The following is a 49,793-nucleotide window of genomic DNA, read 5'->3' on the forward strand; positions in this document are numbered from 1 at the left end:
GGGAGTTCTGCTGGATGAGCAGGGTGATCCGCAGGGGGCGCAGGAGGCCTACCAACTGGCCATCAACTCCGATCACCCCGACCATGCACCGACGGCAGCGATCAATCTGGGAGTTCTGCTGGATGAGCAGGGTGATCCGCAGGGGGCGCAGGAGGCCTACCAACTGGCCATCAACTCCGATCACCCCGACCATGCACCGACGGCGGCATTCAATCTGGGAGTCTTGCTCAAGCAGCAGGGTGACCCGCAGGGGGCGCAGGAGGCCTACCAAGTGGCCATCAACTCCGACCACCCCGACCAGGCACCGAAGGCGGCATTCAACCTGGGATTCCTGCTGGATGAGCAGGATGACCTGCAAGGGGCGCAGGAGGCCTACCAACTGGCCATCAACTCCGGCCACGATCTCGCAGCACCCTACGCACAACGCGCTCTTGACGGCCTCTCCTCCCAGACAAGAACGCCGCCCGACTCGTAATCTATTAATCTCTCACCTTTGCTCTACCATCGCCGTAGCCACTACAGCCCTACGATCGCCAGACTGTGGTCAGTCGCCATAAGTGGTTAGGGGCGATCGAAGGTCCAGGACTTCGTCCCTCAGCCCTGGCCCAGCGGGCATCAGGGTTGCACTTCGGGTTGCAATACAGGGTCGTTTCAGAACCGTTCAAGACGGACCGCACACGTCCGCTGACCTGCATTGAACTGTCTGGAACAGTGCGAAGCCGATCTCTTAATCCGCAAGTTTTGGATTCCGTCTAAGAAATTGAGCCCTGGTCGCTGGCTGTAAAATCATCCCTACTCATTGCCATTCCAGGCCGACCGGCTAAACTTGTTGCTCCAGGTTGAACCGATCGAACAAGCAAGATCTCGGCTGCCAGTGCGGCCTAGGACCGCTCTCTTGTGCCGTCTTCGGGAGGCGGAGTACTAACCGTCGCTCAAGCGAACCCGTTCCATCACATCGATCACATAGTGAATGAGCTCATCGTATTGAGGCGTGTAACCGAAGATCATTGGGTCGACGCCTAGTCGCGGATCAAAATGATCAGCATGAACGAGGACGGGAAGATTAATTCCCTGTTCTCTGAAATTGTGAAGCATCTTTATGCCGGCTTGCCCGTCTTTACCCCGATGAATATCGCTGATCACTAGGTCGTAGGACGATCGATTCAGCAGGTTTAGAGCTTCGCTCGTGGAGGTTGCTTGATCGACCTTCATATCAAGCTCTCGAAACATTTCAGTGAGGTATTGATTGTTGCTAGGGATGTCGTCTACCCATAGAATCCGGCCACCTTTCAGATAGTTAGCAGCATGCTCCAGCCTGTGCAATACCGCCCTCCTGTTCGCCCTGGTTGTTGCCGAATTTGATTCTTTTTCCCCACTTGCGTTCTCGGCCACCTTATTTAGCAAGCGCTCGACTTCCGTAAGTGTGACCTCCACCCCTAGAGCTCCTATGCTTGTAATACGGGGCACAATCGTTTCCAAAAAAGGCCGCCGTAAAGAGAAGAAGACAACCAGCGCGAAGAGGATCCAGAGCAGAGACGGAACTATGTCGATGAGCTTTCCCCATAATACTTCCGACATCAGATAGCCCTTCGCCACGAGTGGATCATGTAGCGGCAAGCTTAGGCATTGGACGCTCTCGATGGGATGAAACTTCCCGTGACGTTAGGAGAATGTGCTTTGGCGAATACTCCCATTTTAGGATGATTAGCTACTTGTGTCCCGTTGCTACCTAGAGCGCCATATCCTTGAAATCTGATCGTGGGGCGCGTCGCCTTGGGGGTCGCCTGATAGCGGTCGACCTCCCCTCGGGAGTAGCAAAGATGATCATTACGCGATCATGGGGTCGTATTCGGCTAAGGCATGCGCGTTGTGCGGCCAAACTCTGCACGGGTTGCAGTTTGGGTTGCAGTTCACCGCCGTACAACGCCGTTCAGGGTGGACCGTCCATGCCCGTTGGTCCAGGTTGAACCGATCGGGACGGCCGAGATCCAAGCTGCTAATGCGGTTTGGGTTTACCGCCCATCCGGGGTTCAAATCCCCGAGCCTCCGCAGATCAGAGGCCCTCTCCCGAGTCTTGGGAGAGGGCCTTTTTGATCTCTCGGGGTGTCACGGTTGCAGTTCGAGTTGCATTAGGGCGCCGACCCATGATGCGGCGACGCAGAAGACCAAGATCGACTATGCTGCCGCATCCGCTTGCCGGGCCTCGCCGGACAGCAACGCCCTCCACATATCGCCCGCCTGCCGAATCGGCCATCGATGGGTCTCGTGAACTTCCGGACTGCCGACCAGTTGGAGCGTGCGCCGGATGAAGCCCTGCCCTCCGGCCTGGCACAACTCGTACAAGGTGGCCCAGCGCCGGCAGGTCCAGCTGACCGCCCAAAGTCGATCTTGTGCGGTCTTCAGGTTCCTGTGCTTGCAATGCCACGTCAATGACGCGCGACATGAGAGGGCTGACGACGACTGTGACGGCATTCGATGAGAGTGAGCGTCTGATCTGGGCCGGTCAGGCCGGAGCGTATGCCGGTTCTTTCGCCAGGCTCTGCGCTTTTCCCATCGGGTGGCTGCTCGACGCCGCCGAAGTCCGGTCGGGGACGCATGTGCTCGATGTTGGCACCGGTACGGGAGCTGCTGCGGCGGCTGCTTGCGGCCGGGGCGCCAAGGTGACTGCAGTGGACGCCGAACCCAGCATGGTCGAGATGGCGGCGCTGAATATTCCGACGGCTGATGTGCAGGTGGCCGCTCTACCCAGTCTTCCCTTCAGGGATGACGAGTTCGACGCCGTGGTGGCGAACTTCGTCCTCAATCATGTTGGCCAGCCGCTACTGGCGTTGGCCGAGCTGCGTCGCGTGACCCGTCCAGGCGGACGGATCGCTTTGACGATCTGGTCGGTCCCAGCCGGAGCAGGTCAGGCTCTCCTCGGGCGAGCGATCCAGGCAGCCGGTGTGACCCGGCCCGCTCACCTCCCGCCGCTCTCTCTTGAAAACGACTTCCCGCGCACAAAGCAAGGCCTCGCTTCTCTGCTCGATAAAGCCGGGTTCGCCGAGGTCTCCTGCCAGATCCTCAACTGGGATCACCGCACGACGCCCGCGGAGTGGTGGAGCGGTGCGGTTGCCGGAGTCGGATTCACCGGGCACGTCGTGGCCAGTCAGCCTCCTGAGCTCATTGCGGAGATCAAACGGCATTTCGACCTGCTCAGCACCGAGTTCGCCGGTCCAGACGGATCATTGTGGCTTCCCCACGCGGCCCTCCTGGCGTTCGGGAAAGCCTGAAGCAGAGATCGGTTCACCGTCGGCACTGCGGTCTTGGGAGCCGGCGGACCACCGAGCTGTACTGGTACGGACAGGTGGCTTGTGTGTGACCTGCAGGGTGAACGCGTCTGAACGTCCTCGGAGGTCGTTTGGGGACCTACGGATTATTGGGGACCTACGAATTAGAAGGCGAGGCCGCGTACCGCTCGACCCAGGAGCGCAGCTGCTGGAGGATCTCGCGCAGGCGGACGTCATCGGCGAGACCGGGAGGCGCCCATGCTTCCGTCCTGAGCTCGCTCTCGGCGTCGAGTTCGACCCAGAGTTCCTCGAACGAGTCCCTGATGCTCAATTCGCGAGGATCTGCGACCTCTAACAGGCCGCGGAGGTCTTCGGCCAGCTTGGACAGGGGGATCTCGCCCGAGTCGTAGAGATCGAGGCGCACCGCCATTTGGCCGATGAAAGCGCGTTGGTGGTTTTCCATGGCATCATCTTTCCGATCTACCACTGCAGCTCTGGCTCAGATGGACTTCACCCAGGCGCGAGCTTTGCCGACAGGCATCGCAAGTTCGTTTTGGACAAGCTGTACGGCCTCCTCTTCATTACCTCGAACCTTTAGCTGTCGCACGCGCCCGGTTATTTCCATGTCTCTTAACGGGTCTGTGTACTTGAGCACGCGACGTTGCCGAAGGATCTTGACCAGCGTAAATATCCAAAAAATGATGAAGGTGACGAAAAACAAACCAAAGACGAGAGGGATAACTGAATAATCCATTTGGTGATTATAGCGTTTGATCGATCGCGCTCCAGAGTCCCATTGCGGTTCGAGGCCGTTCCGGACGGTTCAGGATGGACCATGCACCTGCCCTGATCTGCATTGAACTGCCCGGAACAGTCCAAGATTGATCTTTTGTCGGTAGGGCCGCGATTCGAGATGCGTGAAGCTCGAGGGGTCGTCTACTGCGACGAGTGTCGCGACAGCCCACGATCACACCCGTCCAGCACCGTCCGAAGGTAGGTCGGGGGCCTCTGATCATGGCTGGGACGGTCTTGATAAGGAAGAGGTTCGTCAAGGAGAGCGTGCTCGTCGCGTGCTCGATGGGACGGGAAACGAGGGGGAACAGCGGGGAATCACGGGGAATGCGATCAGGGTGCTGAGCTGTGTCTTCGCAGATCGAGCAAGATCGATATCCGTCTTTGCAGGCAGGGTGTCAGAAGCCCGAAATGCTCAACGTCGTTGCTGCCACCACGGCCGTTCAGGCGAGGCGTGCGGGTCTGGCGACGTTCGAGCGATGAAGCGTCTGTCGACGGGGAGAACCAAGGCGTACAAGTAGGGCCTGGCCCAGCGCGGCAAGGTGACGAGTGCATGTTCAAGTCGCCGGCGTGGCTCGTCTCCGCAGCACTCGGGACACATACAGGTGGGTGCGATCCGGTCGGCGGTACCGGGGACGACTGCCTGTGTCCAGGCCAGCAGGGCCTCGGCCACCTCACCCGGCCGCATGCGGGTGTGTTCCAGTGTGATCACCGCGGCCATGACACGACGTCCGAGGCCGGGGACACGATGGATCGAGGCTCTGTGGGTTTCGCACACCGATCCTTGTGCGCGGACCGCGGAAGGGCGCCTACGCGGCATGGCCCTTTCTGATCGACGTCATGGCATTCATGATCGCACGCTGAGAAGCCGACTCCTGGATCTGATCAGTGGATCACCGCTCTCACGATCGCATGGTGGCTCCTGGTCTCCGTGCAGTGCCGGCAGACGTATATGCGTCCGCGCGAGGCGTGCCCAGCCGCAGGGACGGCGCGCATCATTGAGGCCACACCACCCATGACGATGAGTTCCTGGTTGCAGTTCTCAGCCGTCGCCCCAGAGAGCGGCCCCCATGCGTGTGCTCGCGTCCTGCGTGAGAGCGTCGGCCACATGGGTGTAGCGCTCGGTCGTGGTCGGAGGAACTTCTCCCACCGGCCCGCATCGCCGGACGACGGCGATCGCTGCGGGCCGATAAGGGATGGAGACCGTCACCCGGCGGACGCCTCCGGTCTACTCGATCGTGGACAGGTCCAGGACGTACATCTTGTCCCCGACCGAATAGGTCATCAGCGCATCGAGCTGGCTTTGGGGAATGGACATGAACCCTTTCGCATCCGTTCCTAGGCCGAGGTCGGCCATACTGCCGGTCTCCACGGCCACGGCCACGAGCAAGGCCGCGGACCGTGCCCGCCGCCGGTGATGACGTGCCTGAACGCCGGCGACACCTCACGCCGGGTGACGTGATCACCGTGCACGGGATGCGGCCATCCGCCAGCACCGCGCATCCACACGGCAAGATCCACGAGGGGTTGCCGGAGCAATCGGCTTGACTCTCTAGCGGCTGGAGGGTTGATGCTGCTGTGGTGAACGACCGCGACGACCTGCTCACCATCGGACAGCTCGCTGACCGCACGGGCCTGCCGGTGCGTACGATCCGCTTCTGGTCTGACATCGGTGTCATCCCGCCGACGTGCCGGTCGGTCGGCGGCTACCGGCTGTACGACGCGGAGGCCGCCGTCCGGCTCGACCTGGTGCGGACGCTACGCGAACTGGGACTGGACCTCGACACCGTCCAGAAGATCCTGACGAGGCAGTGCACGGTGGCCGAGGTCGCGCGGGCCCATGTAGGGGCGCTGGACACCCAGATCCGCTCTCTCCAGCTGCGCCGGGCGGTGCTGCGGTCGATCACCCATCAGGAAAGCACGACCGAGGAGATGATGCTCATGCACAAGTTGGCCCGCCTGTCCGCTCAGGAACGGCAGCGAATGATCGACGACTTCGTCGACCGTATGGTCGACGGTCTGGACCCGCAGGCACCGGGAGCGCACATCGCGACCCGAATGCGCCAACTCCCGGCAGAGCTGCCGGACGACCCCACCTCGGAACAGGCGGAAGCTTGGCTGGAGCTCGCCGAACTCGTGAGTGACACCGGCTTCCAGGAACGCGTACGTCAGATGGCGGTGGCCGGCGCCGCGCCCGGGAACGAATCCGGGCCACCGCCCTACGACTCCAACCTGGTCCTTGAGCACGCAGGAAGAGCCGTTGCCGCCGGCATCGACCCCGAGTCGGCCGAGGGCAGGGCGATCCTGGACCAGATCGTGGATCCGGCACTGCCTGCCGAAGACCGTGGCCGGGTGGCCGACGAGGTGGAGACGTTCACCGATCGCCGGGTGGAGCGGTACTGGCAGCTCATGGGCGTGCTCAACGGCCATGCGCCGTTCCCGCCCGCTGCCCCGGCCTTCGAATGGTTCATCGCCGCGCTGCGCGCATCTCTGAGCTGACCCCGGCGTCACCCCGCTCCCGGGGTCCGACAGAGGACGAGCCCGGCCGAGCGTGATGGCTCGGCCGGGCTCGTCGGGTGGAACGGACGGATCAGGCGAGGTCGAACCGGTCGAGTTCCATGACCTTGGTCCAGGCCGCGACGAAGTCGGCCACGAACCTGTCGGAGGCGTCCTGGCTGGCGTAGACCTCCGCGAGGGCTCGCAGCTGGGAGTTGGAGCCGAAGACGAGGTCGACCGCGGTGGCGGTCCACTTCACCTCATCGGTGTTCACGTCGCGGATCTCGTACACGTGCTCCTCGGACTCCGACGCCTTCCACCGGGTGCCCGGGGAGAGCAGGTTGGCGAAGAAGTCGTTGGTGAGCACGCCGGGCCGGTCGGTGAGGACGCCGTGCCGGGTACCGCCGAAGTTGGCTCCGAGAGAGCGCAGGCCGCCGACGAGGACGGTCATCTGGGGCGGGGTCAGGTTGAGCATGTAGGCACGGTCGACGAGCAGCACCTCCGGCGGGGTCTTCACCCCGGAGGACAGGTAGTTGCGGAACCCGTCGGCGCGGGGCTCGAGGACCTGGAAGGACTCGACGTCGGTCTGCTCCTGCGTGGCGTCGGTGCGGCCCGGGCGGAACGGCACCGTCACCGTCACACCGGCCTCACTCGCGGCCTTCTCGACGGCGGCCGAGCCGGCCAGCACGATCAGGTCGGCGAGCGAGATCTTCGCGCCGCCGGCCTCGTTGAACTCACGCCGGATGCCCTCGAGGGTGTCCAGGACCGTCGCGAGCTGCTCGGGCTGGTTGACCTCCCAGCTCCGCTGCGGCTCCAGGCGGATCCTGGCGCCGTTGGCGCCGCCGCGCTTGTCGGTGGACCGGAAACTCGCGGCGGAGGCCCAGGCGGTGGAGACCAGCTGGGCGGTCGTGAGGCCGGACTCCAGGACCTTGGCCTTCAGGGAGGCGATGTCGGCCTCACCCACCAGCTCGTGCTCGACGGCCGGTACCGGGTCCTGCCACAGCTGGGGTTCGGCGACCCACGGTCCGAGGAAGCGGCTGACCGGACCCATGTCGCGGTGCAGCAGCTTGTACCAGGCCTTGGCGAAGGCCAGCGCGAACTCTTCGGGGTGTTCCAGGAAGCGGCGGGAGATCTTCTCGTACGCCGGGTCGACGCGCAGCGACAGGTCGGTCGTGAGCATCGTCGGCTTGTGCTTCTTCGACGGGTCGTGGGCGTCGGGGATGATCGCCTCGGCGTCCTTCGCGACCCACTGCTTCGCGCCGCCGGGGCTCGTGGTGAGCTCCCACTCGTAGCCGAAGAGGATCTCGAAGAAACGGTTGCTCCACTGGGTCGGCACGTCGGTCCACGTCACCTCGAGACCGCTGGTGATCGCGTCCTTGCCCTTGCCGCTGCCGTAGGTGCTCAGCCAGCCCAGCCCCTGCGACTCCAGCGGCGCGCCCTCGGGCTCCGGTCCCACGTGGTCGTCCGCGATCCCGGCGCCGTGGGTCTTGCCGAACGTGTGGCCGCCGGCGATGAGGGCGACGGTCTCCTCGTCGTTCATCGCCATCCGCCCGAAGGTCTCGCGGATGAAGTACGCCGCCGCGGCCGGGTCCGCGTTGCCGCGGGGACCCTCCGGGTTGACGTAGATGAGACCCATCTCGGTCGCGCCGACGTCCGGCGACATCTCGTTCTCGCTGACGTAGCGCTCGTCGCCGAGCCAGGCGTCCTCCGGGCCCCAGAAGATCTCCTCCGGCTCCCAGATGTCCTCGCGGCCGAAACCGAAGCCGAAGGTCTTGAACCCCATGGACTCCAGGGCGACGTTGCCGGCGAGCACGAGCAGGTCGGCCCACGAGATCTTCTGGCCGTACTTCTGCTTGACCGGCCACAGCAGCCGGCGGGCCTTGTCGAGGTTGGCGTTGTCGGGCCAGCTGTTGAGCGGGGCGAAACGCTGGGAGCCGTCGCCGGCCCCGCCGCGGCCGTCGTGAATGCGGTAGGTGCCCGCGGCGTGCCAGCTCATCCGGATCATCAGGCCGCCGTAGTGGCCGAAGTCGGCCGGCCACCAGTCCTGCGAGGTGGTGAGCACCTCGATGATGTCCTGCTTGAGAGCCTCGACGTCGAGCTTCTCGAGCTCCTTGGCGTAGCTGAAGTCCTCTGCCAGCGGGTTGCTCTTGGAGGAGTGCGCGCGCAGTACCGAGAGGTCGAGCTGGTTGGGCCACCAGTCCCGGTTCGTGTGCGGGCGACCGCCGGTCTTCGGAGTCGGCGAGTCGATGGCCGGGTTCTCGCTCTCGCTACCGTGCGCGGTCACGGAGTCGTGCGCGATCGGACAGCCGCCTGCCTCACCCCCGCTCTTCGTGTCGGTGACGATCGCGTCGTGGTTCTCGGTCATGGAAATCCTTCCGGATCAGCTGGCGGTGGAACAGTTGAGGCACACGCCCCAGTAAATGATCTCGGCCTCGTCGATCGCGAAGCCGTGATCGTTGGACGCGGTCAGGCAGGGCGCCTCACCGATCGCACAGTCGACGTCGGCGACGACACCGCACGATCGGCACACGATGTGGTGGTGATTGTCGCCGACCCGCCCCTCGAACAGGGCGGGACTGCCCGGCGGTTCTATACGGCGGACGAGCCCCGCGGTGGTGAGCGCGTGGAGGCCTTCGTACACGGCTTGCAGGGAGACCTGGCCGATACGGTCACGCACTCCCGAGGTGAGTGCCTCGACACCGAGATGGTCACCGTTTCGGACGGTTTCGAGCAGCGCGACACGGGCCGCCGTCACCCGTAGGCCGGCACCTCGCAGCTCCTCGGCGGTGGTCGGGGGCTGGGATGCGGTCATGGCTCCAATATATCCCCACAAACATGAGCAATTTAAGATATTTACTGATTCAACTCTTGGCGGTTCCCCCTCGCTGTTCAGGAGCACATGCGAGTACGCGTTCATGATCAGATCGATCCGGCGGTGACCCGGCGTCGTCACGGCCCGAGGAGGGGCACCGGAGGCGAGGAGGGAGGCCGGGCACCGGAGGCGAGGAGGAACGAGGCACAGGCATGGCGCGGGTCGTGAGGCCTCGGGCCGGTCGAGCCCAGCTCCGTTCCGGGGGGCACCGGTTCCGGGTGATCGGCCGGGTGACAGTGACCTTGGACGGGGATGGGGATGGGGACGGGATGATTCAGCGAATCGCAACGGCCGGAATCTGCCAGTAGGGTCCGCGTGAGGGGTGGCACGGCCGGTGAAGGAGGCGTGTGGACGAGAGCGCGTCGTTGGCCCAGCTCGCCCATCGGCTGGAAGAGGTGGTCGGCGAGCTACGCGGCATCCCCGTCGACGTCGAGCGGCTGGAGGACAGCGAGCTCGTCCGGCACCAGATCGCGCAGGCCACCCGCTCGGCGGGCGAGCTGCGCGCCATGCATCCGGTGGGCTCGCCGGAGAAGGGCCGCCAGGAGCAGAAGAGCAGGCGCAGTGTGCTCGACGCCCTGCGGCGCGGCATGACGATGCGCACGATCGTTCACGCGAGCGTGTTGGACGATCCCCGTAAGGCGGCCCGGGTCAGGGAACTGCATGCCGTCGGCAACTTACACCGGGTCGTCGACGAGCCGATCCAGCAGGTGCTCGTCTTCGATCGCACGGTGGCGTTCGTCCGGATCACCCCCGTGGCTTATTCGCCGGGCGCCCTGGTGATCAGGCAGCAGAGTCTGATCACCACCCTCATCGACCTGTTCGAACAGACCTGGGCCAGGGCCAGGGAGGCCACCGAGCCGATGCACCGGCTGACCCCGCGCGAGCGCGAGGTGCTCGCCCTGCTCGCCGAAGGGCGCTCCAACAGCGCTGTCGCCCGCGCGTTGTCGATCACGGAGGCGGCCGTCGGCAAGCACGTGGCCAGCGTGTTCGTCAAGCTCGAGCTACCCGTGACCCAGGACGACAACCGGCGGGTGCTGGCGGTGCTCGCATATCTGCGCGGAGCGGCACGGTAGTGCCAGGCGGACTTCGTCCTCGCCCTAGCCCCCGTGTGGACGGAATCCGGCACGCATTTCAATGAGGTCATGCAACGAATGACTGGATTACTGGTCGGCGCGGTCTTCGGCACGGTCTTCGTCGTCGTCAACGCGCAAAGCCCGCTGAACACCGTGACCGTGAACCTCCTGCGGGTGGCCGCCTGTCTGGGGGCCGTGAGTGTCATCGCCATGTGGTTCGCCACAGCCCGGAAGGAACGGCCTGCCGCAGGCCCGCAACGGAACATGTTCGGCCGTGGCTACCTGATCGTCGTCGTCGCCGAGGCGATCCTGCTCTTCGGCGGACTCCGGATGTTCGCCGCCTGGGGACGTCCGGAGCAGATCAACGTGGCCTGGGTGGCGTTCGTGGTCGGTGTGCACTTCATCGCGCTGGCGCCTGTCTGGAAGGACCGGGGCATCGCCGTACCCGGTGTGGTTCTCGCCCTGCTCGGCGCCGCCGGTCTTGTCATGGCGTCGACGGCCGCCGTCGCCTGGGTACCGTTCGTCAGCGGTGTGCTGTCCGGGATAGTGCTGCTGACCGGCACCGCCGCCTTCGGCTGGCGCGCCATGACAGCTCGGACGGCCTGACCGGGCCACTGCCGTGGCCAACGCGCTGGAGACCGGATCCCCGCCGAGGAGTCCCGGCGGCGTGGCACCCGTCGCACGCTCTTTCCCGAGGATGGGTTCCACCGGTCGAAACACCTTTCCACCGATCCAGGTCGGTCATCGGCACATGCTGCCCCAAGATCGCTAAGGTGTGCCCAGTCTGCGAAAGGACCACCTTGTCGAACTCCCCCCGGCTGTCGGGACCGGCCTTGCCGGCCTGGATGGTGGCCGCGGCCGTCGCCGCCTTCCCGACCTGGGAGGAGTGGCACTTTCGGCTTCACTCCGGTCCGGCCGAGACGTACTCCTGCATGAGCTTTGGGGTGTGGGAGACATCGCCCCTGGACCCCCTGCGAGGCGATCTCGACGGGATCATGCAGAACGTGGAGGCGTGGGCCGTCCCCGCGCTGCTGGTTCTGGGCGGATTTCTCGCCTGCCTGGGCCGCGGGAATCCCCGGAGCGTGGGCCGGCGAACGGCGGGCGTTCTCGTTCTGATCGCGGTCATCGAACCGGCCACCCCCCTCTACGCCTCGGCGGAGGCGTGCGGCGGCCCGATCCCCATCCTCGGTGCCGAATGGTTCGCCACGGTGATGAGCGGCTGGGGAAGCACCCAGCTCTGCCTCCTGGGCGCCGCCGCGCTCGTCCTGCTCGTCACCCGGATGATGAGCGGTGCCACCTCGGAACAGCCGGAGGCCACCTCGCCGGCCGACGTGACCTGGCGCCGGCCGGTGGCGCTGCTGGTCGATTACGCGATCGTCATCGTGGTCCTCACCTTCGTCGTCCAACCCGTCCTGGTGCTGACCGGCATCGACGAGTTCCTCCCCTCCATCCACCTGGGCTACGGGCTCTTGAACGAGGCGGGGCTCTCGCTGGACGACGCAGATCCCGAACCGTTGTTCGTCCTGTTCATTGTGTTTCTGTACTTCTGGGCGCAACACAGCCTGTGGGGGCAGACACCAGGCAAGCGCCTGCTGCGCATCCGCCTCGTCACCACGCGGACGACAGTACGGCCGGCGCCGGGAAGGACGGCTCTTCGCACGCTGATCTTCCCGCTTCTGGTCTTCGTGCCGTTCGCCGGGCCCGTCTTTCTCATCGTGGACGGGGTGTGGGCGCTTCTGGACCCCGAAGGCCGGGCGCTTCACGACCGATGGACGAACACCGACGTCATGCGGACGGTTTCGAAGGTCCAAGCCCAGACGTAGCGGAACCGGCAGCCGGCCTCCAGCAGGGCGCTTCACCTTGGCCCCGGGCCCACCCCGCTCACCTTGACCCCGGGCCCACCCCGCTTCCCCGCGGGCAGGGCGACGGCAGACTGAATGGCGGGCAGGGCGACGGCAGACTGAATGAGCGGTCGTTGCGGGCCGCAAGGATTGGCGATCACCTCCGTACCCGGCGACAGGGAGATCTTCAGCGAGATCCGGAGACTCCGCACGAGCGGCGGATCCGTCGAGCAGCGGAACTCAAGATCGTGATCACCGTGCCACCGGTCTCGGCGGCAGAGACGTGCCCCTGGTCTCGGCGGCAGAGAATTCGCCGTGATTACTCGTGATCGGCCCGGAGCCAGGTTCGGTGTCCCCCCACGAGCCAGACGGTTGAAGCCTCGGGGTGGGGGCGAAGTTCGGGTTGTGGCACCGCCTTCCCGTTGGAGTGTGCGCCGGATGGAGCCTTGCCCTTCGGCCTTGCCCTTCGGCCTTGCCCTTCGGCCTTGCCCTTCGGCCTTGCCCTTCGGCCTGGCACAGAGGGCTCTGCGGAGACTCCGGCCTTCCCCACCTTGTCGGGCCGGCCGCTCTTCATCGTTTCAGCGCCCTCGGCTTCGACGGTCATGCTTGAGAGCCAGCCTGACGGCTCCGTAGATGATGAAGAACAGAATCAGGCCGACGATCAGCCAGAAGACCGCCAGCGCGAGCCAGCCCGTCATCCCCATGTACATTCGCCGCCCTCTTTTCAATTGATTTGCACGCCTTCGCAGGCTATGCCATGAGATCGGTCTCATGATCGCCTGAGGGCGGCTGATTTCCGTACGGGGTCGGAAGCGGTCGACGGTCCGGTGCCTCGTTGCCCGGCATCGGCCCACCGAAGATCGGGATACCGCAGGTGACACTGGTCGACCGAGGGGTTCGTGCCTGCGTCCCTACGTGACGGTGGGGCCGGAATCCGTCTGCTCGGCCGTGCCGTGCGAGAAGTGCGCCGGGACACCGAACCAGGTGGCCCGGGCGGCGGCGAGGGTGCCGGCGGGTTGCGGGTCGGTGGTGGTGGAGATCCAGGCGGTGTGTCCGTCGGGGCGGAGCAGCAGCTCTTCGAGCTCGGGGTGCTCGGGGCAGCGGACGTGATAGCTGTCCACCGCGCCGTTCGCGCCGTCCGCGCCGGTCGGCAGGACGCGATCGCCGAATCGGAGAAACACCGGACGTGCGGGCCGGAGCAGTTCGGCGACGCTGGTGCGCCTTTCGCCCATGGCCAGCTTCAGGTTCGGCGCGAGCCTGCCCAGCCACGGGTGCTCGCCGGGGATCTTGGGGTCGTACCGGGTGCTCACCCCGGTGGCCAGTTCGGCGAGGTAGGTGCCGACCTGCGGCAGGCCGGCGAGTTCGCCGAACAGCTCCCGGACCGGATCGAGTTCCGGGAGGCGTCGCCCCAGGATCGCCTGCGCGCGGGTGGTCCGCAGCACGCGCGCCCCGACCTCGTGCCGCTCCCGGTGGTAGCTGTCCAGCAGGCTGTCCGGCGCGTGGCCGAGCACGGTGGCGGCGAGTTTCCAGCCGAGGTTGACGGCGTCCGCCAACGCCACGTTCACCCCCACCGCCCCCGCCGGCGGGTGGATGTGCGCGGCGTCCCCGGCCAGCACGACCCGTCCCGCGACATAGCGGTCCGCCTGCCTGGCCGAGTCGGAGAACCTGGTGAGCCAGCGCGGGTCGCGAAGCTCCACCGTGCGGCCGAGCACCTCGTTCAGCACCTGCTGGAAGTAGGCCGGCCGCACCGGCTCGTCGCGATCGGCGGGCGGGGCCGGCTCGTCGAGCACGATTCGCACGTAGCCGGGCCTCGGGATGACGAACACCGTGCCGTGCTCGCCGTCGGTCATCCCGAAGGGCAGGTCGGTAGGGTCGACCGGCTCCACGTCGGCGAGCAGGCCGAACGTGGTGGCCGCGGTGCCGGGGAAGCCGATTCCGGCGAGCTTGCGCACGACGCTGCGGCTGCCGTCGCAGCCGGCGAGGTAGCCGACCCGCTGCCGATGGTGCCGGCCACCGGCCCGGACGGTCACCTCGACCCCGTCCCCGTCCTGAGCGAGATCGGTCACCTCGTGCCCCCAGGACACCGTCACCCCCACCTCGGCCAGCCACTGCTCCAGGAGTTCCTCGACCCGGGTCTGCGCGATGCCGAGCGTGTACGGGTGATCGGTGTCCATGGCGGTCAGGTCCAGCGGACGGCTCGGATCGGCGAACATGCCGTAGGGCACGACCGGGCCCTCCGCCAGGAAGCGGCCGGCGATGCCGCGCCGGTCCAGCAGCTCCAGGCTGCGGGCGTTGAGAGTGAAGCCGCGGCAGAACGGCGATCGTCGCGGCAGCCGGTCCACCACCGTCACCTCGACCCCGGCCAGTGCGAGCTCCGCCGCCAGCATCAACCCGGCCGGTCCCGCCCCGGCCACCATGACCTTCATCGAACCTCCTCGCGTCGGCGTTTCCCTCATCGGGTCTCACCGCTGGTGCGGACCCAGCCGGTCACGGGTTCCGGCCAGGCCAACCGGCCGGTCTCGATATCGGCGGTGATCTCCTCGAGCCAGCCCAGTTCGGCCTCCAGCATCCGTACCGCGTACTCGGCCTCCACCACGAACAGGCGCGGCACCTCTCCGGCCTCCAACACCTCGCGGTGCCCCTGCCGGACCTCCTCCAGCGACGCGCGCACCCGGCCGGTCCGCTCCCGCAACGCCGCCACGGCGCCGTCCGGCCCGAGCGCGCCGAGGTAGCTGACCGCCGACAGGAACTTCGGATACTCGTCGGCCGGGACGCGGATCAGCTCGTCCACCCAGCGCACGAACTCCACCCGTCCCAGCGCGGTGTGCTGGTAGACGGTGCGCTCCGGCCGGGCGCCGACCCGGACCGTCTCCCGAGTCTCGATCCACCCGGCGCGTTCCAGCGCTCGGACCACGTCGTACAGGGAGCCGGTCGTCACCTTGAACACCCGGTCCATGCCACGTTCTCGCAGCGTGGCGGCCATGGCGTGGGGGTGCGCCGGCGACTCCATCAACAACCCCAGCACCGCCAGCCCCAGCGAGTTGGACACCGCACGCCGAGCAGTCGTACTCAATTGATCGCCTCCTATCAGTCGGATCCGAGTATTTGGCGCAGACTGCTGTCCTGTCAATAGGGATATCGGCCCCGGGGAGGACGTCTGACGGAGAGGCGCCTGCCGGCGGTCACGCCACCTCTGACGCCGGCAGCGGTACGGCCGGTCGGTCATCGAGGTGTCATGACGGCCGGTACGCCGGGACGGCCGAGGTGGAGGCGGCGGGTGAAGCGGGCCGGTCACGGCGCGTCGGCACTGTTCGCCGGCACTGTTCGCCGGCACTGTTCGTCGGCACTGTTCATCGGCCGGAACAGCGTGGGGAGGGGGCGCGCTCCCGCCGAGCCGTGACCGAGGTCTGCCGCGGTCGGGCGATCGCCGGTTCAGGGTTCGTTTCTCACCCCGAACCGGCGGAGCACGGGCCCGTCCGTGGCGTCATTCCTGCGGCCTCCCGGTCAGGACGAACTCGTACTCGACCTGGTCGATCAGGTTGCCGTCACCGAAGTCGTGCCCACGGGCCGCGCCCGACTCGGTGAAGCCGCTCTTGGCGTAGAAGCGGCGTGACTGGGACGTGTCGCGCAGCGTCCACAGGTGTACCCGGCCGAAGCCGTTCTCGCGCAGCCTACGCAGGGTGGCGGTCATCAGGGCGCCCGCGCTGCCGGTGCCCCAGCTGTCCGGAGGGCCGTAGAAGCCGAAGATCTCGGCCGCTCCCGGCCGCGTCGGGGAGGAACCGAAATAGGAGAAGTTCAGCGGACGCCCGTCCAGTGCGGCGAGCAGGACGGTGTCCTGCCCCTTGGCGAGCACGTCGTGCCACTTCCCGCGCCGGTGTCTCACCGCCTCGGCGCAGAACTCCGGGGCGAAGAAGCCCGCGTAGGCCGCCTTCCAGGACTCCGCGTGGATCTCGCCCAGCGCATCCCCATGGTCGACGGAAGCCTGGAAGATCGCGAAGTTCTTGGTCACAGGATCACACTATGGGGAGCGGGGGAACATCGGCCGGGCAGGTCGCCGCCGAACCCGGTCCGCGGCGAACCGGCCTGTACGCCCTCGGAGATCGCATGCCCGTCAGAAGAGGGACCAGGAGAGATTCACCGGGAACGGCGGGCGCCCGTTTCCAGGCGGGCCGGTATTCGGCCTCGTCAGAGACCTCCCAAGCCGACGGCGTGGATTTCCTCCTGTCGCGCCCCGACTCCAATCGCTGCCGATCTTGACGCTGCACTACGACGATGTCAGCATCCGGTCATTATGGCTATCGACTCCCCGAACCCGAACGAGCGAAATTACCGGCCTCTGGCCTTCATCCTCATCCTGTTCAGCTCGATCCTCATGGTCACGCCGATCCACATGGTGATCGGAATAAGTGATTCCGGGATACGGCAACTGTTTGCTCCGGCGTTCGTTCCGGCACTGGCCCTGGTCGGGTTACCCGCGCTTGGAGCTCTCGTCGGAGCATTCCTGAGGTTTCAGGGACCTGGTGGCAGATTCTTCAGGATCATGTTGGGAATCTTCATCGCCGGCGTGATCCTGGTGGCGCTGTTCGCTTGCTGGCTCTTCTACGTCGTATTCGACTGATTTGCCCCGGATCCTCGGCCCGTCGATGGTGTCAGGGGCGCGATCCGGGTCGTGACAGGGGAGAGGCGCATGAAAACACTGTTGTCCTACCCGGACAGGCGATTTCGGCTGTGGGCTTACGTGCCGACACACTCGAACCTCCTGATTCGGAGCGGCAAGGAAACATCGGGAACCACCCGGATCGATATCGCATTCAACGGTGTGTCGGTGGTCAACCTACCTGTGCTCATGGAAGGGCTGACCATTGAGCGACCTGATCCCCGGTCAGCACGGACGATGGATGTGGCGGGTGGACTCGACGGATTTTCCGCCCGCCGTCTTCTGATCGTTCGAGGGGTGGGGTACGAAGGGCACATCGTCGCCCTCAAGTTCGAGACGGACGAGAGCGACAAGCGATTTCCGGAACGCGATAAATGGGGAATCGCTTCTCCGGACGGCTGGCTTTGACGGCTCGATGAACTTCTGTGGTCCTCGGTCGTTCCATCGTGCCGGGTGGTGCACCGTCCGACCGGCGGGAGCGTTCGGGCACGCTGCCCCGGTGAGCCTTTCCGGTCACGGCATCGGGGGCGTGGTCGTCGCGGAACGCGGGACGGCGCGCGCCCCGGGGGCGGGGCGCGCGCCGTCGTGCGTCGAGAGTAGACGTCAGGAGATGGTCAGCGAGCCGTCCGGGTTACGGGCGCACGTGACGACCGTGCGGGGTGCGGCGGTGAGGGCGCCGGTCAGGCACTGGCCGAGGACGACGTGGCCCGCGGCGTTGGGGTGCCACGCTTCCTGACAGGTCTGGAAGTAGGTGCCACAGGTGTTCGCCGCCTTCTGGACACGGATCTTGTCCCAGCCGGACAGGCTGGTGACGAAGTTGCCGTTCGGCGACTCCTGTATCCGGACCGGTGTGGCGAGCGCGTTCTCCGGGCTGCCGGGGTTCTCGCAGAGCCGGGCTCCGTCGAAGGCCTTCTGGACGTCCAGGACGCGCAGGTTGGCCGCCGGACGCTCGGCCGCCAGCGTGTTGTAGGCGTTCCTGACGAGGTTGCCGAGGTTCTGGGAGAACACGTGCCCGGGGGCGAGGCTCGCGCGATGGATCGGGCAGCCGGCGGCGTACCGCTCGGCGCCGAGGTCGCGGAACTTGTCGCGGGTGTCGGTGCGGTTGTCCTCGTCCCGGTACTGCGGGGCCACGTCGAGCGGCAGCGGGTTGGTGTAGTTCTGCAGGACCACCTGGTGGACGCCGTCGGCGTCGACCTGGGCGAGGGTGTCGAGGATCTGGCGCAGGGCGGCGGTGGTCTCGGTGGTGGCGGCGGCCACCTCGGCGTCGGAGGCCAGGTCCGAGACGGTGCAGGGCTCCTGCGGCACGTCGCCGCCCAGGTAGGCCCAGAACTCCCACCAACCCGTCCAGGCGTCGGCGATGAAGCGGTTGGCGCACAACGTGGCCACGTCGCCGAAGGTGAACTGGCTGTTGTTGGAGCCGAGGCCGATGAGGACGACGTCGATGTCGTGGGTCTGGGCGACGGCGCGCAGCTGGTCGAGCTGCGAGGCGACGGAGCGGCCGTTGGGGCGGGCGCTGGAGGCGTTCGCGATGTCGGCGGGCCGGCCGCCGGAGCACGCGAGGTTGAAGCGGTCCTGAATGCCGGGGAACGACGCCTTGAAGAACGAGGCGTTCGCCGACCGGTGGCAGAAGTAGGCGTTGCTGTTCGCCGCCGACCAGCCGGGGAAGCCCTGTGCCGTTCCGGAGGTGTCGACGACGGGTTGGTAGTCTCCCGCGCCCTCCCCGCTGACGAAACTGTCGCCGAGAGCGACGGCGGCGGTGGGCAGAGCCGCCTGCGCCGCTCCGCCCTGGATGACCTGGACGCCGACCGCGCCCACCAGGAGCGCGACCATCGCGGCCGCACGCCGGAGAACCCTCACAACTGCCCCATTTCCCACTAAATGACCATGGAACAACGACTGCCTAGATCACAACATGTTGCGTCAGTGGCGTCAAGATTTCTATGAGGCCGACTCGTGTTTTCTTGGAAGATCACGTATCGCCTTGATTCCAATCGCACGCTTGCTTGTTCGGAGGGCGTCCGGCGGCCGGGTGGGCCGGCCAGGTGTGGGCGCGCGGGCCTGCACGTGCGGGCATCCTGCCGGCCGGTGGCGTCCTTGCCGGGAGCGCCGGGGGCGCCGGTCGGGCCAATGGGCATTTGTCGCCACGATTCGTGTATATGGCTTATGAGTGCCATGCCGGATAGTGCGGCTTACGTGAAGAACCCCTGCAGCTCCGAAGGACGGACGATGGCCGGCCGGGCTCCGGGCCTTCGGGTCTCCGCGATTCGAAGACCCTCTCCCGGAAACCCAAGGAACCGGGGAACCCCGGAACCGGGGAACCAGGGGGAACCCGGAAGCCTTCGTTCCAGAGGTCACACGAGCTTCGTTCCAGAGGTCACACGAGGCCACGGCGGCTGGCCTGGGCGCCCGCCTGGAAGCGGGTCTCGGCGTTCAGCTCGTCCAGGAGGTGGCGCAGGCGGCGGCGGAGGCTGCGCGGGCTGGTGCCGAGCTGGCGGGCGATGGCGTCGTCCTTGAGACCGGCCGAGAGCAGCGCCAGGAGCCGACGATCGTCCGGGTCGAGCTCCGCCCACCCCTGTTCGTCGCCCCGGACGGGTTCGCCGGCCGGCTCCGGAGCGCCGTCGCGGGACGCGGGCTGCGGGTAGATCGGAAGCGCCTCCTGCCACAGGCGCTCGAACAGCTCGACCAGGGCCACCACCATGGTGGTCCCCCTGATCAGCACGCCGCGCGTCAGCGGCAGGTCCATGTGCAGCGGCACGACCGCCTGCCGCCGGTCGACGAGCGCCATCTTGAACGGCAGCTCGGGCAGGACCCGCGCCTCCTCGCCCGCCTTGACCAGGCTGCCCACCTCGTCGAGCGCCCCCGCGTGGTCGAACGCCTCGGGCACGTAGATGGTCCGGTAGCGGACGCCCTTGCGGAGCAGGCCGGTCTGCACCGGGTTGTGATAGTCCAGCACGTACGGAGGCCGGTCGAAGGTCAGCACCTCCTCCTTGGCCTCCTGCTGCAGCCGGACGTACGACCTGGCCTGGTCCTCGGGCCCCGCCAGGACCTCGAACTGGCCGCCCTCCTCCAGGTCCTGGCCGGCGGTGCGGAAGGTCTCCTCCAGCTGGTCGGCCGTGTCGGTGAGCCGGTCCAGGTTGCTCTGCATGCCGCGTACCAGCGAGCGGATGGCGGTCCCCGGGTTCGTCGCCGTCCAGCGGGGCGACCGTCCCCACAGGCGGCTGACCAGGCCCTTGGCGCGGAGCCTGGTCAGTGACGTCTGGATGCGCCCCGAACTCTCCCCGCTTCTCATGACGAGTTCCTGCACCGTGATGCCGGGGCAGGCCAGCACCTCACGGTAGATCCGCTCGTCGAATGCGCTGATACCCACGATCGCCAGTGCCGGACCGTCATCAAGCATGCCTACGAGCTTGGCCACTTTCGGCAGTTGCCGCAATAGGCCACACGAACCACCTTGTCACCAAAATTCGCATACCGTTAGAAATCGGGATGTGCTTCAGAGAACCGTCCTTATCGGCAGTGTGGTAACGGCCCTGGTAGCGGTCGCCACGCCGGTCCAGGCGACCCCCACCCCCGCCCCCACCCCCCAGGCCTCGACCTCTTCTCCCCAGGCCGGACAGGCCGCCGCGAAGGCCGGACCGCCCAAGACGATCACTCTCATCACCGGGGACAAGGTCACGCTCCGCGTGCTCCCGGGCAAGCAGACCCAGCTCGACGTCGAGCCGGGCACCGGCAGAGAGAAGATCAAATTCGTCCATCGCCGGGCCAAGGAAGGGCTCAGCATCGTCCCCGTGGACGCGATGCCCCTGCTGGCCGAAGGCAGGCTGGACCCCCGGCTGTTCAACGTCACCCGGCTCGCCGAACTCGGCTACGACGACGCCGCCAGCCCGGCGCTCCCGCTGATCGTGACCTACTCCGGCCAGGCCGACGCCGCCACGCTGCGCGCCGCGGGCGGGCGCCCGCTGCCCGCGATCAACGGCATCGCCAGGAGCGAGTCCCGCGCCGCCGCCGGCACGCTCTGGAAGTCCCTGTCCGGGCAGGCCAGAACGGCGGCCGCGCCCGAGAAGATCTGGCTGGACGGCAAGGCCAAGCTGTCCCTCGACGTCAGCGTCCCGCACATCGGCGCCCCCAAGGCATGGGAGGCCGGACACACCGGCAAGGACGTCACCGTCGCGGTGCTCGACAGCGGCTACGACCCCGATCACCCCGACCTGAAGGGGCTGGTCACCAAGACGCAGAACTTCACCGTCGAGCCCGACGTCCGCGACCTCAACGGCCACGGCACGCACGTCGCCGCCACGATCGCCGGATCCGGCGCCGCCTCCGGCGGCAAACGCAAGGGCGTCGCCCCCGGCGCGAAGCTGCTGATCGGCAAGGTCTGCGAGCAGAGCGGAAACTGCCCGGACTCGGGCATCATCGAGGCCATGACCTGGGCTGCGGAGAACGGCGCCCGCGTCGCCAACCTCAGCCTCGGCGGCCCCGACATCCCCGGCATCGACCCGCTGGAGCAGGCCGTCAACACCCTGTCGGAGCGGTACGGCACGCTGTTCGTCATCGCGTCGGGCAACGACGGCCCCCAGGCGCTCGGCTCGCCGAGCAGCGCCGACCACGCGCTGTCGGTCGGCGCCTCCTACCGCGACGCCGACACGGTCGCCCAGTTCAGCAGCACCGGCCCGCGCCCCGGCGACGCCGCGGTCAAGCCCGACCTGATCGCGCCCGGCGTGGGCATCGTCGCGGCCAGGGCCGCGGGCACCTCGAACGGCTTCCCGGTGGACGACCTCCACACGGAGATGAGCGGCACGTCCATGGCCACCCCGCACGTGGCGGGAGCGGCGGCGATCGTCGCCGGACTGCACCCCGACTGGAAGGCCGGCCAGATCAAGGCGGCGCTGATGGCCTCCACCGCGCCCGGCGAGGAGCTCGGCGCCTACGTCCAGGGCTCCGGCCGCGTGGACGTCGCCCGCGCCGTCGCCCAGCGGGTCACGGCCGAGCCCGCCTCGCTGAGCCTGGGAGAAGTCGAGCTGCCCGTCTCCGGGCCCAAGAAGAGCACGCTCACCTACCGCAACGACGGCGACGCCGCCGTACGGCTGGACCTGAGCGTGAAGGCCAAGGACGGCCGCGGTGAGACGATGACGCCGTTCAAGCTCGGCGCCACCACGGTGGAGGTGCCCGCGCACGGCACCGCGCAGGTCGAGGTGACCGCCGAGCCGGGCGCGATCGGCATGTACAGTGGCACGGTCATCGCCACCGGCGGCGAGGTCTCCGTGCGTACCGGCATCGGCATGCGGGTCGAGCCGGAGAAGCGCGGCCTCAAGCTGGCCTTCACCGGCTCGGACGGGCAGCCCGTGCAGAACTCCTTCGCCGGGGTGATCGACCTCGACACCAAGGAGCAGGTCAACTACGACATCTCCGGCGGCACGCTGGACCTCAGGCTGCTGAAGGGACACCGCTACACGATCGTCTCCCTCATGCTCGACCACGACGGCACCCTGGTGATGTCCGCGGAGCCGGAGTTCACCCTCGACGCCGACCGCACCGTCACCGCCGACGCGCGCAAGGCCAAGCCGGTGGACGTGCGCACCGAGGAACCGACCGCGCGCCTGGCCATCGGCATGCTCGGCATGATCCAGCTCGCCGACGGCGTCCAGCCGATGGGCGTGGACGTCGAGCTGGCGGACATGTGGGGCGCGGACCGGATCGAGGGCATCAAGGCCATCCCCACGACCCGTACGGCGAGCAAGAAGTTCGCCTACTACCGCTGGACGCAGTGGGCCAAGCCGAAGGGCGACGGCACCTACAACGACAGCCCCTACTTCTACCACCTGATGAAGGCCGAGCCGCGCATCCCCGCCGACCCCGGTTACCGCCCGCGCGGACGCGACCTCGCCAAGGTCACCTCCACGTACGCCACCCAGCAGGACGCCAAGTTCGGCGAGCACTTCGCCCTGCCCGTGCTGTACGGGACGGAGCTGGCCTGGATGCCGTACGGCAGCCTGTCCCACTTCCCGCTCCCGTTCCAGCGGACCGAGTACTACACGCCCGGCGACACCGGCTGGTACCCCTCCTTCATCCAGTACAAGGCACTGGACATCGTGGAGAACATCGACCAGTTCTTCTTCGGCGAGACCACCGTCTACCGCGCCGGCCAGAAGACCTCCGACCGCTGGAACGCCGGCGTCTTCGCGGCCGGGCTCATGCCCGGCGGGGACTACTCCTGGCGCGAGGAGAACACGCTGCAGTTCGCCGGCGGGCTGTTCGAGGACAGCGTGCCCGGGCGCCTCTCCTACGGCGAGTACACCGCCCCGCAGGCCAAGCTCTATCGCGACGGCAAGGAGATCTTCACCGACACCTACCTGCCCGGCAGCATCGAGGTGCCCGCCGACGGGAAGGAGAGCGAGTACCGGCTCACCAAGACAGCCGACCGCGATCCCGCCATGACCAAGTTCTCCACGCGGGTCAGCGCCGAGTGGCGGTTCAGGTCCAAGACCCCCGAGCCGGGACAGCGGCCGACGCTTCCGCTGATGGTCGTCAGGATGAGCCCGGAGCTGGACGACCGCAACCGCGCCGACACGGGCCACATGCGCATCCCGCTGCGGGTCCAGCGCCAGGCGGGCTCGCCCGACCTGAGGGTGAGCACGCTCTCCGCGGAGATCTCCTACGATGACGGCCGCACCTGGTGGCCCACGCTGGTGCATCCGACCGGCAAGGGCACCTGGTCCGCCGAGACCTGGCATCCGGTCAGCGCGCGCGGCAAGTTCGCCTCGCTGCGCGTCAAGGCCGCCGACGTCGGCGGCAACGCCTTCACCGAGACCGTCGTCAGGGCCTACGGAATCAAGTAAGCCCCGGAATCAGGTAAGTCCCGGAATCGAGTAAGCCCCGGGAACCCCGCCGCGCCTTCCGGACGCGGCGGGGTTCCCGCTGTCGGACAGGTCGGGTTCTCATCGCCGGACGGCTGGAGGACGATCGCCGGGACCTGAACAGGACCATCGGGACCCGGCCGAGATCGTCAGGGCCTGAACAGGACCGCCGGGACCTGTGGCCGAGACCGTCAGGGCCTGAACAGGACCGCCGGGACCTGACCCGGAAGGAGACCACTGGACGGGCCGGGACGGTTCAGTGTCGCGGGATGCCCAGGGTGACGAGCAGGTCCTCGTGAAGCTGGAACCACACGCTGTGGTAGGACTCGAGGTCGTCCGACACGTGGTCCAGCGCGCCGGACCTGGCGCGCGTGAGCGCGGTGGTGAGACGGGTCCGATACCGCTGGAACCGGAGCATCGCCGCGAACAGGTCCGCGCAGGCGTCGTCGACACGCTGGTCGAGGTCCGCGAACCGGTCCAGGAGCCGTGAGTCGTAGGCGGGGTCGGCGTGGTCGTTCGGTACCGCGACACCGTCGACGGATCGCATCTGCCACGCCGTGCAGAGATCGAGCAGCTCCGGGTTGAGCACGAGAAAGCCGTCGTACGCCTTGGCCACCGTCGCCCGGGTGCCCGCCGCGTCCAGCTCGGCGGAGATCCGTTCGGCGTCCGCGGCGAGACCGGCCTCGGTGAGCCCCCACCCGCCGAAGTCACCCGAAGCATGCGTGACGAGGCCGGCCACCGCGAGATCGATCAGCTCGGATTCGACGTCGGGCTCCGGGAGCCCCGCCGCCCCGGCTACGCGGGCCAAACCTGCGAACCCGATGCAGCGGAGAGTATGCAGCGTCAACAGGTCGACACTGGTCACATGGGGTGGGTTCGGCACGTCGATATGCTACATCGATGGTGTGGATTCACCCGCTTTCTGCCGAGGTCAAGGAGACCGCGAGCGTCCTCGGCGGCAAAGGGTACGGCCTTGTCGTGTTGCGACGTCTCGGCGTGCCCGTGCCCCCCGGATTCGTCATCGGCACCGCGGCGTGTCGCGCCTTTCTGCGTGACGGGGAGCTTCCCGGCGACCTCGGCGCCGAGCTGGCGGCCGCCGTCTCCGGTCTCGAAGCCGCCACGCGACGGCGCCTCGGCGGGCCCGACCGGCCACTGGCGGTGTCGGTCCGTTCGGGCGGCAGCGTGTCGATGCCCGGCATGATGAACACGATCCTCAACCTTGGTCTCACCGCCGAGGCCACGGCAGGGCTGGCGGCCGAGACCGGTGATCCGCGGTTCGCGCTCGACTCGCGCCTGCGCTTCCTGTCCAGTTACGCCGCGGCGGTCTTCGGTACGGAACCGGAACGTCTGGAAGCCGCCGCGCGTGAGGCGGCCGAGCGCGGCGCCGGGAACGAGGCCGGGAACGAGGCCGGGAACGAGGCCGGGAACGAGGCCGGGAACGAGGCCGGGAACGAGGCCGGGAACGAGGCCGGGAACGAGGAGACACGCCTCGCCGACGCGATCCGGGGAGTCGAGGCCCTCATCCGCGAACGAGCCGGCGGGCCGGTGCCGGACGACGCGGCGAGGCAGCTGGAGCCGGCCGTCAGGGCCGTGTTCTCGTCCTGGGACACGCCGCGTGCCAAGACCTACCGCGAACTGCACGACATCCCGCACGAGCTCGGCACGGCCGTCGTCGTGCAGGCCATGGTGTTCGGGAACCGCGACGACCACAGTGGCACCGGTGTCGCGTTCAGCCGCGACCCCAACACCGGCGAGAGCGTTCCGTTCGGTGAGGTCCTGTTCGGTCGCCAGGGCGAGGACGTCGTCTCCGGGAGGTCGGCGACCCGGCCACTGACCGAGCTGGCCGAACGGGAGCCGGCGGTGTGGGCCGGTCTCCTGGAAGCCATGAGCCGGATCGAGGAGCACTACCGCGACACCTGCTACCTGGAGTTCACCTTCGAGGCGGGTGAGCTGTGGGTCCTGCAGGTGCGACCAGGAAACCTCGTCGGACGCGCCGCCGTCCGCGTCGCGGTGGAGCTGGCCGAGGAGGGCGTCATCAGCCGCAGCGAAGCACTGCTCCGGGTCTCTCCGCACCATCTTCGCCACGCTCGCACGCCCCGGATCGAGGCGACCGACGCGAGTGACATCCTCACCCGGGGACTGGGCGCCTGCCCCGGGGTCGCGGTCGGCAGGGTGGCGACCACCGCCGACAAGGCGGCGCGGATGACCGCCGACGGCCCGGTCATCCTGGTGCGCCCGCACACCTCCCCGCTCGACATGCACGGCCTGGCCGCCGCCGTGGGGGTCGTCACCGCCCGCGGCGGGCCGGCCAGCCACGCCGCCGTCGTCGCGAGAGCGATGGGCAAACCCGCCGTCGTGGGAGCCGCGGACCTCACGGTCGACGTCGCCGCCGCCTGCGTGCGAGCCGGGGGGCGCACCGTCCCGGAAGGCACGCTCATCACCATCGACGGGACCGGAGGAGAGGTCCTCGTCGGCAGCCACCGCGTCGTCACGGCCATGACCGACTCCCACCTGCACCGCCTGCTCGAATGGGCCGATGAGGTCTTGGGCGAGGTCTCGGGCGACAATTCGGACCGCGACGAGACGGAACGTCTCAGGTCGGCCCGCGCGGCCCTGCGGGCCTGAAACGACCCGGGCCTGAAACGACTCGGGCCTGAAACCAGCCGTGCAACCACGCGGGCCTGACGGATGCCCTGACGCGCACCCGGTTCCGGAGCGAGGCGCGTTCCTCACTCCGGCCGGGGGCTCATCGAGAGTGGTCCCGCCGCTCGGGCTCACGCCGCCAGCGGCCCCCGGAGACGCGACACCTGCTTGGCGTACTGGCGGCGGCCGACGGTTCTCCACAGCAGCCGGGCGACGGCCGGCAACTTGCCGAGGAAGAACCCGCGCTCTTCCCGGGTGGCCTCCTCCAGGATCGCGCCCATCGAGAGCAGCAGCTTCTTCTTGGGGATCTGCTCCACCGCACGGGCGCCGACGGCCTCCCACTCCGCGACCGACATGTGCTCGGCGACGAGCGCCAGCACGTACCGCTCCTCGTCGTTCAGATGCTCGACCAGGGCGGCGCGGTGTTCCTCCATCGCGATCGCGAGTTTCTCACCGGCTCCCTTCGAGGCGGTGAGCCGCCACTCGGGCAGCAGCTCGGCGATCCGGGCCAGGGTCTCGGCGATCCGGTCGTGCTGGTCCTCCATCCGTATCACCATGTCCGTCTCCAGACGGACCCGCGACAGCAGCAGCGGCCACACCAGCTCGTCCTCGGCGCTGTGGTGGTGGTGCAGACCCTCGGCGTAGTCGAGGTAGTGCTCGGCGATCTCGGCCGCGCGCGCCGTGCCGCCTTCGGGCACCGCCCGGACGAACCTCGGCATCAAACCGGACTCTCGCCGGAAGACGCGGTGGACTACCACCATCTCGTGGGTGTACGGGCGATCTGTGGCATTCATCGCAAGCATCTTTCGTCCTGTACCAGGGGCAGCGGACCAAGTCTGCGAGAACCACCTTGGAACCGACTTGCCGTGCTCTTGGAAGGGGCGACGTGCTCTTGGAAAGGGCGACGCGTGGCTGCCGGGCCGTGGACGCGCGCCGGCACGGCCACCGCGTGATCTTCGGTTTTCATCCCGGATGGATCACATCGTGGCCGTGCCGGCCGGTTACGGCCGAGCCCTCATCGGGCTTGGTGACGGTGCGGTTCGGTGCCGTACTGATTCCGCGAGGTCGTGCCCGTATCGGAGCGTCTCGCGTCCTGTCCCGTGAGGGTCACGGAAGCGCGCCGCTTCGCCACGAGCTACACGCACCCGATGCCTCCTGACGCGTGGAGAACGCGGATGGTGCTGACAGGAGCGGGGACGCACAGAGGCCCGGGAAGGGCGACGGGAAAGACGGGAAAGCTGACAGGAGCGACCGCGCACGTGGATTGGAAAACGACCAGGGGACTGGCCGTCGCACAACCTGTGGGACTGGGCGAATCAACGAGTATCGCCGGTCCCGGAGGGCCTGCCGGTCCTGCCGGTCCTGCCGGTCCTGCGGGTCCTGCCGGTCCTGCCGGTCCTGCCGGTCCGGCCAGTCCGTCCGCTCCCGCGGGCCCTGCCGGTCCTGCTGGTCCTGCTGGTCCTGGCGGTCCTGGCGGGCCCGCGGGTCCTGCCGGTCCTGCCGGTCCCACCGGTCCTGCCGGTCCCACCGGTCCTGCTGGTCCTGCGGGTCCGGGGTCGGACCTGACGGGATTGCCGGTGGGAATGGCGGACGGCCTGGCAGGCGTGCGGATGGGAACAGGGATGGCGATCACTGCGTCATCGTCATCGTCCTCCCTCTCCCGTTCCCTGTCCCGGTCTCGGTCCCGGTCGTCCTTGCCACACCCGTCCCCGCCGCGGCCGCCGGGGCAGTCACAGTTACGGGCGCCCTTGGGGCATCGGCAGGGCCGGCACGGACGAAGAAGGGGCTTCTCACCAGGGTGCGCGGAATGTTGAGAACGGGCTTTGCCGTCGGCGCCCCCGGTGTCGCTGTAGGGGGCGAGATCGAGAAGGTTCGTCCCCCCGGTGGCGTTCGCCGGCGCCTGATTCGACGACATCATGAGGATGCTGGCCATCGCTGCGACGGCCAAAGCGCCGGCGCGCTTACCGGAAAGGGCTGGCGCCCATCTGCTACTACGAGGAAGCACGTTATTTCCCCATATCGTTGCTAATTCCGAAAACGTTCGGATCTGTCATGCGGTCACGGAAGTGACGACGGACAGGAGATACCCGAGGCTTATGCGGATAACGCGGCGCCATAGTTCAGGAAGAGCAAATAAACAGTGTTGTGAAGGAAAACCTGCACCTCATCTACGATTTAGTCGTATTTGCAATGATTATTCGTCCATGGTGTTCAATGGATGATTTCAGCTGGCCGGGGAGGGGGCCGAGGGGACGGAAGTCGGGTCGCAGGGAGGGGGCGAGGCGATGTGTGCCGTACCGATGTATAGCGGTGCGTACCGGTACGGCACACGCGTTCCTTTCGCGACTCGGCGGCGCCCGATCCGGTGCCGTACCGGGCACCCGCCGGTCTCCGTCATGCCGTACCGGTCACCCGCCGGTCTCCGTCATGCCGTGCCGGTCACCCGCCGGATCTCGGCGCCCCGTTTTCGTCTCGGTGGCGTGCGGGGTCCGGCGCCTGGCTCTCCCGGTCTCGCTCTCTCGACCCCGCTCTCGCGCCTCGTCCTCTCGCGCCTCGTCCTCTCGCGCCTCGTCCTCTCGCGCCTTGTCACGGCCGGTACGGGCGGTCGCCCGTCGGGCTCACTTCTCGCGAACGATGATCTCCGGGAACGACGGGTCTTCCTGGAGTTCCCGCATCATCCGCTCGGAACGGGAAAGGCGCTCGCGTCCGGCGGGTGCCGCGTTGTCGCCTCTGCGTCCGCGGTAGCGGTCGTAGGGACGATCCTGGTGGCGCTGCGACCTGCCCCGCCACCTGTCGGAGGGCCTCGTCTCGTGCCCGCGGTGGCGGCGGGAGGGGTCGGGGCGGCCGGAGAACCGGTCGCCGGGAGTGCTGTCGGCATTCAGCTGTGAGATCGAGCCGAGCACCCGGGCCTGCCCGATGGTGGCGCCGGCCGGTACCTGGTTCGACGTCATGAGGATGCCGGCGACTGCCGCGATGGCGAGGACGCCCACCTGCCTGCGGGAGTTCGCCCCCGGTGTCCGTCCGCTCTTTCGAGGAAGCACGTTATTTCCCCATCTCATTTCTGGTTCCGAAAACATCTGATATCCCTCACTGCCTCATAAGTGGCAGCAGCTAGGAGATACCCCCCGGACCGTGAGATAGCGTATTGAAACGGTTGGGGCAGAGCAAATAAATGGCGCCGTGAAGACTAATGAGATCTTATCTATTGCTATTTATGCTTTTGTCGTAATTGTTCATGTGGTGAGGGGAAAAAGAACGTCCGGAATGTTCACCGGGCCGGATCACGCCAGGAGCGTGACGGCTCAGCGCCGGACCCCTCGGGAAGAGCCGGACCCCTCAGGAAGAGTCGGCCCTTTCGGAAAGAGCCGGACCCCTCGAAGGGACGAGCCCTCCCTCCCGGGAGGGAGGAAGGGCTCGCGGAGCGGGGAGGAAGGGTGCGCGGGCGTTACCGATAGACGCGGATGTCGGCCTGGAGCGGGCGCGACAGGCGCACGGTGATGAACTCGTTGTTGTCGGGCTTGCCCGGGGTACGGCCGGCGGAGGACGGGAAGTTGTTGTCGTCCAGCACGCCCAGGGTCCGGTCGTCGAGGATCACGACGTCCTCGATGGTCTGGAACGGGAAGCGGAAGGTCTCCCCGAACCCGCCCAGGCCGCGCGGGTTGGCCAGGTCGAGCAGGTCGGCGACGAGGGTCTTGCGCAGGTCCGCGTGGCGGGTGTCCACCATGTAGATGCGCTTGGTCCTGGCCGCGTCCCCCTGGAGGTTGTCACGCTCGATGACAAGGAACCGGTGCCGGTCAACCGCGATCATGTCGCCGATCGCGTTGTCGGGGCTCTCCAGCCTGTAGGTCCAGCGCTTGCCGGTGTAGGCCCGCCTGCGCAGGTCGAACTCGTTCATCCGCAGCGTCCCGGCTGCGTCGCCGGTCACGGTGCCTTCGAGCAGCGGGTACAGCCTGCGGCCGTCGACCGAGCGCGCCATGCCCTCGAAGCCCTTGCTCCGTCCCAGGTTCGGCTGCTCGCCGTTGAGGGAGGGGTTCTCCGGGGCCTTCACGCCGGGCAGCGGCACCGGAGCCTCGAGCAGCCTGCCCGAGGAGGAGAAGTGCAGCAGGAACGGGCCGAACTCGTCCCCGATCCAGTAGGTGCCGTCGAGGGTCCGCACGATCGACTCCACGTCGAAGTCGGCGCCGGTCAGCTTCCGGTCCGGCCGGGTCAGCGGCCAGGTGACGCGCCTGTCGGGGTCGCTCAGGTTGAACCCGCCCAGCACCGACACCTTCTCGTGACGGAAGTCGGGCTTCACCTGGTGCACCCGCAGCAGGAAGTCGGCGCTGTTGTCCTTGGCGCCGAAGCCGTTGTCGGACAGCACGTCGAAGGTGCCGTCGTGCCGCCGCACGATGCCGCTGAAACCCTGCACCGGCTGCCCGGCGAACGGCGGGGTCACCCCGTTGACGGGGGCCGTGCCGAGTTGGGATCCCGAGGGCTCGCTGCCGGGGACGAAGGTCAGCGCGGGCAGGGACGCGAACCCGGTGAGCGTGGCACGCCCGAATCCGGAGTGACCGGAACCGGAGTGATCGGAACCCGACTGCTGTGAATCCGCCTGCAGGGTACCGGTGCCGTCGGAGGCGGGAAGGCCGGGGCCGGGCTGCCCGGGGTCGGCCACCGCCGGTGCGGACACCGCCAGTGCCAGCACGGCCGCGCCGATGGTGATCGTCATGCGTCGTCTCATGGCGGCACGCTAGGGAACCCGCGTGAACGGCCGGTGTTGCGTCGCGGGCCGTACAGCGAAAACAAGATGCGGACCGTACGAAAAGCTGGCAGAAGCCAGCCGTAAAGGGGAACGCCGGGGACATGTGAAAAGGGATGCAACAGAACGTGCCCCTGAAGCGTCCCTGGATGCGTGGAGTTCACCGATTTCGTTGCCGCACGGGGCAGGGCGCTGTACCGGTACGGCTACGTACTCACCGGGAACGCCGAGGACGCGGCCGACCTGACACAGGAGGCCCTCATGCGTCTGGGGGACGCATGGCCGAGAGTGAGGAGAAGGGAGGATCCGGAAGGGTACGTCCGTACGACGATGGCCCGCCTGCACATCAGTGTCTGGCGGCGGCTGCACAGGGAACGGCTGGTCGCGACGGTGCCCGAGGCCGCCTACACCGAGGAGCGTCTCGGAGACGACGTCGGCCTGTGGAACGAGCTGAAGCGCCTGCCGCCCAAACAGCGGGCGGTACTGGTCCTGCGCTACTACGAGGACCTCTCCGACCAGGAGATCGCCGATCTCCTGGGTGTCTCACGGGGCACGGTGCGCAGCCAGGCGGCCCGCGCGCTGGACAAGCTCAGGATCAGGGCGGCCGCTCTTGAGGGGGAGCGAGTGTGATGAGCCACAGGGACGAGGAGGCGCTGATCCGTACGTTGGCCGGCGCGGCGCGGTCCGCGCCCGAGCCGGTCGAGGACCTGGTGGTGGCGATCGGAAGGCAGCGCAGGCGACGCAGGCGCGTGCGCGCGCAGTCGGTGCTCGCGGTCGCCGGGATGATCGCGGTGGTCGGTGGCATGGCGGTGGTCAGGGACACCCTCCCCAACAGGGGCGGAGAGGGTGTGAGCATGACCCAGGCGGCGCCGCCGGTCGACGCGAGCGAGAACACCGAGCAGCCGGTCCAGAGCGGAGCGGGAGGACCGGCGAACCGGGGGGCGACCGCGCCGATCGATGTCCGGCCCGTCGCGGAGGTCTGGCCCATGGCGGTCTCCACGATCCCCGTCCGGGCCGCGGACGGCTACAGGTACCGCCCGGTCACCGGGCTGAGCGCCACGAAACTGCTGCTCTCGGCCGAGTCGTCTTTCGAGAGATCGGGCCGCCTGGAGGTGTACGACACGGCCGACCGCAGCAGCACCGTGCTCACGACGATGCCCGACACGGGGGTGAAGGGTTACTTCGCGGGTAGGTTCGAGGTGGGCTCCGACTACATCGCCTGGTGGGGTGGAACGCCCAACGACCCCGACGAGTGGGCCGACTTCTGGGTCGTCCCCCGCTCCGGCGGCGTCGCGCGGCGGGTCGGCGAGGTCACCGGTGACCTCTCGAAGGTGACGCGGATCGCCGTCACCTCGGACTTCTTCCTGTGGTCGGTGAGCGGAGGGGGGATCTACCGCATGCCGTTGGGCGGCGGAAGCCCGGAAAGGCTCGGGAACACCGACGGACTCCACCTGCTGGCCTGGCCGCTGGCCGCCGACGTCGGGGAGAGGGAGGGCGAAGGCGGGGCGGGGAACCAGACCAGGACGGTCGACCTGGAGACCGGCCGGACCACCGAGGTGAGCGTCCCCGAAGGGGGGCGCGGTTTCCGATGCGGCCCCGTCTGGTGTTTCGGGCAGCAGGGGGACGCGATGGTGGTCCAGCGGCCGGACGGTTCGGACCGCAGGCTCCTGCCGGGGTTCAGCGCGGGAAGAGGGGTCGTCGACAGGTTCGGGGTGATGGGACCCCCCTTCAGCGAGAAGCGGGACGCGTACGTTCCCCTGCTGACGGTGTACGACGCGGTCACCGGTCTCGCCGCCGGGATATCGCAGATGTGGGAGGGAGGCGGGGGCTACGGGATGGGAATCTCCTCCTCGCCCAGCTCGATCCTCTACTGGGACGCTGACAAGAGGACCGTCGAGGACTGCGGGACGGCCGACGGCCGCGGCCGTCCCCGCCCGTCGGGCGCACCCGCCCCCACCGGGGAGGGCACGGTGTGCACGACAAGAGAAGTGGGCGGCGGCAAGGAGTTCACGGTGGTGAACCTTCTCGCCGTCCCCTCAACGAAATAAAGTTCGGGACATGAGAACTTTCGCCAACATCACCGAGCTCAAGGCCGCCGTCGGAGAACATCTCGGTCACACCGAGTGGCGCGAGATCACCCAGGAGCAGGTCAACCTGTTCGCCGACGCGACCGGCGACCACCAGTGGATACACGTGGACGTGGAACGGGCGAAGCAGGGGCCGTTCGGCGCCACCATCGCCCACGGCTACCTGAGCCTGTCGCTGCTGCCCTCCCTGATGTCGGAACTGTTCCAGGTGGGCGGCCTGGCCATGGGCATCAACTACGGGCTCAACAAGGTCCGATTCCCCGCGCCGGTCCCGGTCGGCGCGCGGATCCGCGCCGGAGCCGAGCTCGTCGACCTCAAGGGCACCCCCTCGGGCTACCTGGCGAACGTCCGCATGACCGTGGAGATCGAGGACGGGAGGAAACCGGCCTGCGTCGCGGAGACCCTCTCCCTGTACGTCCCGGCGGAGGGCTCCTGACCCGGGCTCTCCCGGATCACCTTTCCAGGGAGGGCTCCTGACCGGGTTTTCGCGGAAGGCTCCCGGCCAGGCCGCGTCCCCTCCCAACGGAGCGCCTGTGAATCAGGACGGATCACTTCTCGGCGGAGAGCTCCTGGGCCAGGATCGCGGCCTGAACGCGACTGCGAAGACCCAGCTTGTTCAGCAACCGGCTGACATGGGTCTTCGTTGTCGCCTCCGCCATGTCCAGCTCCGCGGAGATCTCCGCGTTCGACAGGCCCCGCCCGATGCAGGCCAGCACCTCGCGCTCGCGCGGGGTGAGACCGCCGACCTCGTACGACCTGCGCTCGGGCACCGACGCGCCGAAGGCGGAGATCAGCCGCCGGGTGACCGCGGGCGCGATGAGCCCCTCGCCTCTGGCCACCACCCGCACCGCGTCCACCAGGGCGTCGGCGTCGGTGTTCTTGAGCAGGAACCCGGCGGCTCCGGCCCGCAGCGCCCCGAAGACGTACTCGTCGAGGTCGAACGTGGTCAGGATCAGCACGTCGGTGATCCCGCTCAGCTCGCGTGTCGCGGAGATCCCGTCGAGCTTCGGCATCCGGATGTCCATCAGGACCACGTCGGGCCGGAGGTCGAGGGCCATCGCGACCGCCTGCTCCCCGTTGGCCGCCTGGCCGACGACCTCGACGTCCTCGTGGCCGTCGAGGATGAGGACGATCCCGGCGCGGACCGCCGCGTGGTCGTCGGCGACGAGAACTCGGATGGTCATGCGAACTCCCGGGCGGGCGGCCGGGTGGTAACGCGGCCCTCCGGCTGAGTGGTCGGGTCGTCATGTGATCTCCCGGCTGGGCGGCCGGGTGGTAACGCGACCCTCCGGCTGGGCGGTCGGGTCGTCATGTGATCTCCCGGCTGGGCGGTCGAGGCATCATGTGATCTCCCGGGTGGGCAGTTCGGCGCGGACGCGCCAGCCGTCGCCGTGCGGTCCGGCCTCGAAGACCCCGCCGACGAGGGCCGTACGCTCCCGCATACCGATGATCCCCGCACCCGCGCCGGGAAGCCCCCGCCCCGCGCCGTCGATCGGGTTGTCCACGGTCAACGTGACCAGTCCCGGCCGGTAGCCGATCACCACGTCGGCGGCCCTGCCGCCGTGCTTGAGCGCGTTGGTCAGCGACTCCTGGATGATCCGGTAACCGGCCAGGTCGACCGAGGCGGGCAGTTCCCCGGCCTCACCGTCCACGCGCATCCGGACGTCGAGACCCGCCTCCCGCGCCCGCTCGGCCAGCTCTCCGGCCTCGGCCAACCGCCGCCTGGTCGCCTCCGGCTCCTCGCCGTCCTGCCGGAGCAACCCGATCATGGCGCGCATCTCCCCCATGCCCTCGACGCTGTTCTCCCTGATGGACGCCAGCACCTCCCGTACGGCTCGCGCGTCCAGATCCCTGCGGGAGAGGACGGCGGTGGACTGGATGGCGATCGCGCTGAAGTGGTTGGCGATCATGTCGTGCAGCTCCCGCGCCATCCGGGTCCGCTCGGCCTGCACCGCCGCCGCCCGGTCCAGCTCCGCCAGCCGCGCCACCTGCTCGGCCCTCGCGCGCTCGGACAGCGCCTGATCCTGCAGTTGCCTCGTGAGCATGGCGGTGAAGACGGGGGTCACCCCGACCAGGCCGCCCTGGACGAGGAAGATGGCGGCGGCCGACCAGTGCTTGAAGAGGGCCCCCGCGATCACGCCCGCCACGACGGCGATCACCGAGGTGATGCCGAGCATCCACCGGCCCAGCGCCCGCGGACCGTACCTGACCCCCGCGTAGAGGTTGTCCGTGATGATCAGCACCGTGCCCAGGGACGGGCCCATGGCGAAGTCGCCGAGGAAGGCCACGACCCCCAGTCCCAGCGAGAGCAGCGGCCTGCTCCGCCGTACCGCGACCCCCGCGCACGCGATCGCCAGCGGCCCGGCGAACAGCGGGGCGGAGGCCCATCGGTGCTGGTAGGCGCCCGCGGCGAGCAGGAGGAGACCGCTGACGAAGCACGCCACGGCCCACAGCGCGTCGTCTCGTCTCACGCCTCCCATCTCATCACCCCGACGCGGCCCGTGGGTCCGGCGCAGGGCGGGTCCCCCGTACACACAAGGATGTATCCGGCTCATCGGCACCTCATCAGCGCCGACGATGCCCCGGGCGCGAGGGGTACCGCGGAACCTCCGGAGAAGAGCCGTTGACGCCGAAATCGGGACCGGGGTCACCGGCGATCCCAGTGCGTGTCCTCCGTCACACTCCCCGACATGCTCAACCTCCCCGACATGCCCAGCCCCCCCGACATGCCCAACGCCCTCGCCGGCGAGGTGCGCCTCTCGGCCGTCCGACGGCTCGCCGAGGCCGGAGGTGTGGTCTGTGGCCAGTTCAACGATGTCGACCCTCTCCCGCCACCTTGAAAGTCCTCCGCGAGGCCGGCCTCCTCCGCGTCACCCCGCAAGGCGCTCCGTGTCATCCCGGAAGGCGGCTTCCACCGCCACGAGCTCCGACTCGCCGAGATGGAGATCCGTTTCCCCGGCGTCCTCACCTCGATCCTCCAGGCCGCCTGACCCGCCCGCCGAGGTACGGCCCCTCCGGCCCCTTGCCGAATCCCCGTCCCCACCGAGGAACCCGGCGTCGACGCGCGGATCAGAGGGCGATCGTTTAACCGGTTCGAGGCATCGCCCAAAACCCGCTATGCTTGCTTACGCAGCGAGCGGCCGTAGCTCAATGGATAGAGCATCTGACTACGGATCAGAAGGTTGGGGTTTCGAGTACCTCCGGCCGCACACATGCAAGAAGGCCCCTGAACAGGCATTATGCCGTCAGGGGCCTTTTTCGTTGTGTTGTTCAGCCGGTCTCTTCGGTGTCGGTGGGAGCCAACCTGGGAGCCAAAGGCGCGGACCTGCCCAGCAGAGCCCCCGAGATCGCCGCCGACGCCGCCCGCTTGTCCCCCTCCATCAGATGCCCGTAGACATCCTTGGTGATCGCGATGCTGGCGTGACCGAGGACGTCGGAGACGACGTGCAGGGGCGTACCCTGGGCGAGCATGAGCGAGGCCCCGGAGTGCCGCAGCTCGTGCGGGTGCCAGTGACCGAGGCCGGCCTTCTGCGCCAGCTTCGAGAACAGGTGGGAGAAGGTGTCGGGGTCGGACGGATTGCCGAGCATCGAAGGGAAGATCAGCCCGTGCTCGGTCCATTCCTCCCCGGCCTGGAGACGTTCCGCGTTGTGCACGGCCCGATGCCGCTTGAGCGCGTCGACCAACTCGGGCGTCAGGCAGAGCGTACGGCGTGACTTCCTGGTCTTGAGTTCGGTGATCACGAGCTTGGTCTTGCGTTCCGCGCCGGGGGTGCGGTTCTTGATCCGTTTCACCGCGTGCGCCACACGCAGGGTCCTGGCCTCCGGGTCAAAGCCGCTCCACATCAGCCCGAGAGCCTCACCGCGGCGAAGGCCGAAGACGAGCGCCAGGAGGACGAGCGCCCCCATTCGATGCTCCGCGACCTCGTCGAGAAGCTTGTGTGACTGGTCGATCGTGAGCGTACGGCCCTCGTCGGTGTTGAGCCGGGGAGGCATCGACAGCGCCGCGACGTTCCGCGCCACCAGGCCCTCACGCTCAGCCTGCCCGAGTGCCTTGCGCAGGACGGCCCGCATGATCCGGACACTGTTGGGCTTGTACTTCGCCCGCTTGGCCTGCCACAGGGCATCGACGTGAGCGACGGTCAGCGCGGTGAGCTTGTGCCGCCCGAGCCCCGGCTTGAGGTGAAGTCGCACCGTGTCCTCGTAGTCGTCCAAGGTCGAATCGGCGATGTGACCGGGGAGCGTCGACAGCCAGCGGTCGAGGAAAGCACCGACGGTGATCTTGTCGTCGGGGACGGGCAGACCTTTGGCGATGCCCTCACGGATCTTCCGAATCTTCTCGACGACCTCGGGTCGTGTTTTGCCGGAGACCTTCTTGCGGAGACGTTCCCCGTTCGGTCCGTATCCGATGGAGATCGCCCCGCGCCACCGGTCGCCGTCCTTGTAGATCGAGTCCTCGTTGTGGCCACGCTTCTTGGTGCTCATGCTGCTTGCTCCTCTTCCAGATGCGCGACGAACTCGGCGAGCGCGGTCGGGGGAATCCTGCGAAGGGTGCCGACACGGACCGAGCGGAGAGCGCCCGACCGCATCAGCGCGTAGACCGTGGTCCGGCCGATGCTGAGAAGCTCCGCCGCCCTCTCCGGGCGAAGAAGCATGTGATTGAGGTCATCCGTCATGCCGCCTCCTTCGTTGCCGAACGGTCGGGTGCGAATTGGCCGGTGGCTTTCACCTGGAGAGCGAGCAGGCTTGCTCGCCAGCGCTGGCGTTCGGCGACCATGCGCAGCAGCCGCAGGGCCAGGGAGGGGATGTTGCCGTCGCCGGCCGGGACGGGTTTCCAGACGTAGCGGTGCGGGTCGACGGGCTCGTCGGCCAGGCCGAGGGCTTCCATGACCCAGGTGCGCCGGTCGCGTTTGTGCTCGGACAGGGTCTTGTTCGACCACTTACGTGAGACCAGGACGCGCCGTCCCGCGTAGCCGAGGTGTTCGGGCTTGTGTGCCTTGCTTCGGCACCGGCCCGGTGCCATGCCCGCTTTGGGACTCTTGGGCTGGACGCCGTAGCGCAGCCAGTTCGGGCAGGCCGGGGAGCAGGGTTCGTAACGGAGCGCCTCGACCATGCGGGCCGCGTGGTCACGTTGTGCCGGGTTGTCGGCATCGAGGGTGTCGCCGAGACTCTTGGTCAGGTACTTGCTCAGGTAGCGGATGCACTGGTCGGCATCCGGGGTGCCACCGAGGACACCCTGAACGTCGACCTGGTCACCGAAGCGGACCACGTGCAGCGGTTCGGCCTCCTCGTCGGCGTCGAGCCGATCGAGCGCTTCGCGCCAGGTGGGCAGCACTTCCCCGGTGACCGGATCGAGGTAGTCACCGTCCTGTCCGTCCAGGTAGGGGGTGCCGTCTTCCCGCGCGGGACGCTCGACCCACACCGGCAGGTGATCGCCCTCAAAGCGCACCTCGTCGACCGGGGGCCACCACACCTGGTGGTAGGTGGCCGCCGCGATCGCTTTAACCTCGGCGCGCGGCATGGTGCCGCGGATGGCCATGTGCAAGTGCGGTGCGAGTCGCTTCTGTGGTTCGACCGAGGAGAAGTACTGCAGGTCATAGCCCGCGACGCGGCGCAGGTTCTGCACGAAGCGGTCGACGAGCTTGGAGAAGTGCAGCGCGTCCCGGACCGCCCGCCGGTAGTCGTAGCCGTCCGGGTCGACGGGCACGCCGTTGCGCACCTTGCCGTAGGAGGGAAGGGTGAGCGTGACGAACAGCGACGGCCGGTAGACCATCCCGTCGGAGCTGGTGAACGTCCGTCCCAGGGTGGTGTTCTGCCGCACCTTCCTGGGCAGGTCGGGAGCGTCCTGGCGTCGCCGAGTCGAGCGGTTGCGCTTGGCGGTGGTACGGCCGAGCAGGGTGCCGCGCATCCCGGCCGCGGTGATCTCGGCATCCAGTCCGCTGAGGATCGCGTCCAGGTCGGAGGTGTCGTCGCCGGCCTTTTCCGCGGCGTCGCGCTGAGCCTGCATGTCCGCGCGGAACTCCACCAACCAGAGCTGTTCCTCGTTGGGCTCATCCGGGGTGATCGAGGGTTCGGCCTCCAGGTGCCAGCCTTCCCGGCACTGGGCCATCCGCAGGTAGCGGTTGCGCCGGGCGCACGACGAGCACTTGACGTCCATGGCGGCCCCGCAGGGGACGTTGACGTCCTCGGTGAGCCCGGTGCGCGTGTCCAGCCGACGCAGGACCACCGGCCGGATGCATACCCCGTTGTGCTTGGCGATTTCCACCGCCACATCCAGCGCGAGCGGCATCCTCTGACGCTCGGCGCGCGACAGGTTGCGGTCGTTGGGGTTGCTCACGCGTCCGCCTCCTGCTCGTAGTCGAGAAGTGCGCCTTGTCCGCACTCGTGGCACTCGACCAGGCCGCGGATCAGGTCCAGCCACAGCGTGTTGACCGCGTGGCAGGCCGCGCAGCGCAGGCCGTCGAGGATGTAGGCCAGCTCAGTCACGATCGCCCCTCTCCCGCACTTCGGACAGGTCGGCCACCAGCCGGAACATGGTCTGGTACGGGTCGGCGGTGACGCGCACGTTGAACAACTCGAAGGCCAGGACGGGCTGAGCGTGGCGCGGTCCCAGGGCGGCGAGGATGGGCCGCTCGCAGAGGCGGGTGATCTCCTCGTCGGTGCCGTAGAAGCTGACCCTCACGCGGTCACCTCCATGGCCATCGCGCGGATGTCGCTGTCGCAGACGTAGGCGGCACGGACCCGGATCGGGTCGGGTGAGGTCTCCAGCCGGACGTAACCGATACCGGCGCCCTGCTCGGGGATCGGGGAGATGTGATCGGCCAGTGCCCCGCGGTCCCGTGCGCCGTCGCCGAGGACCATGTCGACCTGTTCGGACTCATCCAGGCGGAGCGCGATCTTGTCGGGGAACAGGTTGCGGATGTTCATAACCTCCTTGCGCGGGTCCTGGAGCGCGGCCATCACACCGAAGCCGACCGCGCGGCCCTGCGTGGTGAGCGTCGCCAGAGCAGCGGAGATACGGAGCTTGAGACCCTTGTCGGACTGGTAGGCGGTCAGGAACGCCACCTCGTCGACCACCACCAGGACGAACGGGTCATCGACCGTGGGGGTGTGGGAGCGCTGGAGTCCGGCGTAGCGGTCGGCCCGCTCTTGCATGATCTTCACAGCAGCTTCCAGGAGATCGGCGCAGTCGGCCGGGCTTGCGGCGTAGCGGTCGCCGAACAGGTCGCGCCCGTAGGACAGTTCCATCCGTTTGGGATCCAGCGCCCACACCTGTGCCAGGCCCGCACGGGTGGCGGGCAGCAGGCCGCGGATCGCCGACCAGATGACCGAGCCCTTGCCAGCCCCGGTGGCTCCGGCGACCAGGACATGAGTGCCGTGGACCTTCAGGAGCCAGGGCTTGCCGTCTTCACACTTGCCGACCTCCACCGGCCCCACCGATGCCTCAGCCGGGACCGGTACGGCCGGGAGCGGTGTGGCGAGGGGATCGCGGCGGGGGAAGACGAGCAGCAGCCGGCCCGAGCGCGCGATGGAGACCCGGCAGGAGCGAGCGCCGAACCCGTGGGCGAGGTGCTCGGTGCGGTCGGCCCAGTCCTTGACCGCCTGACCGGTGAGCATCCGCACCGTGACCACGTCGGCCCACGAGGTGCAGGTGACGCGGACGACGCGAGGCAGGTAGTCCCGGCCGCGTAAGTGACGACCGAGCCCAGAGATGATCATCACCGGTTGCCAGTGGCGCCGGTAGACCCACACCAGCCGCCACCAGGCCAGCAGTCGCCAGCCCATCCAGCGGTTGAACGAGGCCCGATCGAAGAACGGCCATGGCGCCAGCAGCGAGAGCGGAACGGCGACGACGACCAGGGCGAGGCGCCAGCCGTACAGGACGCCGAGCACCGCGGGAACGGCGAGCACAGTTACGGCGATCGGGTGACGCCAGACGAGTCGGACGATTCCGGCCAGCAGACGCCACAGGAAGATCGTGATGGTGAGGATGGCCGGGGTGCGGAGGACGGCCGGGCGGAACACCACGGCGGTGTCGGGGGTCGTGGTGACGAGGGTACGAGCCTCGTCGCCAGGCAGTTTTTTGAACATTAGGCTTGAGCCCTCTCTTGATTTGCGTCTGGGGAGAACCGAGGGGCCGCCGGAAGTTGCACCTTCCAGCGGCCCCGCTTCGTGTCAGGCCGCCTTGCCCTGCTCGGACTCGTCGACGACCTGATGGGGGTTGGTGGACTGTTCGGTGTGCAGGCGCTCGCAGTCGGCCAGGTAGCGCGCGGCGACGTCGGCGATCTGCCGGGCGAGCATCACATCCCGTTCGGTGACCGGTCCGCCGCCGGTGGTGGAGACGATCACCTGTGCCTCACGGGAGGACAGGTGCAGGAACGGCCGCCCGCCGTCGGCGACCAGCGCCATGACCGACAGGTGCGGGGTGCGAAACGAGGTGTCGAGCCGGGTGCCGTCTTCGTCGAGGGTCACCACGGCGCGGGTGTAGGGCAGGTGCTCTCTCATGCGGCCACGTCCTTACCGGCCGTCGAAGCCGAAGCCTTGGCCGGAGTCGCCGTGGTGCGGGGAGGGCGCATCGCGGTGGCTCGGATGGACCAGGCCAGGCGTCCGGTGTTCTGGTTGACGTAGGCGGTGGCGGTCATGCCGTCGAACTCCACCGGCACGAACGGCAGGCCCGGCAGCGCAGCGGGAACGGTCGGCTGGATCGGAGAGAGGATCTTGACCGAGACCGTCTTCTGGCCGGCTTTCACGGTCGGGTCGGCGTCCATGACGGCGACCTGCCACACCAGTTCTCCGGTGTTCTTGTCCTTGGCGTAGACGGTGCGGCCCTTGGACGAGGCGTCGAAGTCCTTGACCTGCTCGACCTCGCCGACGATGAAGCAGCCGTGCGGGAAGACCTGCTCGAAGTGGACGGGGATGGGCCCTTGGATAGCCATGATGCGTTCTCCTATCGTGACAGGTGGAATATAAACTTCAACCTGACCTATCAGGTTGCTTCATAAAGGTAGGTCCATCAACCTGTCATGTCAAGTTCGAATTCAGAGATGATCGGCCAGGCTAGATCAGGTCAGGGGGTAGGCATCACGTAGTTCGTGGCGATCTCCTGGAAGGACCGCGTCGACGAGCTGGAGCGCCCTACCGTCGGCGTCGTGCCCGGTCACCACAAGATTCAGCACCGGCGCGCCGCTGGACATTTTCAGGGCTTGCGCCTCATCCGCCGTCGCTGCTCGTGAGAGCGTGCGTTCGACGGCGTAGTCCAACCGGAGCCTCTTGCGGCCGTACAGGTGACGTCGGATTCCCTCGTCCATGGGTTCGGGCGAGGTCAGCTTGGTTCCGGAGACCAGATCGATGGGGAACCACGCTGAGATCAGCTCTATGGGGCCGTCCTCGTCGCTGAGAACGTACTGTCGCAGGAACGCCTTGGACCCGGCGGGCAGGTCAAGCAGGCTGGTGACCCGAGTGGGAGCGACGATGATCCCGGCTTGCAGCAACTCAGCGGAGGATTCCGACTCGGCGAGATCCAGAAGTCGCTGACCGGGGTGCGCGCGTTCCATGCTCAGTGTGGGCACCTTCCCGCGCACGAACGAACCGCGCCCGGTCTGGGACTCGATCAAGCCTTCTTGGCGAAGTAGTCGCAACGCCTCGATCACCGTGGGTCGTGACACGTCGAACTCGGCGACGAGTCGGCTCTGTGAAGGCAGCATCATCCCCGGCGGATAGGTTCCGTCTGCGATGCGCGATCTCAAGGCGTTCAGTACGCGTTCGTACTTGAGGCCGTCCTCGCGTGGAGCTGCCATTACAACCGCCTTACCAGCTTTAACATGTCCTATCAGGTTGAGCGTAGCATCAGCCCAATGATCTTCCACCCCCTGTGGACATGGAAGGCCCGGCAAGCTTGGGTGTGGTAGCCCTTCAGGGCTGGCTTGCCGGGCCAAGGCGCAACAGAGAGGGACACACCTGCGTGTCGACGACACACCAGCAGGGATCAACCTCGTCGTCGCGCCCGCTTCGGTGGAACGCCGGCGGCAGGACTGAAACTCTCGTCCTGCAAACTGACGGCCCACCACTGATCTTCAATTCGCTTCTCGGAGGCCAGGTGACTGGCCAGTTCCTCCAAGGTCTGTCCACAACGCACGTAGGAAAGACCACGCTCAAGGCTCTCTCTGGAGAGGTCATGTCGACGCACTGCGTACCACCCGCCCCCGAGGGACGCCGCGATCCTCCATCGCATGCCGTAGACGGCGTTCAACTCGCTGACCATCACAGCGATCACTCCGGCCACACGGGCGAGGCGAGACGCCGTCCGCGCAGGTCGACCGGTCGGCGATCATCCGGAAGTACGCATTGGGTCTCTTCGACCACCTCCGACAACGGATGACCGCCGCGAAGGTCCGCGTACCGGACAGCGACCCGGCGAGCGGCCGTCAGCGGATCATCCACCGGGCTGTACGCATAGCGTCGGCGCCCGCGCGCTGACATTTTCCCCGACCACCAGTGATACGAGACTCCGTTGGTCCAGACGACCAGATCGATCCAGACCGAAACAAGTGCGATTCCGACGCCGTGATGAATGTCGGCGGGCATTTCCAGATTGCGCAGTTCCTCGGCGAGGCGCACAGCCGCATATAGAGGGTCATCGGTCGCCGGTTCAGTCGGTCGCCGCCACACAAGCGTGTCTGTCATGTCTCCTGCCGTCCGCTTCCAGCGCAGTCGAAGCAATCACTCCGCGTTCTTGGAGCACGCCGACCATCGATGATCTGAGCGCCGTAAGCGGCGCTCACCCGCGCATATCGCCACCCCTTGCCCCGGCAGGCCGAGCAGCAGCCCTGCCCGCTGGTCTCTCGTGAGCCCGTCGTGTCCACTCCTTTTCCTCCGTCGCAATGGACGTTTTCTCGGTCAGTAGAGACACTAGGAAAAGGTGGCCGTTGCGCCCCGGAAAAGAATTCCGGGGTCCCCGAGGTACTCATGCGAGGCTGATCGGTATGCGAGGTATGACGGATCACCTGACCATCGGGGAACGCGTAGCGTGGTACCGCCGACGGCGGGGAATGTCACAAGAAGTCCTGGCCGGGCTCGTCGGTCGCACGGTCGATTGGCTCAGCAAGATAGAAAACGACCGGATCGAGCTTGACCGTCTGTCGGTGATCAAGTCCCTCGCGGTCGCTCTGGACGTCGCACTCGGCGACCTTCTCGCTGAGCCGTCCCTACTCGACTGGAGCCCCGACAGCGGAGACCGCACCGTCCCGGCACTGCGTGCAGCGATCACCGACTATCGCCAGCTCACTCCGCTCGCCGCTCTCGCCCAGGCCCACGAACCACCCAGCCTCTGCGAACTGCGCAGCGAGATCGCCGATGTTTGGCATGCCTACCAAGCATCCCGGTACGGCCTCGTGGTCCGCCGCCTGCCGGCACTTCTCACCGAGGCCCACCACGCCGCCAGCGCCTACCAAGGTGATCAGTACATCCAGGCCCTCAGCCTGCTCGGCCAGGCGTACCACGCAGCCACCAGCATCCTCGTCAAGATCGGAGAGAACGACCTCGCCTGGATCGCCGCGGAACGGGGCCTGACCTACGCGCAGAACTCCGGGGATCAGATCGTTGTCGCCTCACTACTGCGATCCGTCACCCACGCCCTGCTCTCCAACGGCCGCTACGACGCCGCATCACAACTGACGAGCGACGCCGCCGGACTTCTCCAAGCAGACCTCCCCCAGGGCAGCCCCGAACTCCTATCGGTACACGGCACGCTCTTCCTCGCAGGATCGATGGCCGCAGCCCGAGCCGATGACCGCGCCACCACCCGCGCCTTCCTCGCCGAAGCCGCGGAATCGGCCCGCCGACTGGGAGGCGACGCCAACCACGTCTGGACCGCGTTCGGCCCCACCAACGTGGCCATACACCAGGTGGCCACCGCCATCGAACTGGGAGACATTCAAGTCGCCATCGACATCGGCCCCGGCCTGGACACCAGCGCCCTGCCGATCGAGCGTCGAGCCCGCCATGGAATCGCCGTCGCCCAGGCGTTCAGCCTGTGGAACCGCACCGACGAGGCATTGGACGCCCTCCTTCAGGCTGAACACCTCGCTCCCGAGCAGATCCGTCACCATTACCTCAGCCGCCAACTCGTCCTGAACTGGATTCGTCGTCAGAAGGGCAAGCCCAGCCACCGGCTCACCGATCTCGCTCGTCGCCTGCGCGTCACCTGAGCGACCTTCACACCGGGCGGACTTCCCGTACCGTAGGGATCATGACCGGACAAGAGACCCCGCCCATGGCTACCCCCCGCGCCGCAGCCGGGGCACTCTTCTTCGACGACCACGGCCGCCTGTTGCTGGTCCGCCCCCATTACAAGGACTACCGCGACATCCCCGGCGGCTACATTGAGCCCGGCGAGACCCCGTTCCAAGCGTGCGTACGCGAAGTCCAAGAGGAACTCGGCATCCAACCGCCGATCGGCGACCTCCTCGTGGTCGACTGGGCACCCCACCCCGAAGAAGGCGACAAGGTCCTGTTCCTCTTCGACGGCGGAACCCTCAGCCCGAGCATGCGCGACAGCATCCGACTCGGTGCCGACGAACTAGCTGGCTATGACTTCCACCCCGTCGAAGAACTGCCTGGTCTCTTGATCGAACGACTCGCCAACCGAGTCCTGGCCGCCGTCACCGCTCGCACCATCGGCCGCCCGTTGTATCTGGAGCACGGCCAGCAGTTGCCGAAGTAATCAATGCCACCCTGTTTGAGGTGAGCTCCCCGCAGAGGGTCTTCGGGACTCACCTCCATCCCGATGTCTCGTCTACGGGGTTTCACACATCCGATTCATCGATCCACTCCACGAGAGCAACGAGGTTCTCGCGGGCGGGAATGAACGCCGTCTCCAACAGGGCCATCTCGCGGGCGATGGCGACCGCCTGCGGCCAGGGTGTATGAGGGTCGAACTCCCGGCTTAGGGTTTCGTGGTGAGTCCCGTAAGTGCCGGTGTCGGTAACGGTCCACAGCGAGAAGTACAGGACCACCTGGTTGTGCTCAGCAAGGTCGTTGATGACCGCGTCCAGCCGTGCCGCCGACCACATCGCGTCCCAGGGGCCTGTCGATACCTGCAAGGAAGCGGTCAACGGTGGTAACACCTGCCGCCGTGCACCCAGCACGGTCAACGCACGACGAAGGGCTACCGGCTCAGTGAAGTCCGGTGGTGTACCCGTGGCTCGAAGCCGCCGGTAAGCCGCTCGCAGCGCGGGTACCGCCGCCTCGATGCCCATTCGTGCCAGCGCGTCTGCCGACCACTCGCGCACCGTCTCGTGCTCGCTGTCGAGTAGGCCGATCAGGACCGGTGCGCTACCGGCATCACCGAGGTGTTCAAAGATCTCGATGGCGCAGAGCTGGCCATAACGACGCATGCGAGGGACCGCGGCCGCCAACGGCCCAGCAACGCCAGGCCCGATCGCCATCAACTCCTGCATCGCACCCTCTGCGATGTCGTCTGAGTCGTCGTCAAGCAGCTCGACAAGCCGCGCGATGTCCTCCGTCACAGCCGTCCAGTCTGCCGGGCTAGCTGGTGCCAGAAGTACACCACCCTGACATTGCCGAATTGTTCTTATGAGGTATCAAGGGGCGGCGGCGCTGCGCGCCGTCGCCCGGCCCTGCGCCTGCGGCGCACGCCGGGCATGCGGCCTGGAGGCCGGTCCCGACGTGCGGGCAGGACTCCGGGCCGTCGCCGCACGCGCGCCGCGCCGTACCTACGTCCCCGCCGGCCTTTGGTTGCACCGCCGCCCAGATGCAGCCCGACGATCGCCTCATCGTGGCTGAGGTCTGCCATGGTCGGGGGCGATCGAAGATCCAGGGTTCGTTCCTCACCCTGGCTCACCGAGGAACGAGGTTGAGCTCCGTTGCATCGAGAAGCAGGAGGTTCCGGCGAAGGTAGTCCGAACCGCGTGTGGCTCGGATAATGAGATCATGGAGTCCGCTGAGGAGTGGGATCGGCGCTTGGGATGGACGTTCGAGTTGATCTCGGAGGATCCCGTTCGGCGTAAGTGGGCGCTCAGGCTGGTGAGGGTTATTCAAGATCGCTACGGCGAGGAGTTGCATGCCTTCAACGAGGTCTGGCGAGATGAGGAGTGGTCGGCCGCCGATCAGGAAGTAGGCCGATCCATCGCGGAGCCACAAAGAACGCTGCTGGACGCTCTGGGGGAATTCATTCCCGCTGGATCCTACGCCGATTGGGCCGGGCTTAAGTATCTTCTGCTCTATTTGGAGTGGGAGTCCCGGTATCCGGACGAATGGATGGCCTCCGCTAAGAGCTGGGGATTAAAGCACGGCAAGTTGCATGATCTGGCCAGGGCTGTGCCGTATCTGACGGCTGAGGTGATCGATCAGCTGGTTGACTTGATTTGCCTTGCCGTACGGCGTGAGCACCGTTGTGAAGATGCGGGATATGCCGTACTGGCCAGGGCGGCTGGCGGATTGCGGTTACGTCGTCTCCTGCTTGAGATCGCCGATGACCCTGATGAGGGTTTCCGCTTACGGGCCCGGTACCTCCTGTGGTTGTTAGACCACCCTGAGGCGCCCAAGCCCAAAGTAAGCCAATGGAAGGCGTGGTTGAGAAGTCAGGAAGCCAAGCCGGTGTTCGAAAGAGCCGAACCTGTCGCCTGAGCACGACGAGGAAACAGAGGCCCCCTGTCCCCTCGCGTGCCCGTTGCGTGCCCGTCAGGAGGGTGACCAAGGGGGACTCACGGAGAATCACGGTCACTCGACCCGCTTCCCCGCAGGTCAGCATCCTCCCAGCTCAGCGACCAGGCGTGATAGAGACTTCCCAAGCTGACAGCGCGGGTTCGATCCCCGTCACTCGCTCTACACGGGAAATCCCAGGTCAACCGATGGATTAGGGCTTTCGGGCCAACGAATGACGGTACCGAACAGTCCTGGTGACGGCGTTGACAGGCATCCTCTTCAGGCGCCCGAGGCGCCATCAGGTTCGGGGCACCTCAGTGCGAGCAGGACGCCCGCGAGATGTTCACGCGCAGCGCGTCAACGAGCTTGGAGGGCCGAGTAAGCAGATCACTCGATCTCATCCTTCACGGCGTAAAGGTAGATCATACGGCCTTTGCTGGACCCCTCAGTCCTCCTCGACCAGCTGATCAACTGCCACGATAAGCGCATCCGTCAGTTCCTGATGCCACCGCCGTTCCATGCTGCGAGATGGGCTGCACAGAACCGTGCTCTTGGCCTCGCCCAAGGCCGAAGGGCCGGCACCCAGCAATTCCCGCGTGACCAGTATCGAATCAATCACGGACACCCGCCGGTCGCTCAACAGCTCCTGGACGGCCGCCATCCCAGCCTCGGCGTGAAGCAGCGGTCGACACTCCTCAACGAGAGCCGAGATCCGTGCAGCGCGATCCGGGTCAAGCCCCTGAAGCCCCATCACCCTCGTTCTCTCCTAACAAGTGAGGCCAAAATACCCTGCCGAAACCAAGCTCCAAGGCCGCGTCGTGGGGCAACTCAGACAGCCAGGCGGGCCATTCAAGGCTTGTCGAAGCCACCCATATCTTGCAGGTCAGTTCTTGATCACGTGCCAGAACGGGCGGGGAACCGCAGTCATTCACGGGGACTCACGGTTACTCGACCCGCTCTGACCTGCACCCCCGTTTTCCCAGCTCAGGGCAGCAAGGTCAGTAGATGATTCCCAAGCTGATAGTGCTCTGGCTATACAGCCACGAGTACAGCCAAGGGGGTGAACGACGGCGGAACTCAGCGGACGTCCACGGACACCGCATCCCCAGGCCAGAGCCCCAGACCTCGACCGAATCGACTTCTTTTAATCCGTAGGCTCACGAGTCGAATCTGAGCCTTGTCGCCTTCACGACATCACCCCCAGGAGCCTGGCGGGTCAACGGTGAGATCTTCAGGCCGCAGGAGCGAGGCCGGCTCGCCATCGACGGAGTAGACCTCAAAGTACGAAAGATGGCCGTCCTCGACGAAGAGCAAGACACCGTCATCGCGCCCGCGCACGCTGGCGGAGATCAGCACTCCGTCCTTTACCAGGAGGCGAGGGCACGCGGCCCTATCCTGCCCGAAGATCCACTGTTGCACATCCACACCCACACCGTCCGGCCACAATCGCCGAAGGGACCTGAGCGCGAAGTTCGTCCACGCCAGGGAAATCTTGCATGAAAAGAGCCAGGATTACGGCTTGCTCCTCGGCTGACAGACGGCGTTCGCTGATCGACACATCGTCAAGGTATCGAACCGGGCACGTGAGATATGTGCGGGATGATCTTCTACGGTCAGCGCCAAAAGGAGGGTTCCTGCCCTGCTCAGAGCCGCCTTCTTCTCTCGGAACGTAGCCCTCTTGAAAACCGCCACGCCCTGGCGGGGCGCTCAGTTTCGGAATGATCGCCGGTACGCGACCGCGAGACTGTATGCCGCTGGGATGAGCTGGAGGGGCGAAGGCTTGCGCAGATGCGCCGGCCGCGGAAATCCTGCG

Annotated in this window: 46 protein-coding genes and 1 tRNA gene; 18 read left to right on the forward strand and 29 right to left on the reverse strand. The window is 67.2% G+C overall.

The features are described 5' to 3' along the window. Window positions 1–475: tetratricopeptide repeat protein (locus AB0G15_RS36135; protein WP_362848922.1), on the forward strand; the 475-nt coding region annotated here is incomplete at its 5' end. Window positions 476–921: 446 nt separating this feature from the next. Here AB0G15_RS36135 and AB0G15_RS36140 read toward each other — a convergent pair. Further along, window positions 922–1,596 (reverse strand): response regulator, encoded by a 675-nt coding sequence (locus AB0G15_RS36140; RefSeq protein ID WP_362848925.1) that lies wholly within the window; start codon window positions 1,594–1,596, stop codon window positions 922–924. An 833-nt stretch (window positions 1,597–2,429) separates the two neighbouring features. Between AB0G15_RS36140 and AB0G15_RS36145 the strand changes: the two genes are divergently transcribed. After that, on the forward strand, window positions 2,430–3,269 hold the full coding sequence (locus AB0G15_RS36145) for a methyltransferase domain-containing protein (protein WP_362848928.1): 840 nt from the start codon (window positions 2,430–2,432) through the stop codon (window positions 3,267–3,269). A 154-nt stretch (window positions 3,270–3,423) separates the two neighbouring features. Here AB0G15_RS36145 and AB0G15_RS36150 read toward each other — a convergent pair whose 3' ends face one another. Both AB0G15_RS36150 and AB0G15_RS36155 read right to left on the reverse strand, forming a co-directional pair. Beyond that, window positions 3,424–3,696 carry a hypothetical protein gene (locus AB0G15_RS36150; protein WP_362848930.1) on the reverse strand — a complete coding sequence of 91 codons (273 nt, stop codon included), beginning with the start codon at window positions 3,694–3,696 and terminating at the stop codon, window positions 3,424–3,426. A gap of 69 nt (window positions 3,697–3,765) precedes the next feature. After that, the gene (locus AB0G15_RS36155) at window positions 3,766–4,020 is read right to left on the reverse strand and encodes a hypothetical protein (RefSeq protein ID WP_362848933.1); all 255 of its coding nucleotides are present in this window, start codon (window positions 4,018–4,020) and stop codon (window positions 3,766–3,768) included. 1,619 nt (window positions 4,021–5,639) lie between these two features. Here AB0G15_RS36155 and AB0G15_RS36160 point away from each other — a divergent pair. Further along, window positions 5,640–6,557: a MerR family transcriptional regulator gene (locus AB0G15_RS36160; RefSeq protein WP_362848935.1), complete on the forward strand. Its 918-nt coding sequence runs from the start codon at window positions 5,640–5,642 to the stop codon at window positions 6,555–6,557. A gap of 91 nt (window positions 6,558–6,648) precedes the next feature. Here the strand turns inward: AB0G15_RS36160 and katG are convergent, their stop codons facing one another. Then, window positions 6,649–8,919, reverse strand: coding sequence for a catalase/peroxidase HPI (gene katG / locus AB0G15_RS36165; RefSeq protein ID WP_362848938.1), 2,271 nt, complete (start codon window positions 8,917–8,919; stop codon window positions 6,649–6,651). A gap of 15 nt (window positions 8,920–8,934) precedes the next feature. Further along, on the reverse strand, window positions 8,935–9,366 hold the full coding sequence (locus tag AB0G15_RS36170) for a Fur family transcriptional regulator (RefSeq protein WP_362688719.1): 432 nt from the start codon (window positions 9,364–9,366) through the stop codon (window positions 8,935–8,937). Between the two features lie 407 nt (window positions 9,367–9,773). On the opposite strand from AB0G15_RS36170, the gene AB0G15_RS36175 reads away from it, so the two are divergent. The 3 genes from AB0G15_RS36175 to AB0G15_RS36185 all read left to right on the forward strand — a co-directional run bounded on the left by AB0G15_RS36175 (window position 9,774) and on the right by AB0G15_RS36185 (window position 12,322). Beyond that, window positions 9,774–10,499: a helix-turn-helix transcriptional regulator gene (locus AB0G15_RS36175; RefSeq protein ID WP_362848941.1), complete on the forward strand. Its 726-nt coding sequence runs from the start codon at window positions 9,774–9,776 to the stop codon at window positions 10,497–10,499. A 69-nt stretch (window positions 10,500–10,568) separates the two neighbouring features. Then, window positions 10,569–11,105, forward strand: coding sequence for a hypothetical protein (locus AB0G15_RS36180; protein ID WP_362848944.1), 537 nt, complete (start codon window positions 10,569–10,571; stop codon window positions 11,103–11,105). Between the two features lie 194 nt (window positions 11,106–11,299). Beyond that, complete coding sequence (locus AB0G15_RS36185; RefSeq protein ID WP_362848946.1) at window positions 11,300–12,322, forward strand: RDD family protein; 1,023 nt, start codon at window positions 11,300–11,302, stop codon at window positions 12,320–12,322. Between the two features lie 596 nt (window positions 12,323–12,918). Here the strand turns inward: AB0G15_RS36185 and AB0G15_RS36190 are convergent. The 4 genes from AB0G15_RS36190 to AB0G15_RS36205 form a co-directional block, all read right to left on the reverse strand. Beyond that, complete coding sequence (locus AB0G15_RS36190) at window positions 12,919–13,050, reverse strand: hypothetical protein (RefSeq protein WP_362688731.1); 132 nt, start codon at window positions 13,048–13,050, stop codon at window positions 12,919–12,921. Window positions 13,051–13,251: 201 nt separating this feature from the next. After that, a complete protein-coding gene (locus AB0G15_RS36195) occupies window positions 13,252–14,766 on the reverse strand; it encodes an FAD-dependent monooxygenase (RefSeq protein ID WP_362848949.1) in 1,515 nt (504 codons plus the stop codon). Between the two features lie 26 nt (window positions 14,767–14,792). Continuing rightward, entirely contained in the window at window positions 14,793–15,413 is a 621-nt protein-coding gene (locus tag AB0G15_RS36200; RefSeq protein ID WP_362848952.1) for a PadR family transcriptional regulator, read from the reverse strand. A gap of 411 nt (window positions 15,414–15,824) precedes the next feature. Further along, a complete protein-coding gene (locus AB0G15_RS36205) occupies window positions 15,825–16,349 on the reverse strand; it encodes a GNAT family N-acetyltransferase (protein WP_362848955.1) in 525 nt (174 codons plus the stop codon). A 282-nt stretch (window positions 16,350–16,631) separates the two neighbouring features. Here AB0G15_RS36205 and AB0G15_RS36210 point away from each other — a divergent pair, with 282 nt between their 5' ends. Together AB0G15_RS36210 and AB0G15_RS36215 are read left to right on the forward strand one after the other, a co-directional pair. Continuing rightward, window positions 16,632–16,958, forward strand: a complete 327-nt coding sequence (locus tag AB0G15_RS36210) for a hypothetical protein (protein ID WP_362848958.1) — start codon at window positions 16,632–16,634, stop codon at window positions 16,956–16,958. Window positions 16,959–17,027: 69 nt separating this feature from the next. Continuing rightward, complete coding sequence (locus tag AB0G15_RS36215) at window positions 17,028–17,405, forward strand: hypothetical protein (RefSeq protein WP_362848960.1); 378 nt, start codon at window positions 17,028–17,030, stop codon at window positions 17,403–17,405. Between the two features lie 195 nt (window positions 17,406–17,600). Here AB0G15_RS36215 and AB0G15_RS36220 read toward each other — a convergent pair whose 3' ends face one another. Then, window positions 17,601–18,854, reverse strand: a complete 1,254-nt coding sequence (locus tag AB0G15_RS36220; RefSeq protein WP_362848963.1) for a hypothetical protein — start codon at window positions 18,852–18,854, stop codon at window positions 17,601–17,603. A gap of 517 nt (window positions 18,855–19,371) precedes the next feature. Further along, window positions 19,372–20,394: a hypothetical protein gene (locus tag AB0G15_RS36225; RefSeq protein ID WP_362848965.1), complete on the reverse strand. Its 1,023-nt coding sequence runs from the start codon at window positions 20,392–20,394 to the stop codon at window positions 19,372–19,374. A 121-nt stretch (window positions 20,395–20,515) separates the two neighbouring features. Here AB0G15_RS36225 and AB0G15_RS36230 point away from each other — a divergent pair, with 121 nt between their 5' ends. Beyond that, window positions 20,516–23,833, forward strand: a complete 3,318-nt coding sequence (locus AB0G15_RS36230; RefSeq protein WP_362848968.1) for a S8 family serine peptidase — start codon at window positions 20,516–20,518, stop codon at window positions 23,831–23,833. 274 nt (window positions 23,834–24,107) lie between these two features. On the opposite strand, the gene AB0G15_RS36235 is transcribed toward AB0G15_RS36230, so the two are convergent. Next, complete coding sequence (locus AB0G15_RS36235) at window positions 24,108–24,659, reverse strand: transcriptional regulator (RefSeq protein ID WP_362848970.1); 552 nt, start codon at window positions 24,657–24,659, stop codon at window positions 24,108–24,110. 92 nt (window positions 24,660–24,751) lie between these two features. On the opposite strand from AB0G15_RS36235, the gene AB0G15_RS36240 reads away from it, so the two are divergent. Then, window positions 24,752–26,476: a pyruvate, phosphate dikinase gene (locus tag AB0G15_RS36240; RefSeq protein ID WP_362848973.1), complete on the forward strand. Its 1,725-nt coding sequence runs from the start codon at window positions 24,752–24,754 to the stop codon at window positions 26,474–26,476. Between the two features lie 149 nt (window positions 26,477–26,625). On the opposite strand, the gene AB0G15_RS36245 is transcribed toward AB0G15_RS36240, so the two are convergent. From AB0G15_RS36245 to AB0G15_RS36255, 3 genes are all read right to left on the reverse strand, one after another. Then, the gene (locus tag AB0G15_RS36245) at window positions 26,626–27,297 is read right to left on the reverse strand and encodes a hemerythrin domain-containing protein (RefSeq protein WP_362848975.1); all 672 of its coding nucleotides are present in this window, start codon (window positions 27,295–27,297) and stop codon (window positions 26,626–26,628) included. Window positions 27,298–29,112: 1,815 nt separating this feature from the next. Beyond that, a complete protein-coding gene (locus tag AB0G15_RS36250) occupies window positions 29,113–29,535 on the reverse strand; it encodes a hypothetical protein (protein WP_362848978.1) in 423 nt (140 codons plus the stop codon). Window positions 29,536–29,939: 404 nt separating this feature from the next. After that, window positions 29,940–31,214: an esterase-like activity of phytase family protein gene (locus AB0G15_RS36255; RefSeq protein WP_362848981.1), complete on the reverse strand. Its 1,275-nt coding sequence runs from the start codon at window positions 31,212–31,214 to the stop codon at window positions 29,940–29,942. 171 nt (window positions 31,215–31,385) lie between these two features. Here AB0G15_RS36255 and AB0G15_RS36260 point away from each other — a divergent pair, with 171 nt between their 5' ends. The 3 genes from AB0G15_RS36260 to AB0G15_RS36270 are packed head-to-tail and all read left to right on the forward strand — an operon-like array spanning window position 31,386 to window position 33,755. Continuing rightward, window positions 31,386–31,862 carry a SigE family RNA polymerase sigma factor gene (locus tag AB0G15_RS36260; RefSeq protein WP_362848984.1) on the forward strand — a complete coding sequence of 159 codons (477 nt, stop codon included), beginning with the start codon at window positions 31,386–31,388 and terminating at the stop codon, window positions 31,860–31,862. Then, on the forward strand, window positions 31,862–33,280 hold the full coding sequence (locus tag AB0G15_RS36265) for a hypothetical protein (protein ID WP_362848986.1): 1,419 nt from the start codon (window positions 31,862–31,864) through the stop codon (window positions 33,278–33,280). Before AB0G15_RS36260 ends, AB0G15_RS36265 begins: the two co-directional genes overlap by 1 nt. Before the next feature lie 10 nt (window positions 33,281–33,290). Continuing rightward, the gene (locus AB0G15_RS36270; protein ID WP_362848989.1) at window positions 33,291–33,755 is read left to right on the forward strand and encodes a MaoC family dehydratase; all 465 of its coding nucleotides are present in this window, start codon (window positions 33,291–33,293) and stop codon (window positions 33,753–33,755) included. A 112-nt stretch (window positions 33,756–33,867) separates the two neighbouring features. Here the strand turns inward: AB0G15_RS36270 and AB0G15_RS36275 are convergent, their stop codons facing one another. Next, window positions 33,868–34,503 (reverse strand): response regulator transcription factor, encoded by a 636-nt coding sequence (locus AB0G15_RS36275; protein WP_362848991.1) that lies wholly within the window; start codon window positions 34,501–34,503, stop codon window positions 33,868–33,870. A 156-nt stretch (window positions 34,504–34,659) separates the two neighbouring features. Further along, window positions 34,660–35,799: a histidine kinase gene (locus AB0G15_RS36280; RefSeq protein ID WP_362848994.1), complete on the reverse strand. Its 1,140-nt coding sequence runs from the start codon at window positions 35,797–35,799 to the stop codon at window positions 34,660–34,662. Window positions 35,800–36,009: 210 nt separating this feature from the next. Here AB0G15_RS36280 and AB0G15_RS36285 point away from each other — a divergent pair, with 210 nt between their 5' ends. Both AB0G15_RS36285 and AB0G15_RS36290 read left to right on the forward strand, forming a co-directional pair. Beyond that, the gene (locus tag AB0G15_RS36285; RefSeq protein WP_362848997.1) at window positions 36,010–36,159 is read left to right on the forward strand and encodes a hypothetical protein; all 150 of its coding nucleotides are present in this window, start codon (window positions 36,010–36,012) and stop codon (window positions 36,157–36,159) included. Window positions 36,160–36,455: 296 nt separating this feature from the next. After that, window positions 36,456–36,528: transfer RNA gene (locus tag AB0G15_RS36290), tRNA-Arg, on the forward strand. Between the two features lie 61 nt (window positions 36,529–36,589). Here the strand turns inward: AB0G15_RS36290 and AB0G15_RS36295 are convergent. From AB0G15_RS36295 to AB0G15_RS36340, 10 genes are all read right to left on the reverse strand, one after another. After that, window positions 36,590–37,801 (reverse strand): tyrosine-type recombinase/integrase, encoded by a 1,212-nt coding sequence (locus tag AB0G15_RS36295; RefSeq protein ID WP_362849000.1) that lies wholly within the window; start codon window positions 37,799–37,801, stop codon window positions 36,590–36,592. Beyond that, complete coding sequence (locus tag AB0G15_RS36300) at window positions 37,798–37,992, reverse strand: helix-turn-helix domain-containing protein (protein ID WP_362849003.1); 195 nt, start codon at window positions 37,990–37,992, stop codon at window positions 37,798–37,800. The genes AB0G15_RS36295 and AB0G15_RS36300 overlap by 4 nt, the downstream gene beginning before the upstream one ends. Next, window positions 37,989–39,653, reverse strand: coding sequence for a replication initiator (locus tag AB0G15_RS36305; protein ID WP_362849006.1), 1,665 nt, complete (start codon window positions 39,651–39,653; stop codon window positions 37,989–37,991). The genes AB0G15_RS36300 and AB0G15_RS36305 overlap by 4 nt, the downstream gene beginning before the upstream one ends. Further along, entirely contained in the window at window positions 39,650–39,802 is a 153-nt protein-coding gene (locus AB0G15_RS36310) for a hypothetical protein (RefSeq protein ID WP_362849009.1), read from the reverse strand. Before AB0G15_RS36310 ends, AB0G15_RS36305 begins: the two co-directional genes overlap by 4 nt. Continuing rightward, window positions 39,795–39,998 carry a hypothetical protein gene (locus tag AB0G15_RS36315; protein ID WP_362849012.1) on the reverse strand — a complete coding sequence of 68 codons (204 nt, stop codon included), beginning with the start codon at window positions 39,996–39,998 and terminating at the stop codon, window positions 39,795–39,797. Before AB0G15_RS36315 ends, AB0G15_RS36310 begins: the two co-directional genes overlap by 8 nt. Continuing rightward, window positions 39,995–41,407 carry an FtsK/SpoIIIE domain-containing protein gene (locus tag AB0G15_RS36320; protein ID WP_362849015.1) on the reverse strand — a complete coding sequence of 471 codons (1,413 nt, stop codon included), beginning with the start codon at window positions 41,405–41,407 and terminating at the stop codon, window positions 39,995–39,997. The genes AB0G15_RS36315 and AB0G15_RS36320 overlap by 4 nt, the downstream gene beginning before the upstream one ends. A gap of 84 nt (window positions 41,408–41,491) precedes the next feature. Beyond that, a complete protein-coding gene (locus AB0G15_RS36325) occupies window positions 41,492–41,821 on the reverse strand; it encodes a hypothetical protein (protein ID WP_362849017.1) in 330 nt (109 codons plus the stop codon). After that, window positions 41,818–42,252 (reverse strand): plasmid replication, integration and excision activator, encoded by a 435-nt coding sequence (locus AB0G15_RS36330; RefSeq protein WP_362849020.1) that lies wholly within the window; start codon window positions 42,250–42,252, stop codon window positions 41,818–41,820. The genes AB0G15_RS36325 and AB0G15_RS36330 overlap by 4 nt, the downstream gene beginning before the upstream one ends. Before the next feature lie 126 nt (window positions 42,253–42,378). After that, on the reverse strand, window positions 42,379–43,113 hold the full coding sequence (locus tag AB0G15_RS36335; protein ID WP_362849023.1) for a GntR family transcriptional regulator: 735 nt from the start codon (window positions 43,111–43,113) through the stop codon (window positions 42,379–42,381). A gap of 472 nt (window positions 43,114–43,585) precedes the next feature. Then, entirely contained in the window at window positions 43,586–43,999 is a 414-nt protein-coding gene (locus tag AB0G15_RS36340) for a hypothetical protein (RefSeq protein ID WP_362849026.1), read from the reverse strand. Between the two features lie 308 nt (window positions 44,000–44,307). Here AB0G15_RS36340 and AB0G15_RS36345 point away from each other — a divergent pair, with 308 nt between their 5' ends. Together AB0G15_RS36345 and AB0G15_RS36350 are read left to right on the forward strand one after the other, a co-directional pair. Next, window positions 44,308–45,522, forward strand: coding sequence for a helix-turn-helix transcriptional regulator (locus tag AB0G15_RS36345; RefSeq protein ID WP_362849030.1), 1,215 nt, complete (start codon window positions 44,308–44,310; stop codon window positions 45,520–45,522). A 41-nt stretch (window positions 45,523–45,563) separates the two neighbouring features. Beyond that, complete coding sequence (locus tag AB0G15_RS36350) at window positions 45,564–46,037, forward strand: NUDIX hydrolase (protein ID WP_362849033.1); 474 nt, start codon at window positions 45,564–45,566, stop codon at window positions 46,035–46,037. An 82-nt stretch (window positions 46,038–46,119) separates the two neighbouring features. Here AB0G15_RS36350 and AB0G15_RS36355 read toward each other — a convergent pair whose 3' ends face one another. Then, on the reverse strand, window positions 46,120–46,842 hold the full coding sequence (locus tag AB0G15_RS36355; protein WP_362849036.1) for a HEAT repeat domain-containing protein: 723 nt from the start codon (window positions 46,840–46,842) through the stop codon (window positions 46,120–46,122). Between the two features lie 424 nt (window positions 46,843–47,266). On the opposite strand from AB0G15_RS36355, the gene AB0G15_RS36360 reads away from it, so the two are divergent. Then, window positions 47,267–47,962 (forward strand): hypothetical protein, encoded by a 696-nt coding sequence (locus AB0G15_RS36360; RefSeq protein ID WP_362849039.1) that lies wholly within the window; start codon window positions 47,267–47,269, stop codon window positions 47,960–47,962. Window positions 47,963–48,425: 463 nt separating this feature from the next. Here AB0G15_RS36360 and AB0G15_RS36365 read toward each other — a convergent pair whose 3' ends face one another. Then, window positions 48,426–48,641, reverse strand: a complete 216-nt coding sequence (locus AB0G15_RS36365; RefSeq protein ID WP_362849042.1) for a hypothetical protein — start codon at window positions 48,639–48,641, stop codon at window positions 48,426–48,428. Window positions 48,642–49,793: the final 1,152 nt, after the last annotated feature.

The organism is Streptosporangium sp. NPDC023825 (genome assembly GCF_040639575.1).
Lineage (GTDB): Bacteria > Actinomycetota > Actinomycetes > Streptosporangiales > Streptosporangiaceae > Streptosporangium.

Bases quoted from the DNA above. Each gene is read 5' to 3' on its own strand.
- AB0G15_RS36145 (WP_362848928.1), top strand. From the start codon at position 2,430: ATGACGCGCGACATGAGAGGGCTGACGACGACTGTGACGGCATTCGAT.
- AB0G15_RS36150 (WP_362848930.1), bottom strand. From the start codon at position 3,696: ATGGCGGTGCGCCTCGATCTCTACGACTCGGGCGAGATCCCCCTGTCC.
- AB0G15_RS36155 (WP_362848933.1), bottom strand. From the start codon at position 4,020: ATGGATTATTCAGTTATCCCTCTCGTCTTTGGTTTGTTTTTCGTCACC.
- katG (WP_362848938.1), bottom strand. From the start codon at position 8,919: ATGACCGAGAACCACGACGCGATCGTCACCGACACGAAGAGCGGGGGT.
- AB0G15_RS36170 (WP_362688719.1), bottom strand. From the start codon at position 9,366: ATGACCGCATCCCAGCCCCCGACCACCGCCGAGGAGCTGCGAGGTGCC.
- AB0G15_RS36180 (WP_362848944.1), top strand. From the start codon at position 10,569: ATGCAACGAATGACTGGATTACTGGTCGGCGCGGTCTTCGGCACGGTC.
- AB0G15_RS36190 (WP_362688731.1), bottom strand. From the start codon at position 13,050: ATGTACATGGGGATGACGGGCTGGCTCGCGCTGGCGGTCTTCTGGCTG.
- AB0G15_RS36195 (WP_362848949.1), bottom strand. From the start codon at position 14,766: ATGAAGGTCATGGTGGCCGGGGCGGGACCGGCCGGGTTGATGCTGGCG.
- AB0G15_RS36210 (WP_362848958.1), top strand. From the start codon at position 16,632: ATGGCTATCGACTCCCCGAACCCGAACGAGCGAAATTACCGGCCTCTG.
- AB0G15_RS36215 (WP_362848960.1), top strand. From the start codon at position 17,028: ATGAAAACACTGTTGTCCTACCCGGACAGGCGATTTCGGCTGTGGGCT.
- AB0G15_RS36225 (WP_362848965.1), bottom strand. From the start codon at position 20,394: ATGCTTGATGACGGTCCGGCACTGGCGATCGTGGGTATCAGCGCATTC.
- AB0G15_RS36240 (WP_362848973.1), top strand. From the start codon at position 24,752: ATGGTGTGGATTCACCCGCTTTCTGCCGAGGTCAAGGAGACCGCGAGC.
- AB0G15_RS36245 (WP_362848975.1), bottom strand. From the start codon at position 27,297: ATGCTTGCGATGAATGCCACAGATCGCCCGTACACCCACGAGATGGTG.
- AB0G15_RS36255 (WP_362848981.1), bottom strand. From the start codon at position 31,214: ATGAGACGACGCATGACGATCACCATCGGCGCGGCCGTGCTGGCACTG.
- AB0G15_RS36265 (WP_362848986.1), top strand. From the start codon at position 31,862: ATGAGCCACAGGGACGAGGAGGCGCTGATCCGTACGTTGGCCGGCGCG.
- AB0G15_RS36270 (WP_362848989.1), top strand. From the start codon at position 33,291: ATGAGAACTTTCGCCAACATCACCGAGCTCAAGGCCGCCGTCGGAGAA.
- AB0G15_RS36275 (WP_362848991.1), bottom strand. From the start codon at position 34,503: ATGACCATCCGAGTTCTCGTCGCCGACGACCACGCGGCGGTCCGCGCC.
- AB0G15_RS36280 (WP_362848994.1), bottom strand. From the start codon at position 35,799: ATGGGAGGCGTGAGACGAGACGACGCGCTGTGGGCCGTGGCGTGCTTC.
- AB0G15_RS36285 (WP_362848997.1), top strand. From the start codon at position 36,010: ATGCTCAACCTCCCCGACATGCCCAGCCCCCCCGACATGCCCAACGCC.
- AB0G15_RS36295 (WP_362849000.1), bottom strand. From the start codon at position 37,801: ATGAGCACCAAGAAGCGTGGCCACAACGAGGACTCGATCTACAAGGAC.
- AB0G15_RS36300 (WP_362849003.1), bottom strand. From the start codon at position 37,992: ATGACGGATGACCTCAATCACATGCTTCTTCGCCCGGAGAGGGCGGCG.
- AB0G15_RS36320 (WP_362849015.1), bottom strand. From the start codon at position 41,407: ATGTTCAAAAAACTGCCTGGCGACGAGGCTCGTACCCTCGTCACCACG.
- AB0G15_RS36325 (WP_362849017.1), bottom strand. From the start codon at position 41,821: ATGAGAGAGCACCTGCCCTACACCCGCGCCGTGGTGACCCTCGACGAA.
- AB0G15_RS36330 (WP_362849020.1), bottom strand. From the start codon at position 42,252: ATGGCTATCCAAGGGCCCATCCCCGTCCACTTCGAGCAGGTCTTCCCG.
- AB0G15_RS36335 (WP_362849023.1), bottom strand. From the start codon at position 43,113: ATGGCAGCTCCACGCGAGGACGGCCTCAAGTACGAACGCGTACTGAAC.
- AB0G15_RS36340 (WP_362849026.1), bottom strand. From the start codon at position 43,999: ATGACAGACACGCTTGTGTGGCGGCGACCGACTGAACCGGCGACCGAT.
- AB0G15_RS36345 (WP_362849030.1), top strand. From the start codon at position 44,308: ATGACGGATCACCTGACCATCGGGGAACGCGTAGCGTGGTACCGCCGA.
- AB0G15_RS36350 (WP_362849033.1), top strand. From the start codon at position 45,564: ATGACCGGACAAGAGACCCCGCCCATGGCTACCCCCCGCGCCGCAGCC.
- AB0G15_RS36360 (WP_362849039.1), top strand. From the start codon at position 47,267: ATGGAGTCCGCTGAGGAGTGGGATCGGCGCTTGGGATGGACGTTCGAG.
- AB0G15_RS36365 (WP_362849042.1), bottom strand. From the start codon at position 48,641: ATGGCGGCCGTCCAGGAGCTGTTGAGCGACCGGCGGGTGTCCGTGATT.